A 57,049-nucleotide genomic window follows, 5' to 3' on the forward strand; every position below is an offset into this window, starting at 1 on the left:
GGGGAGCAGCTGCGCAGGCGGCTCGAACCGTTCGACGCCACCGCCACGCTGGTCGGCCGCACTGCGCGGGAGGGTGTGCACGGTCAGGACGAATTGCCGGACCTGCTGCCCGAGTTCGACGTCGTGGTGATCTTCACGCCGATGACGGAGGAGACCCGGCACCTCGTCGACGCCAAGTTCCTGGCCGCGATGAAGGACGGCGCGATCCTGGTCAACGGCGCGCGCGGGCCGGTCGTCGACACCGACGTGTTGCTGGCGGAGCTGACCTCGGGACGACTGCGCGCGGCCCTCGACGTGACCGACCCCGAGCCGCTGCCCTCCGACCATCCACTGTGGACGGCGCCGGGGCTGTTCCTGACCCCGCACGTGGCCGGGTCGTGCACGGGCAGCGGGCACCGGGCGTACGCCATCGCCCGCGCGGAGATCACGCGGTTCGCGAACGGCGAGGAGCCGCGCAACCTGGTGCACGGGACCTACTGAGGTTTTCCCGGTCCGGAAAACGGTCGCTGGGCCAAAAGGGTGAAATTGGGCTGCCGTTCGGCTCTGGCGTGCCCGCGCGCGGCCCCCTAGCGTGCGGGCGTGGCTACTCACGACAAGGGCTCGGCCGGTTCGAGCGCGTTCTCCGACGACTCGTTCTACTCGGGGGGCGGGGGAGCGCACCACTTCGACGACGGCACCATCAGAGCCGGGTCGGACGTCACCTCGCCGTACGACTCGACCACGAAGTCGTTCGACACGACGGCCTACACGCCGCTCGACGTGTCCACTGTGGACAACCGGGATGACGACGACCTGTTCGCCGACGACCGCAAGAAGTTCGGCTGGACGGCCGGACCCGACCTCGGCCTGCTCGGGTTGCGCGCGGTGCTCGGCGGCATCTTCCTGCTGCACGGCCTGCAGAAGGTGTTCGGGCTCTTCGGCGGGCCGGGCATCAACGGCTTCGCGCAGTCGCTCGAGAAGATGGGCTACCGCGAGCCGACCGTGCTGGCGTGGGTCACCGGTGTCACGGAACTCGCGGGCGGCGGTCTGATCGTGCTCGGCCTCTTCACCCCACTCGCGGCGGCGGGTCTGCTCGCGGTGATGGCCAACGTCATCGCGCTCAAGTACAAGGGCGGCTTCTTCGGTCCCAACGGCGTCGAGCTCGAACTCGCGCTGGCGGGCATGGCGTTCACGGCGTTGTTCGCCGGGCCGGGCCGCGCGGCGCTCGACTACAACCGCAGCTGGTTCCGGCATCCGCTGGCGGCCGGGTTCATCGCGCTGGTGCTCGGCGCGGGTGGAGCGGCTGTCACCTTCTTCGTCTTCCGGTAGAACACCTCAATGCGGAAGAACGTGACGGGCGCGGCACTCCAGTTGTCCCTGCTGGTGATCGGGTTCCCGGTCGTCTACCTGGTGTCGTTGCCGTTCGGTCTGACCGCCAAGTCCCTGCTACCGCCGCTCGGCCTGCTCGCAGGCCTGATCGTCGCCGGCGTCATGGTCAAGATAACGGAGCAGCCCGTCAGCGGTCCGCTGACGGGCTGGCTCGTGTTCGGGATCTGCGTGGCGCTGGCTTTCGTGCTTTAGAGGTCCGGGTTGCGCACGGCACCGGTCGACGCGTCGGTCGCCATCCGCGCGTACGCCCGCAGCGCCGCCGTGACCGGACGGACCCGGTCCACCGGCTGCCACGGCCGTTCGGACGCCTCCATCTTGGCGCGGCGCTCGGCCAGCACGTCGGCGTCCACCAGCAGTTCGAGCCTGCGCTCGTGGACGTCGATCAGGATCCGGTCGCCGTTCTGCACCAGGCCGATCGTGCCGCCGCCCGCCGCCTCCGGCGAGATGTGGCCGATCGACAGGCCCGACGAACCGCCGGAGAACCGGCCGTCCGTGATCAGCGCGCACTTCTTGCCGAGGCCGGAGCCCTTGAGGAACGCCGTGGGGTGCAGCATCTCCTGCATGCCGGGGCCACCGGACGGGCCCTCGTAGCGCACGACCAGGACCTCGCCCGCCTGGATCTCCTTGTTCAGGATCGCCGAGACGGCCTGCTCCTGGGACTCGACGACGCGCGCCGGGCCCTCGAAGTGCCACAGCTCCTCGTCGATGCCCGCGGACTTGATGATCGCGCCGCGCTCGGCCAGGTTGCCGCGCAGCACGTTCAGGCCGCCGTCGCGCGTGTAGGCGTGCTCGTCGTCGCGGATGCAGCCGCCGGCCGCGTCGGTGTCCAAAGAGGACCAGCGGTTCGACGTCGAGAACGCCTCCGTCGTCCGCACGCCACCGGGCGCCGCGTGGAAGAGCTCGATGGCCTCGGCGGACGGATTTTCCGCGCGGATGTCCCACTTGCCGAGCCACTCGGCCAGCGTCGGCGTGTGCACCGACGTGACGTCGTCGTTCAGCAGTCCGGCGCGGTAGAGCTCGCCGAGCAGCGCGGGGATTCCGCCGGCCCGGTGCACGTCCTCCATGTGGTAGTCGCTGTTCGGCGACACCTTGGACAGGCACGGCACGCGGCGGGACAGGTCGTCGATGTCCTGCAGCGTGAAGTCGATCTCGCCTTCCTGCGCGGCGGCGAGGATGTGCAGCACGGTGTTCGTCGAGCCGCCCATGGCCATGTCGAGCGCCATCGCGTTCTCGAACGCCTTGCGGTTCGCGATCGACCGCGGCAGCGCCGACTCGTCGTCCTCGCCGTACCAGCGCCTGCACAGCTCCACGACCACGCGACCGGCCTCGGAGAACAGCTCGCGGCGCGCGGCGTGCGTGGCCAGCGTCGAGCCGTTGCCCGGCAGGGAGAGGCCCAGCGCCTCGGTCAGGCAGTTCATCGAGTTCGCGGTGAACATGCCGGAGCACGAACCGCAGGTCGGGCACGCGGAGCGCTCGACCTCGGAGAGCCCGTCCTCGCTCACGGCGGGGGAGGCGGAGGCGGAGATCGCGGTGATGAGGTCCGTCGGCGCGACGGCGACACCCTCGACGACGACGGCCTTGCCGGCCTCCATCGGGCCGCCGGACACGAACACGACGGGGATGTTGAGGCGCATGGCCGCGTTGAGCATGCCGGGCGTGATCTTGTCGCAGTTCGAGATGCAGACGATCGCGTCGGCCTGGTGCGCGTTGACCATGTACTCGACGGAGTCGGCGATGATCTCGCGGCTCGGCAGCGAGTAGAGCATCCCGCTGTGGCCCATGGCGATGCCGTCGTCGACGGCGATGGTGTGGAACTCGCGTGCGACACCGCCCGCCTCGCGCACCGCCTCGGCCACGATGTCCCCGAGGTCACGCAGGTGCACGTGACCCGGCACGAACTGCGTGTAGGAGTTGGCGATCGCGATGATCGGCTTGCCGAAGTCGCTGTCCGTCATGCCGGTCGCGCGCCAGAGGGCGCGGGCTCCGGCGGCGTTGCGACCGTGCGTGGTGGTGCGAGAGCGGAGCTGAGGCACTGCTCCTCCAGATTCAGTTCAAGAAAAGTGCGCGCGGGACGGCCGGGTGAGGCGTCACCAAGTCTGGGAGCGGTGCCTCAAAGGCTACTCGTGCGCAGACTCGCCGCGACCAGCAGATAGGCGAGTGCGAGCGTGATCACGTGCACGACGGTGCACCACAGGCAGATCTTGCCGATGATGAGGATCTCCGCCGCGACCAGGTAAACCACCATCAACACGCCCACGCCGACCGCTCCGAGCCGCACCCACTTCAGCGCGTCGATCCGCCACGCGAACGGGAGGCAGATCACGGTCAGGAAGGCGAAGAACGCGAGCCCGAGGAACGCGACGGGGATGCCCAGCAACGCCGACTGCTCGCTCGACGTGACCGTCTCGCAGTCGATGACGGCGTCGGCCGAGCACAGCAGCGCGTTGGCGTTGAAGTGCGTGTACGTCAGGTAGGCCGAGGTCAGCAGGCCCGCGACGGACAGCAGCAGGCTCAGCAGCGGAACCCGTTTGATCACTTCTCCGACTCTACGACTTCCCCGGACTTCTTCTCGGCAGGCTCGGCGGGCTGTTCGACGACCTCAATGGGCTCTTCTGCGGGCTCTTCGACCTTCTCGGGAACGGTCGTGTCGGGCACGCGCCCACCGCTCACCACCGACAACGCCGGCAGGTGCATGAACCGCACAGCGGGCAGCGTCACCTCCGACGCGTCCTCCCTGACCGCGCGCAGCCACCCCTTCTGCACGAGGCGGATCGACTTCACCTCGGTCCACTTGAGCGTCGTGGTGCCGAACACGCCGCGCGCGACGATCTCCTCCTCGGTGACCGTCGTGCGGTTGCGGAGCACCCAGTAGGCGTAGCCGAGCGGTGCGAGGTAGAGCGCTTGCAGTCCCGGTGCGGCCCACGCCACAGGGGTGACGCAGATGACGATCAAAGCCGCCGCGAGCAGGGCCGTTGCCGGGATGCGAAAGACCAGCTTCTTCACCCGGACGATTGTTCCACGTCCACGATCCGGGAATTCCATCTCGCAGAGTTGACGCCCTCTTGCCAGAGGCGATAACGTCCCGGCCATGCAGCGCACGCTCGTTCTCGTACTTCTCAGGCGCGTCGACGCCTGAGCCGAACAGCCTGCGTCGACGCGCGACCCTCGCACGACCCATCTTCGGGTTGTCGAGGGTTTTTTCGTGTCCGGACCCCGAAACCCACGAGGCAATGATGACCAGCGCACCATCGCGACAGGCTCCCGAGCCCACGTCGCCACGTCCAGGTCCGCGGCCCAAACCGGCCCCGCCGACGGGCGCACCGATCCGTGTAACCGGTGCTCAGTCGCTCGTCCGGTCGCTCGAAGCGGTCGGCTGCGAAGTGGTCTTCGGCATTCCCGGCGGGACGATCCTTCCCGCGTACGACCCGCTGCTGGACTCCACGAAGGTCCGGCACATCCTCGTCCGCCACGAGCAGGGCGCAGGGCACGCGGCGACCGGATACGCGCAGGCCACCGGCAAGGTCGGGGTCTGCATGGCGACCTCGGGTCCGGGTGCGACGAACCTCGTCACCCCGCTCGCGGACGCGAACATGGACTCCGTGCCCGTCGTCGCGATCACCGGCCAGCAGTCGCGGCCGCTGATCGGCACGGACGCCTTCCAGGAGGCGGACATCTGCGGCATCACGATGCCGATCACCAAGCACAACGTCCTCGTGACCGACGCCGCGGAGATCCCGCGCGCGATCGCGGAGGCGTTCCACATCGCGGCGACCGGCCGACCCGGCCCGGTCCTCGTCGACATCCCCAAGGACGTGCTGCAGGAGCAGACCAGCTTCTCGTGGCCGCCCGAGATGCGCCTGCCCGGTTACCGGCCGACGACCCGGCCGCACGGCAAGCAGGTCCGCGAGGCCGCCAAGCTGATCGTGGCCGCCCGCAAGCCCGTTCTCTACGTCGGCGGCGGCGTCATCAAGGCGGACGCCCACGCGGAACTGCTGCGCCTGGCCGAGGACACCGGCATCCCGGTCGTCACGACGCTGATGGCGCGCGGCGCGTTCCCCGACTCGCACGAGCAGCACCTGGGCATGCCCGGCATGCACGGCACGGTCGCGGCCGTCGCGGCGATGCAGAAGTCGGACCTGCTGGTCGCCCTGGGCGCCCGGTTCGACGACCGCGTCACGGGCCAGCTCGGCTCGTTCGCCCCCGACGCGCAGATCATCCACGCCGACATCGACCCGGCCGAGATCTCCAAGAACCGCCGCGCGGACGTCCCGATCGTGGGCGACTGCAAGGAGATCATCACCGAGCTGATCGACGCCGTCCGCACCGAGCGCGAGACCGCGAAGGCCGTCGACCTCACGCCGTGGTGGGACACGCTGAAGTCGCTGCGCGAGACGTTCCCGCTCGGCTACGACTGGCCGGAGGACGGCACGCTGTCCCCCCAGTTCGTGATCGAACGGATCGGCGCACTGTCCCCTTCGGACACGATCTACACCGCAGGGGTCGGCCAGCACCAGATGTGGGCGGCGCAGTTCGTCAAGTACGAGCACCCGCGCACGTGGATCAACTCCGGCGGCCTCGGCACGATGGGCTTCGCGGTGCCCGCCGCGATGGGCATCAAGGCGGGTGAGCCGGACCGCACGGTGTGGGCCATCGACGGCGACGGCTGCTTCCAGATGACCAACCAGGAGCTCGCCACCTGCGCCATCGAGGGCCTGCCGGTGAAGATCGCCGTGATCAACAACGGCAACCTGGGCATGGTCCGCCAGTGGCAGACGCTGTTCTACGGCGAGCGGTACTCCAACACGGATCTGGGGACGCACAAGCACCGCATCCCAGACTTCAAGCTCCTGGCGGAGGCACTCGGGTGCGCCGGTCTCCGCGCCGAGTCGCAGGCGGAGGTGGACGAGGTGATCCAGAAGGCGTTGGAGATCAACGACCGCCCCGTCGTCATCGACTTCGTCGTCGGCAAGGACGCCCAGGTGTGGCCGATGGTCGCAGCGGGCACCGGCAACTCCGAGATCATGGCCGCCCGCGGCATCCGCCCCCTGTTCGACGAGGACATCTGATGACCAGGCACACGCTGAGCGTTTTGGTCGAGGACAAGCCCGGTGTGCTCGCACGCGTCGCCGGCCTGTTCTCCCGCCGCGGCTTCAACATCGAGTCGCTCGCGGTCGGCCGCACCGAGTACCCCGACATCTCGCGCATGACGATCGTGGTGTCGGTCGACGAGCTGCCGCTGGAGCAGGTCACCAAGCAGCTCAACAAGCTCATCAACGTCATCAAGATCGTGGAACTGGAGCCGACGGCCTCCGTTCAGCGGCAGCTGGTGTTGATTAAGGTTCGTGCGGACGCGACGGTGCGGTCGCAGGTCCTCGAAACCGTTCAGCTCTTCCGCGCGAAGGTCGTCGACGTCTCGCCCGAGGCGGTCACGATCGAGGCAACGGGCACTTCTGAGAAGCTCGACGCGTTGCTGCGCATGCTGGAGCCCTACGGGCTTCGCGAGATCGTCCAGTCCGGCATGGTCGCCATCGGCCGTGGCGCTCGTTCCATCACCGCCACCGCGGTTCGCTAGAAACCCAGAAAGAAGGAAATGCTGTGAGCGTCGAGATCTTCTACGACGACGATGCCGACCTGAGCATCATCCAGGGCCGCAAGGTCGCCGTGATCGGTTACGGCAGCCAGGGCCACGCCCACGCGCTGTCCCTGCGCGACTCGGGCGTCGAGGTCCGCATCGGCCTGAAGGAGGGCTCGAAGTCCCGCGACAAGGCCGAGGAAGCGGGCCTGGAGGTCGGCACGCCGGCTGAGGTCTCCGCGTGGGCCGACGTGATCATGATCCTGGCGCCGGACACCGCGCAGCGCCACATCTACGCCAACGAGATCGCCGCGAACCTCAACGAGGGCGACGCGATCTTCTTCGGCCACGGCTTCAACATCCGCTACGGCCTCATCACCGCACCGTCCGGTGTGGACGTCGCCATGGTCGCCCCGAAGGGCCCGGGCCACCTGGTCCGCCGCCAGTTCGTCGACGGCAAGGGCGTCCCTGCCCTCATCGCCGTCGAGCAGGACGCCTCGGGCAACGCCCAGGCCCTCGCCCTGTCCTACGCCAAGGGCATCGGCGGCACCCGCGCGGGCGTCATCAAGACGACGTTCAAGGAAGAGACCGAGACCGACCTCTTCGGCGAGCAGGCCGTCCTCTGCGGTGGCGCCTCGGCGCTCGTCCAGGCGGGCTTCGAGGTCCTCACCGAGGCGGGCTACGCCCCCGAGGTCGCGTACTTCGAGTGCCTCCACGAGCTCAAGCTGATCGTCGACCTCATGTACGAGGGCGGCATCGCCCGCATGCGCTACTCGATCTCCGACACGGCGGAGTTCGGTGACCTGACCCGCGGCCCGCGCGTCATCACCCCCGCCGTCAAGGAGGAGATGAAGAAGATCCTGGGCGAGATCCAGGACGGCACCTTCGCCAACGAGTGGGTGGCCGAGGACGACAACGGCCGCGCGAACTACAAGAAGCTCCAGCAGGAGGGCGAAGCCCACCCGATCGAGGAGACCGGCAAGAAGCTCCGCGACATGATGTCGTGGGTCGACCGCCCGATCACCGAGACGGCCTGACGTATTCGGCATCAGAGCTTCCGTCAAGGGAGGCCCGTGGAGCGTGTGTGACGCTCTGCGGGCCTTTCCGCTTTCGTTCGACTCCATCCGCTAGCTTGGCTCTCATGTCTGAGAGCGCGCCGATCTACGACGACAAGGCCCACGTCCGCGGCAAGCTGGACCTGCGCAACGCGGAGTGGAAGCGCCCACCGGAGCCGGAACCGGAAGACGGCCACGTCGAAATCGCCTTCGTCGAACACACCGACGGCGCCACCTACGTGGCCATGCGCAACTCCAAGCAGCTCGAACCGGTCCTCACCTTCACGATGAGCGAGTGGGACGCCTTCGTGCTGGGCGCGAAGGACGGCGAGTTCGACGAGCCCTGGGACGACGAGAAGAAGTAGCCCCGCTCGTGCAGGGCGGCCGAGCGCCAACCAGCGGAGCGTTAGCCAGCCGAGCGCAAAGCGGCGATGCGTTCGGCCACAGTGGCTTGGGGAGATGCGAAGCCGAAGGCGAGCCCGTCAGAGCGTAGGCATCGCGATGGCGCAGCCGAGCTCTGAACGAAACGTGCGCACGCACGCAACTCGCGGTCGCGAACGCAAGGTGACCGCCGTCTTGGCTTCGGCGCGAGCTCCCAACCGCACGCCGACAACGCAACCCGAGTGCGCGGTGCCAACCGCCAGCCACCAACGCAAACTCCACCACCTACGAGTCCTGGCGTGCGATGCGAAGCGAGCCCGAACGGGCTGATCAGGTCTGGGTAGCGGTTCCGCCGTTCATGGCGATTGGGGCTTGACCTTGAGGGGCGGGATGCCAACCTGTCCGGTCCGGCCGGGGCGCTTTCACCCCGGCTTTGAGGCCGCGAATGCATCCAGCTAGAGGCTCAAGGTCAAGCCCCAATCGCAACCCCGCTCATTCGTCATGACCCGCGCGCCCACCCTCGCAAGGTGACGGAACCCCAGATACGCGACCAACCCCGCTGGAACCGAACAGAACGCACGCAAGCCGACCCGCAACCGAACCCCAGCATCCCAGGAACTGGACATCACCCGATCCGGTGAACGCCACGTACACCCCCCACCCGTCCCATACTCCAAGACGAGACAGGTGACCTGAGCCACCCGCCGGAATCCCCGCGCAAGCCCCCTGTCTATGCTCGTTAACAGTCCGGACACATTGCGGTGCCCGGTCGGCGCGGGCCAGCCGCCCCCGACCACGCCCGCGCCCCACGATCCGACCCTTCCTGGGAGCGATGTCCGTGAGCAACACGAGCCGACCTGTTGTCCTCATCGCCGAGAAGCTCGCGCCGTCCGTCCTGGACGCTCTCGGCGACGGCGTAGAAGTCCGCCACGTAGACGGCACCGACCGCCCGGCCCTCCTCGAGGCCGTCCAGGACGCGGACGCCCTCCTGGTCCGCTCCGCCACGCAGGTGAACGCCGAGGTCTTCGCGGCCACCCGCAAGCTCAAGGTCGTGGCCCGCGCGGGCGTCGGCCTGGACAACGTCGAGGTCCCGGCCGCCACGCAGAACGGCGTGATGGTCGTCAACGCCCCGACCTCCAACATCGTCAGCGCCGCCGAGCACGCCGTCGCGCTCCTGCTGAGCGTCGCGAGGCAGATCCCGGCCGCGCACGAGACGCTGCAGAACCACGAGTGGAAGCGCTCGAAGTTCAACGGTGTCGAGATCAACGGCAAGACCGTCGGCGTCGTCGGCCTCGGCAAGATCGGCCAGCTGTTCGCGCAGCGCATCGCCGCGTTCGGCGTCAACCTGATCGCCTACGACCCGTACGTGTCCGACGCCCGCGCCGCCCAGCTCGGCATCGAGCTCGTCAGCCTCGAGGAACTCCTCGAGAGGGCCGACGCGATCAGCATCCACCTGCCGAAGACGCCGGAGACCAAGGGCCTCATCGGGTCCGAGCAGCTGGCCAAGGCCAAGCGCGGCGTCATCATCGTCAACGCGGCCCGCGGTGGCCTCATCGACGAGGAGGCGCTGGCCGAGGCGGTCAGGGAGGGCCAGGTCGGCGGCGCCGGCGTGGACGTCTTCTCCACCGAGCCCACGACCGAGAGCCCGCTGTTCAACGTTCCCGGCATCGTCGTGACGCCGCACCTCGGCGCCTCCACCGCGGAGGCCCAGGACCGCGCGGGCACCGACGTCGCGAAGAGCGTCATCCTCGCGCTGGCCGGCGAGTTCGTGCCGGACGCCGTCAACGTCCAGGGTGGCGCTGTCGGCGAGGAGGTGCGCCCGTACCTGCCGCTCGTGCAGAAGCTCGGCACCGTCCTCAGTGCACTGTCGCCCAAGGCGCCGACCAGCGTCACGGTCGAGGTGCGCGGCGAACTGTCCAATGAGGACGTCGCGATCCTGCCGCTCGCCGCGCTGCGCGGGGTGTTCAGCAAGGTCGTCGAGTCGCAGGTGACGTTCGTGAACGCGCCGAGCCTCGCCGCCGACCTCGGTGTGAGCGTCGACCTGGTCAAGGAGCCCGAGAGCCCGAACCACCGCAGCCTCGTCACGGTCAAGGCCGTGCACGCGGACGGCAGCACGTTCAGCGTCTCCGGCACGGTCAGCGGCATCGCGCAGGTCGAGAAGCTGGTGAACATCAACGGCCGCAACTTCGACCTTCGGGCCGAAGGCACCGTGCTGCTGCTGGAGTACCCGGACCGTCCGGGCGTCATGGGCACGGTCGGCACGCTGCTCGGCGAGGCCGGCGTGAACATCGAGGCCGCGCAGATCAGCCAGACCGGCAGCGACGCCGTCATGGTGCTGCGCGTGGACCGCCCGGTCGACACGCAGGTTCTCGACCCGATCGGTGCCGCCGTCGGCGCGCGCACGGTCCGCTCTGTCGACTTCGGATAGTCACGACAAACCGGGAAGGGGACGGACAAAATCCCCTTCCCGGTTACATCGTCGTTCACAACGAAGTCGTAACAGGCAACTATCCGTAGAGCACATTCATACTTTCGGGGCAGTCGCAAAGACACGATCAGCGATTAGCGTCCCACCGAGGTTGACCCGGTGCCGTAGAGGGCACGGCACATCTGGATGCGGGTCGAAGGCACACACCTCGGTTGGGGCAACGTTGTGAAGAGACGATCGAGTTTGGTGGTGTTCTCTGCCATCACCACACTGCTGATCGCACCCGCCACCGCACAGGCGCAGAGCCCAGAGCTCGCGCAGCCGGTCAAGGGTGCACACGGGTTGGACGCCAAAGCGTTGCAGCTCAAGGTTTCTCCCAGGCTGAACCAGACCGGTTCGGTCACCGCGTTCGTCGCGCTCGACCGCAAGCCGGCCGTGGACGCGTTCGACGAGAAGAAGAGCCAGGGCAAGGAAGCCGCGAAGCAGGCCGCCAAGCAGGCGAAGAACGACGTCGCCGCCACCGCGGACCAGGTCGTCGGCCAGCTCAAGAGCGCGGACACCAAGACCGAGGAGCTGTACCGCACCTCCAACGGTGTCCCCGGCGTCGTCGTGAAGGCGGACGCCCAGAAGGTCCGCGACCTGGCCCAGCGCGGTGACGTGCTCGCGGTCTACCCGGTCGTGCCGAAGAAGCGCCAGAACTCGAACGCCGTCCAGCTCACCAGGACGCTCAACGTCTGGCAGCAGTACGGCAAGCTCGGCGACGACATCCGCGTCGGCATCATCGACACCGGCGTCGACTACACGCACGCCAACTTCGGTGGCCCCGGCACGGTCGACGCGTTCAAGGCCGTCGACCCGACCAAGGCCGACCCGAACTTCCCGACCGCCAAGGTCGTCGGCGGCTACGACTTCGTCGGCGAGACCTACGACGGCGAGAGCACGGACCCGGCGATCAACACGCCGAAGCCCGACCCGAACCCCATCGACTGCAACGGCCACGGCTCGCACGTCGCGGGCACCACGGCCGGTTTCGGTGAGAACGCCGACGGCAGCACGTTCAAGGGTGACTACACCAAGCTCGACGCCGACAAGCTCAACGCGATGAAGATCGGCCCCGGCACCGCGCCGAAGGCCCTGATCTACGCGCTGAAGGTCTTCGGCTGCGAGGGCTCGACCAACGTCACGTCGCAGGCCCTCGACTGGGCCCTCGACCCCGACGGCGACGGCGACTTCTCCGACCACCTCGACGTGGTCAACCTGTCGCTCGGCTCCGACTACGGCGCCCCGGACGACCCCGACAGCCTCTTCGTGAAGAAGCTGTACAAGGTCGGCGTCATGCCGGTCTTCTCCGCGGGCAACGGCGGCGACCTCTACGACATCGGCGGCTCGCCGGGCAACACGCCCGAGGCGCTGACCGTCGCGTCCGTGCGCGACTCCTACGTGCTGCGGGACGGCGCCGAGGTCAAGGGCCAGGGCCAGAAGCCCGGTCAGTACAGCCAGAGCTTCACCGGCTACCTCGGTTACAACAAGGAACTGCCGGTCGTGAAGCTGTCGCAGGCGGGCAACGCCGACGGCTGCGTCGCGATCACCGACAACGTCGCCGGCAAGTTCGTGTGGCTGGAGTGGGACGACAACGACGCCACGCGCCGTTGCGGTTCGGCCGTCCGCGCGAACAACGTGCAGGCCGCCGGTGGTCAGGGCGTGCTCCTCTCGTCCACTTTGGAGAACTTCGCGGCGGGCATCGCGGGCAACGCGGGCATCCCGATGTTCCAGTTCACCGGCACCGCCACCGCGGCGATCCGCCCGTTGCTGGACGCGGGCACGCTGGTCGTCCGCCTCGCCGGTGACCTGCGCACCTCGACGCCGACGTACGACCAGTCCATTTCGGACACCCCGAGTTCGTTCACGAGCCGCGGCACCCGCAGCGGTTCGATCAAGCCGGACGTCGCGGCGCCCGGTGACACGATCTCGTCGACCGCCGTCGGTTCCGGCAACGACCGCTCGGTGATCTCCGGTACGTCGATGGCGTCCCCGCACGTCGCGGGCATCGCGGCCCTGGTCCGCCAGGCGCACCCGGACTGGACGCTCGAGGAGGTCAAGGCCTCGATCATGAACACCGCCGGTGCGGACGTGAAGGAGAACGGCAAGACCTTCGCCCCGAACCGGGTCGGCACCGGCCGCGTGGACGGCAAGTCCGCGCTGGACAACCAGGTGCTCGCCTACGTCGAGGACGACAAGGGTTACGTCAGCGCGAACTTCGGCGTCGTCGAGGTCGCGAAGGCGCTCGAGAAGTCCAAGACCATCAAGCTGGTCAACAAGTCCACGAAGTCCGTGGAGTACAAGGTCGGCTACACCGCGGCGACGACGATCCCCGGCGTGAGCTACGTGCTCTCGCAGGACAAGGTGAAGCTGAGCCCGCGCGGCATCGCCCGCGTCAAGGTGACGCTGAAGATCACCGACCCGAAGGCGCTGCGCAAGACCGTCGACTCGACGGTCGAGCCGAACCAGCTCGACGTGCCGCGGCAGTTCCTCGCGGACGCCTCCGGTCGCGTGACCTTCACGCCGACCGCCGGTGCCACCGTGCCGCTGCGCCTGTCGGTGTACGCGGCGCCGAAGCCGGTCGCGGACATCAAGACCGCGTCCAGCCTCAAGTTCCGGGGCAACGACAAGCAGGCGATCCTGAACGTGACCGGCAAGGGTCTCGACCAGGGCACCGGCTCGCAGGCCTACCGCTCGCTGATCAGCGTTCTCGAACTCCAGGCCCAGTCGCCGAAGCTGCGCGACTGCAAGCGGAACGTCACCGAGAACTGCGCGCTCAACGAGACGGCCAAGGGCGGCGACCTCCGCTACGTCGGCGCGGCCTCCACGGCCCCGCTCGCCAAGGCGCAGGGCAAGCCCGAGGAGGCCATGCTCGCGTTCGGTGTCGCCACCTGGGGCAACTGGTACAACCTGGGCAAGAACACCATTCCGTTCGTCGACATCGACACCAACGGTGACGGCACGGCGGACTTCGAGGTGTTCGCGACCCGCCTGACCGACACCGACCTGCTGGTGGCGTCCACCGTGGACCTGAAGACGGGCGAGACCGTCGACATCCAGGGCGTGAACGGCCTGTTCGGCGACGTCGACGCGAACGTCCAGGACACCAACGTCGTCGTCCTGCCGGTGCTGCTCAGCGCTCTCGGCATCGACGCGACGAAGGACTCGGCGCGGGTCTCGTACACCGTGGGCACCGCGGGCTACTACGTGGCGCCGGGCAACGCGAACAAGCTGATCGACGTGATCGACCGCAAGCTGTCCTTCGACCCGCTCAAGCCGGGTCTGTGGGCGCAGGGCGGCGGCGACGCGGCGCTCTCGTACGTCGCGAAGCCGGGCACCGCGCTCGTCGTCAACAAGAACGAGGCCTCGCTGAAGGCCGACAAGTCCGACGGCCTGCTGGTCCTCAACCACCACAACGCCAACGGCGACCGCGCGTCGGTCGTCCTGGTGAAGTCGGCCGGGCGAGGCGGGTACTAGTGCGGCGCTAGACCTCTACTAGGTCGGATGTTTTACGAGAGGCCCGGTTCTTCGTTTGGAACCGGGCCTCTTGGCATGTCACGGGCTGGAACTGCCGCCCGTCACCCCTTGACGCGATCCCCTTCCTGCGGTCGAGTGACACTCGAAAGTGGGGAATGGGCCGTGTGGGTGTCCCGCAGTACGGGAGATAACACCCCGATGGGGTGTCCGGCATGCGGCGAGCGGTCGCGTTGCCGGTAGCCTTTCGCGGAGGAAAGTAGTCCCACCAATTGGGGACTGACACCTGGGAGGTGTGTGGATGCGGCTCGCAGTGATCCCAGGAGACGGGATCGGGCCCGAGGTCATCGCTGAGGCCCTGAAGGTCCTCGGAGAGGTCGTTCCGGCGGCCGAGATCACTCGCTACGACCTCGGCGCGGCGCGCTGGCACGCCACGGGAGAGTTGTTGCCCGAGTCGGTGCTGGGAGAGCTTCGCCAGCACGACGCGATCCTGCTCGGCGCGGTGGGCGACCCGTCGGTGCCGAGCGGAATCCTCGAACGCGGTCTGTTGCTCAGGCTGCGCTTCGAACTCGACCACCACGTGAACCTCCGCCCTGCTCGTCTCTACCCCGGTGTCCGCAGCCCGCTCGCGGACCCGCCGGAGATCGACATGGTGGTGGTGCGCGAGGGCACCGAGGGCCCGTACGCGGGCAACGGCGGCCTGCTCCGCAAGGACACGCCGCACGAGATCGCGACCGAGGTCTCGCTGAACACCTCGTTCGGCGTCGAGCGGGTGGTCCGGGACGCGTTCGCGCGCGCCTCGAACCGTCAGCGCCGGCACCTGACGCTGGTGCACAAGACGAACGTCCTCACGCACGCCGGCTCGTTGTGGTCGCGCGTCGTCGAGGAGGTCTCGTTGCAGCACCCGGACGTCACCGTGGCCTACCAGCACGTGGACGCGGCGACCATCCACATGGTCACCGACCCGGGCCGCTACGACGTGATCGTCACCGACAACCTGTTCGGCGACATCCTGACCGACCTGGCCGCCGCCGTCACGGGTGGCATCGGCCTGGCCGCCTCGGGAAACATGGACGTCACCAGGCGCAACCCGTCGATGTTCGAGCCGGTGCACGGGTCCGCCCCGGACATCGCCGGCCAGGGCATCGCGGACCCGACGGCCGCCGTGCTGTCGGTCGCCCTGCTGCTCGACCACCTCGGTGAGCACGAGGCGGCGCGCCGGATCGAGGCCTCCGTGGCCTTTGATCTCGCGACCAGGGACCACCAGTCGCCTGGGGCCACCTACGCCATCGGCGACCGTCTCGCGGCACTCGTGTCGTCGAACGTCCGCACGGGCTGAGGTTCATCGTCAGAACGTTTTGAAGCCCGGCCGGATCTCTCCGGCCGGGCTTCGGCGTTTCAGCGCTTCGGATCAGATCTGGCCGTTTGCCTCACGCCACGCGCGCTCCTTCTGGATGTACTCGTTGTCCTGCGGGAACTCGTCGATGGACGGCACGCGGCGGATCTCGGTCTTGAAGCCGGGGCCGGTCATCGGCATGCGCCTCGCCCACTCGACCGCCTCCTGGATCGAGGCGACGTTGAGCAGGTAGAAGCCGTTGAACAGCTCCTTGGTCTCGCCGTACGGGCCGTCCGTGACGACCGCGGGCTCGGCGGAGTAGTCGACGACGACGCCCTCGGACGGGTCGGAGAGGCCCTCGGCGGCGAGCAGCACGCCGGCGCGGATCAGTTCCTCGTTGAACGCGCCGACGGTCTCGAGCATCTTGTCCATGTCGAAGTCGCCCATGTTGGCGAAGGCCTCGTCGGTGGCGCGCATGATCAGCATGTACTTCACGGTGGTTCTCCTTGCGTCTCGTTCGTTGACATCCAGAGGTCGAACGGGTGCCCCGCCGGATCGACACGCACCCAGAACTTTTTTGAAGTTTTCTTTTCGTGCAGGTCAGAGGCTTGTGGGCAGACCGAACGCGGCGAACACGGCCGAGTCCTGGTCACCGGGATGTCGGGCAGGGCCGCGCGGGCGCGTTGCAGGGCGCTGTTCACCGCCGCCGTCGACGTGCCGAGCTGTGTGGCGACCTCGGCGGCGCTGAACTCCAGCACCTCGCGCAGGATCCAGACCGCGTGCTGTCGCGGCGCACCGCTCGATCGGCGGGCGTTGCCTTCGAGCGCGGTCGGGCAGACGTTCGTCGCGATGCGGTAGAGCCAGGTGCGGACCGACGCCTTGCGCTCGTCGTAGCGCTCGCGGGCGTTCCACGCCCTGAGCAGCGTGTCCTGCACCAGGTCCTCGGACTCGTGGACCGGTCCGAGCATCCGGTAGCAGTAGGCCAGCAGTTCGCTGCGGTGCTGCCCGATGCGCGTCTCGAAACCCGTGGCCGTCATCGCGATGAGTATCGCTGGCCTCGCCGGTAAGCAGGTGCATGAGCGATCTGATTGTCATTGAGTTCGTCACACTGGACGGCGTCGTCTCCGACCCCGACGGCGCTGCGGGCACCCCTGGTGGTGGGTGGGCGTTCCGGCACGGACCCGAGGCCGTCGCGGGGACAAGTTCGGGCTCGGGCCGTTGCTCGACACGGGCGTGATGCTGCTCGGCCGCACGACCTGGGAGCACTTCGCGCGGCTGTGGCCCACGCGCACCGACCCGCTCTCCGCGCAGACGAACGCACTGCGCAAAGTGGTGGCCTCACGCACGTTGACCAGCGCTTCTGCCTGGCAGAACGCGTTCGTCGTCGACGATCTCCTGCCTGCTGCCCGTGAGTTGAAGGCACGGCAGGACGTCATCGTGACGGGCAGCATCAGTGTCGTGCGCGCGTTGGCTGCTCACGGGTTGGTGGACGAGTACCGGCTGATGGTGTTCCCGACGGCGGTGGGCGCCGGGGAGCGTCTCTTCGACGTTCCCGCCGAGATGCGTCTCACGTCCGTGGAGCAGAAGGGGAGCGGTGTGCTGCTGCGCTACCGCACGGACGGGTGATCGCGCCGGGTTAGAGTGCTGACGTCGTGCGTGGGGGAAGTCCGGTCTGATTCCGGCGCTGACCCGCAACGGTAGGTCTCTCTCTTGAGAGTGACGAGCCCGAATACCCGCGCCCGGTGCAACCAGAAACTCCTGCCGTGGACTGCGGGAAGGGCCTCAGTGATCGGGAAGATCAGCGCGCTCGTCGGCGTGCTCGCCGTCAGCATCGTCGCGGGCGTGGCGCTCGGCCCCGTGTCCGTTCCGTTCGACGTCACCCTGGACCTGCTGTGGGCGGCGCTGACCGGCGGCACCGTGCCCGCCGACCTCGCCGGGCAGTACCACATCGTCTGGGACATCCGGCTGCCGCGCGTGCTGCTGGCCGCGGTCGTGGGGGCCGGGCTGAGCACGGTCGGCGTCGCGATCCAGGCGATGGTCCGCAACGCCCTCGCCGACCCTTACGTGCTGGGCATCTCGTCGGGGGCGAGCGTCGGCGCGACGGCCGTGGCCACGCTCGGCGTCCTGTCCGGACTGGGCGTGTACGCGCTCTCCGTCGGCGCGTTCGTGACGGGCCTCGGCGCCACGGCTCTGGTCTACCTCACCGCACGCACGAGCCGAGGGCTCACACCGTTGCGGCTGGTGCTGACCGGAACCGCGCTGGCGTACGGGTTCTCTGCCGTCGCGATGCTGTTGGTGTTCCAGGCACCGCACGGAGAGGCCGCGCGCAGCGCGATGTTCTGGTTGCTCGGCAGCCTGGGCGGCGCGACCTGGACGTCGTTGCCGATCGCGCTCGTCGTGACCCTGCTGGGCATCGTCTACCTGATGACGCGGGCCCGGCAGCTCAACGCGCTGGCGATGGGCGACGAGACCGCCACGACGCTGGGCGTGACGGTCAACCGGTTCCGCACGCAGTTGTTCATCGTCACCGCCGGCATCACGGGCGTGCTGGTGGCGGTCAGCGGCGCGGTCGGGTTCGTCGGCCTGATGCTGCCGCACCTCACGCGCATGGTTGTCGGCGCCGACCACCGCCGGGTGCTGCCGCTGGCCCCCCTTGCCGGAGCGTCGTTCCTGGTCTGGGTCGACGTCGCCGCCCGCATGCTGGCCGCGCCGGAGGAACTGCCTCTGGGCGTCATCACCGCGGCCATCGGGGTGCCCTGCTTCATCTTCCTGATGCGGCGCAGGACCTACGTGTTCGGAGGACGTTGATGCGCGTCGAGGTCGACCAGGTCACCGTCAACGGGATCATCTCGGACGTCACGCTGCACGCGTCCGGCGAGGTCGTCGGCATCGTCGGCCCGAACGGCAGCGGCAAGTCCACGACGTTGCGCTGCGTCTACCGCGCCCTGAAACCGGACTCGGGCGCGGTCCGGCTCGACGGCACGGACGTCCACAAGCGACACGACGTGGCCCGCCACCTCGCGGCGCTGACCCAGGAATCGCAGGTCGAGTTCGACTTCACGGTCTCCGAGGTCGTGGAGATGGGCCGCCTGCCGCACGACCGCTCACCCCGCGACGCTGCCGTGGTGGCGTCGGCTTTGGAGAGGGTCGACGTCGAGCACCTGGCGTCGCGCAGCTTCCTCAGCCTGTCCGGCGGTGAGCGGCAGCGCGTTCTGATCGCCCGCGCTCTCGCCCAGGAACCCCAGGTGCTCGTGCTGGACGAGCCGACCAACCACCTGGACATCCGGCATCAGTTGGAAGTCCTGTCGCTCACCCGCGGCCTGGGCGTGACGGTCCTGACCGTGCTGCACGACCTGAACCTCGCCGCGTCCTACTGCGACCGCCTGTACGTCTTGGACGAGGGTTCGCTGGTCGCCTCCGGCACACCGGACGAGGTCCTGGTGCCCGAGCTGATCGCCAAGGTCTTCCACGTCACCGCGCACGTCGTGCGCCACCCGACCACGGGAGTTCCCCAACTCCTGTTCGACCAGGAGGTCAGTTAGTTGAGAACCGCTCTCGTCTCCGCTGTCGCGCTGCTGCTCGTCTCGGGCTGCGGCGCCACGGTCGCCTCCGGGCCGTCGACCTCGGACCCGGTGACCATCACCAACTGCGGCACCGAGGTCACCTTTCCCTCCGTTCCGTCCAAAGTGGTCACCAACGACACCGGCATCACCGAGATGATGTTCGCGCTGGGCCTCAAGGACCGGATGGCGGGCTACGTGGTCAACGGTAAGGACACCGTGGACGTGCGGACGTCGCCGTGGAAGGCCGACTTCGACTCGGCGAAGCACCTGTCGGACAAGATCTCCAAGGAAGTGGTGCAGGGGGTCAACGCCGACCTGGTGTTCGCGGGCTGGAACTACGGGTTCTCCGAGAGCACCGGGTTCACACCGGACGCGTTGAAGGGGCTGGGGATCGCCACGTACCAGCTGACCGAGGCCTGCCGCAACGGTGTCGGGAAGCAGCGGGGGATCATGCCCGCGCTTGATGCTCTTTACACGGATCTGCGGAACCTCGGGAAGATCTTCCGGGTCTCGGACAAGGCCGAGGCTCTGGTGAAGGAGTACCAGGCGCAGATCGAGCGTGCCGGGAAGTTGATGGAGGGGAAGCCCCGGCCTCGGGTGTTCCTGTACGACAGCGGGCAGGACCAGCCGTTCACGTCCGGGAAGAACGCGGCGCCGCAGGACGTGATCTCCAAGGCTGGTGGGGACAACATCTTCGGGGATCTGAACGATTCGTGGACCACGGTCAGTTGGGAGACGGTGGTGCAGCGGGATCCTGAGGTGGTGTTGATCGTGGACTACGCCGATGGGGAGGCGAACACGCCTGAGCAGAAGCAGGCGTTCTTGGAGGGGTTCGCGCCGTTGGGGAACTCTCCGGCGGTGAAGGGGAAGAGGTTCTTCTCGTTGCCGTATGCGGCATTGGTGGAGGGGCCTCGGAATGCTGCTTCGGTGGAGGCGTTCGCGAAGTTCCTGGCTGGGAGCTGACGCGGGTCGGCTTTTGCTGGCGGGTTGCTGTTCCAGCGGGGTTGGTTGCGTTCTGTTGGGGTGGGCTGCGGTTGCGAGGGTGGTCCGTCAGGTCGTGACGAAGAGCGGGGTTGCGATTGGGGCTTGACCTTGAGCCTCTAGCTGGATGCATTCGCGGCCTCAAAGGCCGGGGTGAAGTACGCCCCGGCCGGACCGGACAGGTTGGCATCCAGCCCCTCAAGGTCAAGCCCCAATCGCCATGAGCGGTGGAACCGGCTGGCCAACCTGGTAGCAGCCCGTTCGGGCTCGCCTTCGGCTTCGCCACGCCAGGATTCGTAGGTGGTGGGCGTGCGTTGGTGGCCGCCGGTTGCGTGGTGCGTGCGCCTGGCTTGGGCGGTGGTCACCTTGCGTTCGCGACTGCGGTTGCGTGTGGAGCTTGCCTTGCGTCACAGGCGTGAACCCGTGACCAGATAGTGGGAGATTTCCTCCCGTCGCTTGGTACGCCGGACTGAGCTGTGGCAGCATCCCGGACATGGCTCAGTTCACCGCCATCATTATTGACGAGCGCGTCGGGTAGTTGCCGCCCCTGGCACCCGACGCGCAGACCTCTCGCATCCCGCGGGGGGTCTTTTTGTTTGCCCTGATGAGGAGATGACCCCGATGGCAGGCCCTGCCGACGAGTTCCACGTCTACGACACGACGTTGCGCGATGGCGCACAACGTGAGGGCATTTCGTACTCCGTCACGGACAAGCTCGCGGTCGCGCGCTTGCTGGACGGGCTCGGCGTCGGGTTCATCGAGGGCGGCTGGCCCGGCGCTCTGCCCAAGGACACGGAGTTCTTCGCGCGGGCGGCGGCCGGGGATCTGGAACTGAAGCACGCCAAGCTGGTCGCGTTCGGGGCCACGCGCAAGGCCGGGGTCAAGGTCGAGGACGACCTGCAGGTCAGGGCGTTGCTGGAGTCGCAGGCTCCCGTGGTGACGTTGGTGGCCAAGTCGGATCTGCGGCACATCGAACGTGCTTTGCGGACGGACACCGAAGAGAACCTGAAGATGGTGCGCGACACGGTCAGGTTCCTGAAGGACCACGGGCGGCGGGTGTTCCTGGACGCCGAGCACTTCTTCGACGGGTACGCGTTCTCGCCGGACACCAGCCTGAGGGTGCTGGAGTCCGCTGTGGAGGGTGGCGCGGACGTGGTCGTGTTGTGCGACACGAACGGCGGGCAGTTGCCGTTGAATCTGGCGAGCACGGTCGCCGAGGTTGTGGAGAAGACTGGTTTTCGCGTGGGGATTCACTGCCAGGACGACACGTCCTGTGCGGTGGCCAACACGATCGCGGCCGTTCAGGCGGGCGCCACGCATGTGCAGTGCACTGCCAATGGTTATGGCGAGCGAGCGGGTAACGCTGACCTGTTCGCCGTCGTGGGAAACCTCGTGACCAAGCTCGGCATGGAGGTGCTCCCGACCGGGGCGCTGGCCGAGCTCACCCGCGTCTCCCATGCGTTGGCCGAGATCGCGAACATCGCACCCGACACCCACCAGGCTTATGTCGGGTCGTCAGCATTCGCTCACAAGGCGGGTCTGCACGCGAGCGCGATCAAGGTGGATCCGGAGCTGTACAACCACATCGATCCGGACACCGTCGGCAACGACATGCGGGTGCTGGTCACCGAGATGGCCGGTCGGGCGAGCATCGAACTCAAGGGACGTGAGTTCGGGCTCGACCTGGCCGGCCGGGGGAACGAGGTCGGGACGGCGCTGGCTCGCGTCAAGGAGTTGGAGGCCAAGGGGTGGTCGTTCGAGGCCGCCGACGCGTCGCTGGAGTTGTTGCTGCGCGGGGAGCTGTCCGAACTGGACACTCCGCCGTTCACGCTGGAGTCCTACCGGGTCGTGCTCGATCACCGTTCTGACGGGGAGATCGTGTCCGAGGCCACGGTCAAGGTGCACGTCGCGGGGGAGCGGGTGATCGCCACGGCCGAGGGCATCGGGCCCGTGCACGCGCTGGACGCCGCTCTGCGCAAGGCGTTGCTGCCGCATCTGTCCTGGTTGGACACTGTCGAGCTGGCCGACTACAAGGTGCGCATCCTCACCGAGCACCCCGGCACGGACGCGGTGACGCGCGTGTTGGTGGAGTCGACGGACGGCGAGCGCGAGTGGACGACCGTCGGCGTGCACGGGAACATCGTCGAGGCGTCCTGGCTCGCGTTGTGCGACGCGCTCGTGCACAAGTCGATGCGGTCGGGCTGACCTCGTAAGCTGGCAGTGTGCGCATTGCCCGAATTGCTCATCCCGCTGGCGTGGCCTTCGTCGCCGTTCAAGGCGACGAGGCCGCGGAAATCGCCGAACACCCCTTCGGCACGCCCACGTTCACCGGCCGGAAGTGGCCGTTGGCCGACGTGCGGCTGCTCGCGCCCATTCTGCCGACCAAGATCATTGGCGTGGGGCGGAACTACGCGGACCACGCGAAGGAACTCGGCAACGAGGTTCCCGCGGAGCCGCTGCTGTTCTTCAAACCCAACACGTCGGTGATCGGGCCGAACGTCGAGATCAAGCTGCCGGCAGCGTCCGAGCGCGTCGACTTCGAGGGAGAACTGGCCGTCATCATCGGTCAGCCCTGCCGCGACGTGCCGAAGGCCAAGGCCGCGAGCGTGATCATGGGTTACACGATCGCCAACGACGTCACCGCGCGCGACCTGCAGAAGAAGGACGTGCAGTTCACGCGTGCCAAGGGTTTTGACACGTTCTGTCCCTTGGGTCCCTTTATCGAGACGGAGTTCGACCCGTCGGACGTCCGCGTCGTCACCGAAGTTGACGGGGAAGTCAAACAAGACGGCCGTACTTCGTTGATGGTGCACGACATCGGGTCACTGGTCGAATACGTGTCCGGCATCATGACGTTGCTGCCGGGCGACCTGATCCTGACCGGTACGCCGGCCGGCGTCGGGCCGATGACGGCCGGACAGACGGTCTCCGTGACTGTGGACGGCCTTGGCACGCTCACCAATCCGGTCGCAAATAGGTAGCCGTACGGAGCAATCCGGCGTCCGGCAGGTTACGCGACCGGGTACCCGCGAGTAACTTCCCGGTGTCATGACGGACCTGGCGTCCACCCGTGTGCTGCTGGTCGACGGTTCGCAGCTCATCACCGAAGGGCTGCGGCTTTCGCTGCACCGCACGCACTGCTTCCGCGTTGTGGGCATCGCCCACACCGTGGCCGAGGCTGCTCGCAGCCTGCGCGGCACGCTGGTGGACCTCGTCGTCACGGACTTCGACGTCCCGGGCGCCGGACCGCTGCGCACCGTGCGCGACACGGCGCAGTTCCGGCCGAGCGCCCGCGTCGTCGTGCTGTCCAATGCGGACAGTCCGAGCTGGGCCCGCGCGGCCCTGGACGCCGGCGCGGTCGCCTACCTGCTGAAAACCTCGCCCGTGGCCGAGCTGTTACCGCTGATCGCGGCCGCGGTGCGAGGTGCTCCCGCCACGATCGACGCGCGGGTGGGGTCGCTCTCGCGGTTGCCGTCGCGGATGCCCCCGCCCGCCTCGCTCGGCCAGCTGTCGGCACGTGAGTTCGACGTGCTGGCCGAGATGGCGAAGGGAATGGACAACGCGCGCATCGCCGCGCGGCTCTTCATCAGCAACGACACCGTGAAGACCCACGTGAAGGCGATCCTGCGCAAGCTGGGCGCCCGTGATCGCGCCCACGCCGTGGCGATGGTGCTCGGCGAGTCCTCCGAGGCGTTCGTCACGACCTGACGATGGTCTGCGGTGCCCTGCGCGCGAAATCCGGTGCGTGCTCAGGACGTGGGCCGATCGCCACCATGTAAGCGGGAATCGCCTGCAGGCGCGGGAATCGCTGCGCGAGCTTCAGCGGTGCGGGCAGCTTGTCCGACGAGATCGTCGCGTTGCCGTCCACCACGCGGCTCAGGAACCTGCCCTGGATGACCCGCTGCATCGTCTGGATCAGCACGGTCGGGAACCACCTGCGGCGACGCACCTTCGCGAGCTTGGCGCCGCTCACGGTGCCCTCCCGCAACGGCTTCGCGAGCAGCGTGGCGGCCGCGACGGCGTCCTGCACGGCCAGGTTGATGCCCACGCCCCCGATCGGCGACATCGCGTGCGCCGCGTCACCGATGCACAGCAGTCCGTCGACGTGCCACTTCTTCAGGCGGTCCAGCTTGACGTCGAGCAGCTTCGCGTCGTCGATGCTCCGGATGTGGTCGACCCGGTCGGCGAGCCACGGCACGAGCGTGGTCACGCGCTCACGGAACTTCTCAACACCTTCGGCGCGCAGTTGCTGATCTGTTCCCTTGCGGATCAGGAAAGCGCACTGGAAGTAGTCCCCACGTGGAATAAGAACCAGGGCACTGCCCGCGCTGAACCGGCCCGCGCCACCCCTGACCTGGTCGCTTTCCTTGCGCGGCAACCGGAACCACCACACGTCCATCGGGGCGCCGAAGCGGTAGACCGGCAGGTCCACGGCGTCGCGCAGGATCGAGCTCCGTCCGTCCGCCGCCACGACGAGGTCCGCGGCGAACTCGCCCTCGGTCCCGTCGACGCGGTCCCGGTACTGCACGCCAGTGACCCTGTTGCCGCTCTTGGTGATCGCGGTGACCTCGGTGTTCATCCGCAGCGAGAACGTGGGTTCGAGCTTGCCGGCGTCCGCCAGCAGGTCGAGGAAGTCCCACTGCGGCACCATCGCGATGTGCTTGTGAGCACCGGGAATCCGGCTCAGGTCGGCGATCGGGATGCGACTGCCGTCCTCCATCAGTGACTCGATCTTGTCCACGAGCTGGTGCGGCACCTGCGCGAACGCCGGGCCGAGCCCCAGTTCGTCCAGCAGCGTGAGCGTCGACGCGTGCACCGTGTCGCCGCGGAAGTCGCGCAGGAAGTCGCCGTGCTTCTCGAGCACCGTGACCTCGACGCCACCGCGTGCGAGCAGCAACCCCAGCACCATCCCGGCAGGTCCGCCACCTACGACGAGACAGGTCGTCCTCTCCATGATGATCCCCTCTTTTCAACTCGTGTTGAATAAACTCAGCATGCTCGTGATCGCCGAGGGCGTCAAGCGGAGTTCCGAGTGGCGTGGCTCTCGTTTGGGACGGTCCAAAGTGGACGGTCTGGTGTCCCAGGCCCCGAATGGGTTGCGGTTGATGTGAAATGTCGTTGTGCGAGCTAGAGTGTCGCGCTCGCGGAACCGCGTGCTGAGACGAAGATCGTTGTGTCGCCGAACAACACTCGACCGGCCGATTGCTTTCGGCGCTCGGAGGAGTCCCACTAGGTCGTTCGGGCCCTCAAGGTCCGCTTGATCGTGCAAGGACCTATAGGAATCACCTCGTTAGCCGAATCGGACGAGGCCTCCTCGCACCTAACCTTCCGGGGTGACAACTGCGTCCCCGACTTTCACGCGTAAGAGAACCGGCGAGATCCGCGCTGTGTGCCTGGACGTCGACGACACACTTGTCGACTACAGCACTTCTTCGCGAGCCGCGTTGGCATCGATGGTCGGTAACGCCGACGCCTGGTCGTTGTGGCAGCGGATCACCGACGACCACGTCTCCCGCCAGCTCGCCGGCGACCTCCAGTACGAGGACATGCGCAACATCCGCACGCAGGCCTTCTTCGCGGCTTTGGGTGAAGACCTGACGATCGAGGAGGCGACGCGCCGCGAGGTCGGCCGCCAGGAGGTTCTCTCCGCCGGCTGGTGCCTGTTCCCGGACGTCATCCCGATGCTCGACTGGCTGCGCGCCACCGGCCTGCCGATCGCCGCGATCAGCAACGCGTCCGGCCGCCACCAGCGCGTGAAGATCGCCCAGCTCGGCCTCTCCGAATACTTCGACGCGGTGCTCATCGCCGGCGAAGTCGGCTGCGCCAAGCCAGACCGCGTGATCTTCCACACCGCGTGCCTCGCCCTGGGCGTCCCGCCCGGCGACACCGTCCACGTGGGAGACCGCCTGCACGCCGATGCCATCGGCGCGCGCGACGCCGGAATGCACGGCGTGTGGCTCAACCGCACAGGCCCCACCGGCGGCACGTTGCCCGCCGGCCTGTCGTCCATCACGAACCTCGCCGAACTGCCGGAGCTCCTCGTCTGCGAGCTGTCCGCGGCCAACGCCTGAGGTTCACCCCTGGGACCGGCCCTCACCTGCGCAGATGCGTGTTGGTGGGGGCCGATTTCACTTCTGGCGGGGGCGTGGTCTAGTATTTCTCTCGGCAGCAACGAGGGCCTCGGAACTCCTAGCGGACAACGAAGTCGATCGTGAAAGCCAATGGGGTATGGTGTAATTGGCAGCACGACTGATTCTGGTTCAGTTAGTCTAGGTTCGAGTCCTGGTACCCCAGCTGCGAAGGAAGAACTGCCCTCGGGTAAGCTTCTGGAGCTGCTGAAAAGCAAAAGCGGTAGGCAAGAACAGTAAGAACAAGAACTAAATAGCCGGATTTGGACCGGACAGAGAGATCTGATACGGTTCACTCCAGCAAGAAGTTCTAGGGCCCCGTCGTCTAGCGGCCTAGGACGCCGCCCTCTCAAGGCGGTAGCGAGGGTTCGAATCCCTTCGGGGCTACAGAGGTGGGAGAGGCCTGTCAGCGGAAAGCGCTGACAGGCCTCTTTCGCTTTGTCCTCTGGGGGCCAAGCCCCCAGACCCCCGGCCGGCGGGCTCCGCCCCCGGACCCCCGGCATTGGGGTTGCCCGGACCTTGCGGTGGGGGCTTCGCTTCGCTCGCCAGTGGGGTTGGTGGGGCGCTGAGAATGTGTTTGGTTATTCGTCTCGCTTCGCTCGCCGTGGGGCTGGCTTGGTGATGCATTCTTGCGGTCGTCTCGTTGTGTGGGGTAGTTCACCATTTGGGGCGGTTGTGCTCGTGTGCGCCAATTTGGCGGTGGCGGGTTCCCTGCCACGCCAACCGTCACTGTGTCTGCGCCGTGCCCGCGAATCCACGCCTACGCCGCACATCTAGACCTCGCACCCCACTTCTGCGTCCGCGATCTGTAGCCACACCCCAAGATCCCGCGCCCACCGTCGCCGCTCCGCGTCCATTCCCTGCCCCGCGCTGACGCCTCACGCCTCGCTGACGCGTTCCTGCCTTAGCAACCCCCAGCACCGCATGCCCAGCACCGCATGCCCAGCGCCGCATGCCCAGCGCCGCATGCCCAGCAGCCGCCTCCCCGCTCGTTCTCGGCCGCGCCGCCCCTGCTCTCGCGCCCGCTCTCGCTCGCCCCGCCCCCATCGCGTCCCATCCCAGGGCCTGCACCTCGCGCCACACCAAGTGCTACGCCGCGCCCTCCGCCGCCGCAGCGCGTCCACTCCCTGCCCGCGCTGCCGCCCCGCGCCCGCCCTTCCCATAGACCGGCCCTCCTGCACCCCGCCTCTCCCTCACCCGGCCCCCTCCCGCCCTTTTTCACCCCTCCCGTGCGCTGGCTTCGCGCTCCGAAGTCCCCTCCGCCCGCTCGCGGCCGTGGCGCTGACACCTCGGCGTTGCCCGCCAGGCACACTTCTTCGCGGAGTGGCTGGGGGCTCGATGCGTTGGGGTTGGGCCGTTTGGGGTCGTGCGTGTTGAGACAGCGGTGTCCGCGTGTCGGGGTTGTTAGGGCGGCGTGTCGGGGGTGAAAACGCGAAGGCCGCCTGCCCTGGGAGGGCGGCGGCCTTCGTGGTGGTTGGTGCTTTAGAGGCGGCTTTGCAGGGCCTCGGCTGCTGCCAGTAGGTCTGCTGCCCAGCGGGCGCCTGGGCGGCGGCCCATGCGGTCGATGGGGCCGCTCACTGAGACGGCTGCCACTACTGCGCCTGAGGAGTCCCTTACTGGGGCTGAGACTGAGGCCACGCCTGGTTCTCGTTCGGCCACCGACTGGGCCCAGCCTCGGCGGCGGACTTCCAGGAGCGTGCGTTCGCCGTAGACGGCGTCGGCCAGGACTGCTCGTTGGGTGCCCGGGTCTGCCCATGCGGCCAGGACTTTGGCGCCTGAGCCCGCGGTCATCGGGAGCCTTGCTCCGATCGGGACTGTGTCGCGAAGGCCCGAAGGGGGTTCTGCTGAGGAGACGCAGACTCGTTGCATTCCGTCTCGGCGGTAGAGCTGCACGCTTTCGCCGGTGATGTCGCGCAGGCGCGGCAGGACCGAGGAGGCGGCGTCCAGCAACGGGTCCGTTGCGCCGCCTGCCAGTTCTGCGAGAGCGGCGCCTGGGCGCCAGCGGCCGTCGGAGCCTCGGCGCAGCAGCCGGTGCACCTCCAGGCCTACGGCCAGGCGGTGTGCGGTTGCTCGGGGGAGGCCGGTGCGGTTGCACAACTCGGCCAGGCCACAAGGATCTTTTGCTACGGCGTTCAACACGGCCACTGCCTTGTCCAGCACGCCGATCCCGCTATGCTGTCCCACAAGCCGATACTAACTTCCCAGACAGTGAGAAGTCCAGATCTGTCGGCACGTCCATACTGTGGGAGATGTCGCGATGAGCCGCACGCTCGCGGAGAAGGTGTGGGAGGCACACGTTGTGCGCCACGGAAGTGGTGCGGAGCCGGACCTGCTTTACATCGACCTCCATCTGCTGCACGAAGTCACCAGCCCCCAGGCGTTCGACGGGCTGCGCCTTGCCAATCGCAAGCTGCGCAGGCCTGATCTGACGATCGCCACCGAGGATCACAACGTTCCGACCGTCGACATCGACAAGCCCATCGCGGACCTGGTGTCGCGCACGCAGGTCGAGACCCTCCGGCGCAACTGCGCGGAGTTCGGCGTGCGGTTGCACCCGATGGGCGACTTCGAGCAGGGCATCGTGCACGTCGTCGGGCCGCAGCTCGGCCTCACGCAGCCGGGAATGACGGTGGTGTGCGGCGACAGTCACACGAGCACGCACGGAGCGTTCGGTGCGCTGGCGTTCGGCATCGGCACGTCCGAGGTGGAGCACGTGATGGCGACGCAGACGTTGCCGTTGCGTCCGTTCAAGACGATGGCCATCAACGTCACCGGTTCGCTCGGTGAAGGCGTCACGGCGAAGGACATCATCCTCGCCGTCATCGCGAAGATCGGCACCGGTGGCGGGCAGGGATATGTGCTCGAGTACCGCGGCGACGCCATCGAGGCGCTGTCGATGGAAGCGCGCATGACGGTCTGCAACATGTCGATCGAGGCGGGCGCGCGCGCCGGCATGATCGCACCGGACGACACGACTTTCGACTACATCAAGGGTCGCGACCACGCACCGTCCGGCGCGGACTGGGACAAGGCCGTCGAGTACTGGAAGACGCTGCGCACGGACGACGACGCGACGTTCGACGCCGAGGTCACCATCGACGCGAACGACCTCACTCCGTTCGTCACGTGGGGAACCAACCCCGGCCAGGGTCTGCCGCTGGGCGCGAGCATCCCCGACCCCGAGAAGATCTCGGACGAGAACGAGCGCGTGGCCGCCGAGAAGGCGCTGACGTACATGGGCCTCGAGCCCGGCACGCCGCTGCGCGACATCCGCGTGGACACGGTGTTCCTCGGCTCCTGCACCAACGGGCGCATCGAGGACCTGCGCGCCGCGGCGGACGTCATCAAGGGGAAGCACGTCGCTTCAGGAGTACGGATGCTGGTCGTCCCCGGTTCGATGCGGGTGCGCAAGCAGGCCGAGGACGAGGGCCTGGACAAGGTGTTCCTCGACGCGGGCGCCGAGTGGCGGCAGGCCGGCTGCTCGATGTGCCTTGGCATGAACCCGGATCAGCTCGCGCCGGGTGAGCGCAGCGCGTCGACCTCCAACCGCAACTTCGAGGGCAGGCAGGGCAAGGGCGGCCGGACGCATCTCGTTTCGCCGCTCGTCGCCGCCGCGACGGCCGTGCGCGGCACCCTCTCCGCCCCGGCAGATCTGGAGGTCTGACCATGGATGCCTTCACCACTCACACCGGTGTCGGTGTGCCGCTGCGCAGGTCCAACGTGGACACCGACCAGATCATCCCGGCCGTCTACCTCAAGCGCGTGACCCGCAGCGGGTTCGAGGACGGGCTCTTCGCCGCCTGGCGCGGGGACGAGTACTTCATCCTCAACCAGGAGCCGTTCAAGGCGGGCAGCGTCCTCGTTGCGGGCCCTGACTTCGGCACCGGGTCCTCACGGGAACACGCCGTCTGGGCGTTGATGGACTACGGCTTCCGGGTCGTCATCTCGTCCCGGTTCGCGGACATCTTCCGGGGCAACTCGGGCAAGCAGGGGCTCGTCGCGGCGGAGTGCAGCCAGTCCGATGTCGAGCTCCTGTGGAAGTTGCTGGAGTCCGAACCCGGCACGCCGGTCACCGTCGACCTCACCGACAAGACCGTTCGCGCCAAGGACTTGGTAGCCCCGTTCGACATCGACGACTACACCCGCTGGCGGCTTCTGGAGGGCCTCGACGACATCGCTTTGACGCTGCGCCACGAGGCCGAGATCAGCGATTTCGAGGGCAATCGCCAGACTTGGTTGCCCACAACGGATCCGCTTCCGGCGGTCTGAGAGGGGGCCGGATTTACCCCTTGAGAGGGGCGAATCCGGCGCCTCCTGTCCCTCGAAGGGGCGCAATTAGCCACGCCACAACGAAAAAGTTGGCGTGGCGATTGGTATTTCTCGCGATTTGGGCCTACCGTTGCGTTCTAGTCGGCCCAGACGCTTATGGGCCGTGAGCGTCCTGGGAGGGACTGAAGGTGAACAAGGCCCAGCTCATCGAGGCGCTCGCCGAGCGCCTGGGAGACAAGAAGACCGCCGGTGCTGCTGTTGACGGGCTCGTCGATGTGATCGTGCGCTCCGTCAACAAGGGCGAGAAGGTCAACATCACGGGCTTCGGCGTCTTCGAGAAGCGTGCCCGTGCGGCTCGCACGGCGCGCAACCCGCGCACCGGTGAGACCGTGAAGGTCAAGAAGACCAACGTGCCCGCGTTCCGCCCCGGCTCGACGTTCAAGGACGTCATCAGCGGTGCGAAGAAGCTGCCGAAGGCCGTTGCTGCCAAGGCCGCCGCGAAGCCCGCCGCCGCTGCTGCCGCGAAGCCCGCGGCCACCAAGGCTCCGGCGACCAAGGCCGCGACGACCCGCGCGACGACCACGACGCGCACGCGTACGGCTGCGGCCGCCACCAAGGCGCCCGCGACCCGTCGCACCACCACGGCTGCTGCGGCGAAGCCCGCTGCTGCCAAGGCGCCCGCGAAGGCGACCGCCACGAAGGCCGCTGCCAAGCCGGCTGCTGCTGCGAAGACCACCACGGCTCGCAAGCCTGCTGCCGCCAAGACGACGGCTGCGGCCAAGCCCGCTGCGAAGGCCACGGCTGCGAAGCCCGCCGCTCGCAAGACGGCTGCCAAGAAGAAGTGAGACGGGCCTCCTGAGGGAGGCTGCGTCACTTCAGAACTACGCGGAAGGCCCCGGTGTGCGCACACCGGGGCCTTCGTGTTGATTGGCCGCTGCTTCGCAGCGGCGGCGAGTTCGCCGGGAAGTCGGTCGTCCGGTCCCGGCCTTGAACTCCGCTGCCCCCAATAGGAATAACGCCTGCACGCCTGCGAATAACGCCCGCCCGGCCCGGAACAACGTCCGCCAGAAGCGAAACCGCCGCCTTCCCGGCCGAGTTGGTTGCCACAGGCGAACTTTCGGCGGAGCGGGAAGACGGCGGGAATCAGACGACGTTCAGGCGGGGTGATCAGGCGTCAGGGACGGGGCAGCGGAGACGCCAGGTAATGGGCCGACACCAGCGTTGGCCAGCGCGAAGGTGAGTCCGAAGTGGACCACGAGCCGAACGGCCTGGTGAAGGCGAGCACCCAGGTGCTGCCCTTCTTGCAGGGGATCTCGTCGAGGCGCAGACCGCCCATTTCGGCGAGCGACTGCACGACGGACGGGATCACGCCTCCCTGCGAGGAGATGACGGCCCGGCCCTCCAGCGCGGCCACCTCCAGCAGACGCACGAGGCCCGCGTCCGGGTCGGGCCAGTAGCCCTCCTCGGACAGCCGGGGCTCCTCCACCATCTCCACGGCCAGGTCCGTCGCCACGGCTGCCACCGTGTCCACGCAACGGACCCTGGGAGCGGTGTGGACGCGCGTCGGTGCCCACAAGGGCAACAACGTGCGGAGAGCGGCGGCCTGGCGCCTGCCCGCGTCCGAGAGCGGGCGGAGGTCGTCGTCCTCGTGCCACTCGGAACGCTTGCCCGCCTTCGCGTGCCGGACCAGCAGCACGACCAGGAGGTCGGCGGGCAGGCGGGAGAACTCCTCCAGCACCTCGCGGTCCGGTTCGTACGTCAGCAGAGCGGACGCCTCGGCCACCGGCAGCCAGCGGAGTTCGTCCACCTCCTCGTTCTCGGTGAACGAACCCGAGACCGCGCGGGCCGCGTAGTAGTCGACGGTTTTGGGCACGCCGCGAACCGAGTACGAAACCTGGCGAAGATGCCGGCCGAGCACGGAGGAATACCCCGTTTCCTCGGCTATCTCGCGCACCGCGCAGGCGGGGAGGGTCTCACCGGGGTCGAGTTTTCCCTTCGGCAACGACCAGTCGTCATAACGCTGACGGTGCACCACCGCGACTTCGACGTCACCGTCGGCATCGCGCCAGAGCACCGCCCCAGCAGCTTTGATCACCCAAGAGCTCCGTGCTTGTGGAGAAGTTCCATCTGGTGGTCCCGCACGGACGTGCCGTCCGAAGGCGAGGCGTCCCATTCTCCGTCAGCCCGCAACACCCAGCAGCGGGTGTGCTCGTCGAGCGCGGAGTCGAACATGTCGCCGAGCTGCTTGGTCAGGCGCGGATCCGCCACGCGCAACGCGACCTCGACGCGACGGTCCAGGTTGCGGTGCATCATGTCCGCGCTGCCGATCCAGTACTCCTCGCAGGCGACGAAGTGGAAGACGCGCGAGTGCTCCAGGAACCGGCCGAGGATCGACCGCACCCGGATGTTCTCGGACAGGCCCTTGATGCCCGGCTTGAGGCCGCAGATGCCGCGCACGACCACGTCCACGGGCACACCGGCCTGCGACGCCCGGTACAGCGCGTCGATGACCTGCTCGTCCACGAGCGAGTTCACCTTGATGCGCACCCCGGACGGCTTGCCCGCCTGCGCGTGCTCGATCTCGGCGTTGATCCGGTCCACGATGCCCTTGCGGACGCCGTAGGGCGCCACCAGCAACGAGCGGTACTCGTCCTGGCGCGCATAGCCCGTCAGGACGTTGAAGAGGTCCGTGAGGTCCGCGCCGATCGTCGGCTCGGCCGTGAGGATGCCGACGTCCTCGTACAACCGCGCGGTCTTCGGGTTGTAGTTGCCGGTGCCGATGTGGCAGTAACGCCGGATCGTCGAACCCTCCTGGCGCACCACCAACGACGTCTTGCAGTGCGTCTTCAGGCCCACCAGGCCGTAGACGACGTGCACGCCCGCCTTCTCCAGCGCCCGCGCCCACTTGATGTTCGCCTGCTCGTCGAAGCGCGCCTTGAGCTCCACCAGCGCCACGACCTGCTTGCCCGCCTCGGCCGCGTCGATCAGCGCGTCCACGATGGGCGAGTCACCCGAGGTGCGGTACAGGGTCTGCTTGATGGCGAGCACGTGCGGGTCCGCCGCGGCCTGCTCGATGAAGCGCTGCACCGACGTCGAGAACGAGTGGTACGGGTGGTGCACGAGGACATCGCCCTCGCGCAACGTCGCGAACACGCTCTTCGGCGTCTCGCGCTCACCGAACGCCGGGTGCGTCGCCGGCACGAACGCCGGGTCCTTCAAGGTCTTGCGGTCGATGCCGTAGAGCTGCCACAGGCACGACAGGTCGAGCAGGCCGGGCACCGTCACGACGTCGTGCGGGTCGACGTCCATCTCCCGCAACAACAGTTCGAGCATGTGCTCGGTCATATCGTCGGCCACCTCGAGGCGGACCGGCGGACCGAACCGGCGCCGCGCGAGTTCGCGTTCCAGCGCCTGCAACAGGTCCTCGTCGCGGTCCTCCTCGACCTCGAGGTCCGCGTTGCGCGTCACGCGGAACGCGTGGCACTCGATGACCTCCATGCCGGTGAACAGCTCGCCCAGGTGCGCGGCGATGAGTTCCTCCAACGGCAGGAAAGTCGCCGAAGAGGAAGACCGGTCCGCTTCCACGCGAACGAGTCGCGGCACGTTGTCCGGCACCTTCACGCGGGCGAACCGCTCGCCGCCGCCCTCGGGATCCCGCACGGTGACCGCGAGGTTCAGCGACAGCCCCGAGATGTACGGGAACGGGTGCGCCGGGTCGACGGCCAGCGGCGTCAGGACCGGGAACACCTGCTCGCTGAAGTAGTTGGAGAGCCGCAAGCGGTCGTAGTCCGTGAGGTCGCCCCACGCCACGATGCTGATCCGGTGCTCTTCCAGACCGGGCCGGATGTGGTCGAGGAACGCGCGGGCGTGCTGCTCCACGAGTTCCTGCGAGCGCTTGAAGATCGCGACGAGCTGCTCCTGCGGTGTGAGCCCGTCCGCGCTGCGCACCGACAGACCCGTCTCCGCACGACGCTTCAGGCCCGCGACCCGGACCATGTAGAACTCGTCCAGGTTCGAGGCGAAGATCGCGGAGAACTTCGCGCGCTCCAGCAACGGCTGCGAGGAGTCCTCGGCCAGCGCGAGCACGCGGGCGTTGAAGTCCAACCAGGACAGTTCACGGTTGAAGTACCGGTCGTCCGGCAGGTCGGTGGGCAGGACGGGCGACGTCACCGCCGGGGGCGCCGCCGGCACACCCCGAGTCGGCGTGGCGACCGGCTGCTGCTCGGGTTCGGCCTTCGCCCGCGGGTTGGACGCTCGCCTGGTCGCCGCGCGAGGCTGCCGTTTCGGAGCCGCCGCGCGCGGGGTGGCCGCTGCCTTGCCGCGCGTTCCGCGGCGTCGGGAGGGGGTCGCCTTGCCGTCGTTGTCGTCCGTGCTCACGTCACGCATTGTGTCTCAAGTTCGGCGTGAGCGCCCCTAACCAGGACGTCCGTCTGGTGAACTCCTCGTCACAGAACAGGCATGCGAAGAGCTGTAACGACCCCATCGGGACTACGTTCGAGGGTCACCCGCTGGCCCGGACGCAGCATTCGCCAGCCACCCGCCGTGACGGCCGCCGCGCTCACGTCGACGAGAACGCCGTCATCTCGAAGGACTGTGGCGGAACCGTCACTGTTAAAAGTAGACACAGTCGCCTGCACGGAGCAGAACCCTAGACGTTCGGACCTACACGTCTCATTCGAGCCGCTGCCAGGGTCGATCCATGAAGGTTATTGCCACGTTGACCGCGGCGACCCTGTTGGCCTTCACCACGGCAGGCCTGGCTTCGGCGGCTTCCGCCGAACCAAAGACCCCCGTGGTGGACAAACCACGACTCCAGGCGGCGGCGAAGAACGTTCGCCTGAAAGCCTCACTTCCCGGTACCGAACGGGCCATCTCGATCGCGTTCGCCCAGTACGGCAAGCGCGACGTGGCGTTCGTGAGCATGGAGACCGGGCTCAAGACGTTCGACGTCAGCGACCTCGACAAGCCGAAACTCCTCGACCACCTCACCAAGGAGGAGATGGCGCTGCCGGGCGACGACCCGACGAAGCGCTTCTGGGAGAACGAGGACATCAACGTCGATCCGGTGCGCAAGCTCGCGTTCCTGGCGCGCGAGGTCAACTCGTTCGGCCGCGCGCTGCCGGGTGACCGCCCGACCGGCAACTACATCGTGTCCGCTGTGGACCCGGCGGACCTCAAGGTGCTCAGCTTTCACAGGCAGAACACCGGTCACACCAGTACCTGCATCAACGACTGCCAGTTCCTGTGGACCGCCGGCCTCGACCGGTCGGACGCCAAGACCGGGCGGATCTTCGTGACGGACATCCGCGATCCGAAGACGCCGAAGGAACTCCCGGTCTCCGTCGACGTCCGCGGCAAGGCGGGCGAGGGCAAGATCACGCACGACGTCCAGGTCGACGCCCAGGGCATCGCGTGGGTGGCGGGCGACGACGGCACCCGCGGCTACTACACGCGGGGCTGGCACCGCGACCCGTTGAGCGGCAAGTACCGCGAGGCGAAGGCGTGGGACCCCGTCCCGTACGCGGGCGGCACCGTGCCCAAGGCCGACATGCCGACCTCGTTCACGCACAACTCGTTCCGCCCGGTCGGCCGGACTCTGCTCGACGGACCGAAGCCCACGCGGGAGAACCCGGCGGGCTCCTTGCTGCTGCACACCGAGGAGGCCTTCGGGTCGCCGACCTGCAAGACCGAGGGCCGGTTCGTCATCTCCTCACTGCAGGGCACGCACAACGGTGAGGGCTGGGGCGAGACTCCCAAGGAGATGAGAACGGTCGGCATCTGGAGCCCGGACGACCAGGAGGGCACGATCCCCGGCGACGTCACGTGCTCCGCGCACTACTTCGACGTGCAGAAGAGGATCGTGGCCTACTCCTGGTACAACCAGGGCACGAGGTTCCTCGACATCTCCAACCCCGCCAAGCCGATCCAGATCGGGTACTGGCGGCCGGACACCGCGACCTCGTGGGCGCCGTACTGGCACCGCGGCACCGTGTTCGTGGCGGACATCTCCCGCGGCGTCGAGATCCTGCAGCTGGAGAAGGGCGCCTACGAAGCACAGGCGTCAGGCACTCCGGTGACGCTCACCGCGCACCACGCCAGGGAACTGATCCGGGAGAGCGACAGGGAATCCGTGCCGCTCGCCCCGAACCCGTTCTACGGCTGGGCCTGCCCGATGGTCGCGAACCGCGACGACTCGGACTGCGGCGCGGGGGCCTGCGGCGCGCCCTGCTGAGCCACGCCCGCACGCACGGCGGCTTTCGCGCGCTGGCGGGTGATCACGCGTCGGCCGAGGTTGATCATCGGGATCTCCACGGTCGCGTAGAGAACGCTCGCCAGCGCCAAGCCCACGCCGGTGACCACGAAGGACTGGCCGAGACCGGACAACGCCGGCCAGAAGAACCACACGATCGTCGCCGCGATCGTCTGCACCAGGTACAGCGAGTACGAACGCTCACCGACGAACTGCATCGGCTTCGTCGACAGGAACGCCGTCATCGGGCCGGGCGCGATCATCGCGGTCAGCAGCACCGCCGTCGCGAGCGCGTACACCGGGATGACCAGCACGTGACCAGGGATTCCGTTGATGCCGTCGAGGAAACCGGACATCGGCTTGACGCCCAGGTGCACGGCGACGAATCCACACGAGACGATCAACTGCGCGATCGGGTTCGTGAGCGGCCGGAGCAGCGCGAAGCCACGCGGGCTGTGCAACGCGATCGCGAGCACCACGCCGGTCAGGATCGAGAAGTAGTGCAACGGCCAGCCGGGGTTGCTGTGCGCCGTCGTGAAGTTCACCAGCACCAGCGCGAGCAGCATGCCGAGGGCGGCCGCACCGGCGCGGCGGCGCAGCACGACGGTGCCGAGCGCGATCGCGACCAGGGGCCAGACCAGGTAGAACTTCTGCTCGATGCCCAGCGACCAGGACTGCCCGTACGGGCTCGCGTCCGCGAACTCGTTGGTGAACGTCAGGAAGTGCTTGAGCGCGGGGCCGATCCCGTTGCTGACGAACGTCCCGTACAGCAGCGACGCCACGACCGTCACCAGCAGGATCACGAAGTACACCGGGAGAATCCGGAACGCCCTGCGCAGGTAGAACTCGCTCAGCGAGATCCGGCCGGACCTGCGCTCTTCGCGCAGCATCAGCGTGGTGATCAGGAATCCGCTGAGGACGAAGAACATCTGGACACCGGCCCAGCCCTGAAGCCAGTCAGGACCACCGTAGTGGAAGAAGACGACGAGCACCGCGGCAATGGCGCGCAGGCCGTCGAGAGCGGGAAAGCGGCGCAACGCCAGGTAGTCGGCGTGCGTCAGTGAACTCATGCAGGAACACCTCAGGGGGACGCGTCGGGGAAACGACGTCAGGGGGTTACGTCGTTCGGCACACAGGGGGATACGGATGTAAAGGTGCCGGGGTTCCCGGTGAAGTTGCTCAAACCAACATTTTCGTGGTGTTCGTCACGGAGCTCAGCACTGCGGCAGAGGTGGGATTCCCGTGAGCGGAACGGCCGCGGCGACGTCGGGACCGCGGCGGACGAGCGCGCCGCCGATCACCTCGAGCACGTAGCCCTTGCCGAAGTGCACGGTCGATCCGGTGCGGATGTCCGTGATGTACGAGGCTTCCGAATAGGTCCAGCGCACGAAGTCGCCGCGCACGTCCAGGGTGCTGAAGAGGTACGGGTCCGGCTCCCACCGGACCTCGGCGATCATCCGAGGTCGCGGCCAGCCCGGCCGGATCGCGAACAACCGCTGCCCTTCGCCCCACACCGACGTGATGCCGTCCGACGCCCAGTGGAAATTTCTGTCCGGGTACGCCCCGGCCACCCGCACCGGAGGCGCCTCGGACTCGGCGTCCCAGTTGTAGAACACGCCTTCTTCGCCGGGCACCTGGGTCGCGAACCGCACGAGGCGGCCGTCGAACCCCACCACCGTCATGGCATGCGGGTGCTTGAGGATCGAACGCAGTTGCCCGTCCGGTGTGTGCAGCGAGAGTTCCAGCTCGGACGACCAGGTCTGCACGACGGCCGACCGGCCGTCGTCGCTCGCCGCCATGACGAACACCGCGTTCTTCTCGCCCTTCGCGATCTCGTTGGCCTTGAGCGAGTCCCGCCACTGCTGCGGGACCGGCACGCTGCACGACACGAGCGTGTTGGCCCACAGGTCCGGTTCCTCCGGGCCGCAGCCGGCCAGCAGACCAGCCATCACGACCACAGCGAGCCTGCGCATCAGCAGGCGGACAACGAAGACAAACGGTTCAACGGTGCGGAAGACGCCACGCGCCACCCCTGCTGCGTCAGCGCTCCGCCGTGGACTTCCAGCCAGAAGCCGCCCTCGCTGGTGTGCATGGTCGCGCCGCTGCGGATGTCCGTGACGTACGACGACTCCGACTGCCACGACACGAAGTCGCCGCTGACCCGCGGGAACACGATGCCTTCCGTGCGCGGCACCGACTTGATCGCCGCCAGCCGGCGGGTGTCCGGCCAGCCGTCGCGCCACCCGTGCAGCTCGTCGCCCTGCGTCCACACCACCGTGCGGCCGTCAGAAGCCACGCTGCCGGAGGGTTTCGCGTTCGCCAGCTGGTCGGGCAGGGTGCCCTCCGCACGGAACTTGCCTTCCTGCAACCAAACGAGGCCGTCACCGAGGAACACGGGTGCGCGTCCGGGACCGACGACCCGGTCCTTCTTCTTCGCCAGGTCGTAGAGGTGCACGCCCAGGCTGTCCGACCAGGCCGCCTTGCCGTTGTGCACCACGGCACCGCTGTCGCCGATCTTCATGGGCGCGCCGTCGTTCTTGGAGTCCCACGCGTAGGTCGTCGTGGAGAGGTTCTCCGGGTGCGGTGTCGTGGAGAACGTCACCCAGCGGCCGTCGAACTCGACGCCGAAGAGCTGCGCGTCGTCCTGCACCGCCATGACCTGCTGGCGTTTGCTGCTGTTCCGCAGCACGAGTTCGGTCGTCCGGTTGCGGGTGGTCTTCACCAGCGTCGTGGCGGCGTCCTCGTTCGCGGCGACGACGATGACCTTCTCGTGCGAACCGGCCTCTGTCTCGTTGCGCGCCAGCGCGTCCTTCCAGTTACCGGGTAACTCGACCTGGCACGTGCTGAGCTTGCTCTCGGCCGTGTAGTCGGACGGACGGTCGATCGGAAATGCGGCGACACAGCCCGCCAAGGCCGTGACGGCCGCCAGCGCGATGAGCGCTCGCATCAGTCTCCCCAGTCGTGGTCACCCCAGATGACCCGGAAGACGCGCGGCGACGGCTCAGGTTGTCCAGGCGGGCAAGGCGTTCGCGGTGTGCGTGCCGAGTCCGAGGCCGAGCGCGAGCCGAAGATCCTCTTCGGTGTCCACGTCACACCGCAACGACGGCCACGGCCCGAGCAACGGCAGCGCGCCGGTGAGCGCGTGCAGCCCGGCCGAGCCGACCCCGAACCGCGGGTCGAGTTCCGCGCCCGGTGCGGCGAGGAGCAACGTCGTGCCGGTGCCCTGCCGGTCCGGGACGAACGCGCGCCGGCCGTGGGCGGCCTCCAACGCGGCCTGCAACTCGTCCGGCCTGAGCGCGGGCAGGTCGGCCTGGAGCGCGCCGATGCGGGACGAACCGAGCGTGCGCGCGCCGTGCCGCAACGCCTCGTTGAGTCCAGGCTCGGGAGGTTCGGGTACCGACTCGACGCCGAGTGCGGCCATTTCGGACGCCACCGCCGGGTCGGATGTGATCGTGACCACTCGGCGGACGCCTGGCGCTTTGAGGGCCGCGCTCACCGTGTCCATCGCCAGCGCGAGCGCCAGCGCCGCGTGGGACACCGGATCTCCGCCGGTCGCGCTGGTCAGCCTGGTCTTGGCCCGGTCCAGGGTCTTCACCGGGACCAGGAGGTCGACTTCGTCTCGCACCTCGCCATAGTCCACGATCTGGCGACTAATGTGCTCTCGGGCGCAGATCAACCGGCAGGTGAAGGAGAGGCCTCGTGGCCAAAAGGGAGAAGGGCGGCTTCTGGGTCGGGGTCGCCGCGGTGATCGTCTACCCGCTGTCGGGCCTGCTGGGCAGGCGGAAGTACCTGCACGGCGACCGGATCCCGCGTGAGGGGGCCGCGCTGCTGGTCATGAACCACATCTCGCACCTCGACCCGATCTACGACGCGGTGTTCACGCACCGCAACGGCCGGGTGCCGCACTTCCTCGCGAAGCACAGCCTGTGGAACATCCCGGTGGCCGGGCGGATCCTGCGCGGCGCGAAGCAGATCCCCGTCTACCGCGGCACGTCGGACGCCCAGCAGAGCCTGCGCGCGGCCCACGAGGCGCTGGCGGACGGTCAGGTCGTGGTGATCTACCCCGAGGGCACGATCACCAAGGACCCGGACGCCTGGCCGATGAACTCGCGCACCGGCGTCGCCCGGCTCGCGCTGCAGCACGACGGCCCGGTGATCCCGATCGCCCGCTGGGGCACGGTCGACATCTACGACCACTACAAGAAGAAGTTCCGGCCGTTCCCGCGCAAGACGGTCACCTACCTCGTGGGTGAGCCGATCGACCTGAGCGAGTTCAAGGCCCGCGAGGAGTCGCTCGCGGTGCTGCGCGAGGTCACCGACCTGCTGATGACCAGCGTCAAGGGTCTTCTCTCCGAGGTGCGCGGTGTGCCGGCGCCCGAGGGCTTCTACGGACCGAGGAAGGCCTGACCATGGCGATCGAACGTGTTGCGGTGCTGGGTTCCGGGTCGTGGGGCACGGCGTTCGCGAAGGTCATCGCGGACTCCGGTCCCGAGGTCGTGCTCTGGGCACGCCGTCAGGAGGTGGCCGCGGAGATCACCGAGACCCGCGTGAACACCGGCTACCTGCCCGGCATCTCGTTGCCCGCCAACCTCACCTCCACCTCGGACCCGGCCAAGGCGCTGGACGGGGCGGACGCGGTGATCCTCGCCGTGCCGTCGCAGACGTTGCGGGCCAACCTCTCCGGCTGGAAGCCGCTGCTGCCGCCGGACGCGACGCTCGTGTCGCTGTCCAAGGGCGTCGAGCTCGGCACGTTGAAGCGGATGAGCGAGGTGATCCGCGAGGTCGCCGGCGTCGACGAGTCGCAGGTGGCCGTGGTGTCCGGGCCGAACCTGGCCAAGGAGATCGCCGTCGAGCAGCCGACCGCGACGGTCATCGCGTGCACGGACCACGACCGCGCGGTCGACCTCCAGCACGCCTGCTCCAACTCGTACTTCCGCCCGTACACCAACACCGACGTCGTCGGCTGCGAGCTGGGCGGGGCGTGCAAGAACGTCATCGCGCTGGCGTGCGGCATGGCGGCGGGCATGGGGTACGGCGACAACACCATGGCGTCGATCATCACCCGCGGCCTGGCCGAGACCGCCCGGCTCGGCGCCGCGCTGGGTGCCGACCCGCTGACGTTCGCTGGTCTCGCCGGGCTGGGCGACCTCGTGGCGACGTGCGCGTCGCCGTTGTCGCGCAACCGTTCCTTCGGCGAACGGCTGGGTAAGGGCGACACCCTCGCGCAGGCGCAGGAGGCCGCGCACGGGCAGGTCGCCGAGGGCGTGAAGTCGTGCTCGTCGATCCGCGAGCTGGCCGCGGCGAACGGCGTCGACATGCCGATCACCGAAGGCATCCACCAGGTCTGCCACGACGGGCTGAGCGTGCGCGAGCTCGGTGCCGCCCTGCTGGGCCGCGACCGGAAGCACGAGCGCCAGTGACCCCCGAACTCGGCGACGGCACCCGCGTCGTCCACTCCGTCTCGGGCGGGCCGGGCGACCCGTTCGGCGCGCAGCCGGTGTTCGCGTCGGCGTTCCACCTGGGCGGCCAGGACTACTACGGCCGCGGCGGCAACCCGACGTGGCGTGCGCTGGAGACGGCGCTCGGGTCGTTGGAAGGCGGTGAGACCGTCGTCTTCCCGTCCGGGATGGCGGCGATCTCGACGCTGCTGCGAACCGTGCTGTCCACTGGGGACACTCTGGTCCTCCCGTCGGACGGGTACTTCCTGAGCCGGAAGTTCGTGTCCGAAATGGACGTGAACGTGGTCGAGGTGCCGACCGTCGGGCCGTATCCGTCCTTTGAGGGCGTTCGGCTGGTCCTGCTGGAGACGCCGTCGAACCCCGGTCTGGACGTCTGCGACATCGCGGCGCTGGCCGAGCAGGCGCACGCGGCCGGGGCGTTGCTGGCGGTGGACAACACGACCGCGACGCCGTTGGGCCAGCGGCCGTTGGAACTCGGCGCGGACATCGTGGTCGCGTCGGACACCAAGGCCGTCGCGGGGCACTCCGACGTCCTCTTCGGACACATCACGGCGGCTTCTCCCGAACTGGCCGCGAAGCTGCGCGACGCGCGGACGTTGAGCGGCGCGATCCCCGGCCCGTTCGAGACGTGGCTGGTGCTGCGCGGCCTCGGAACGCTCGACCTGCGGCTGGAACGGCAGGCGCGCAACGCGGCGGCTCTGTACGAGGCGTTGTCGGGCAAGGTCTCCGGGCTGCGCTGGCCGGGTGCCGAGGCTGATCCCGCGCACCTGCTGGCTGCACAGCAGATGCGGCGCTTCAACGGTGTGCTGACGTTCGAGCTTTCGGATGCCGATGCCGTGGAGGCGTTCATCTCGAAGTCGCGGTTCGTGTCGGCGGCGACGTCGTTCGGCGGCCTGCACTCGACGGCGGACCGGCGGGCCCAGTGGGGCGACCCGGTGCCCGAGGGCCTGGTGCGCTTCTCGGCCGGCTGCGAGGACACACACGACCTGGTGACAGACGTGTCCCACGCCTTGGGACTGGATTGACGGAGGGTCCCGGTTCCGGGACCCTCCTGCTCATGTCCTTCAACGCATGTTGCTGTTGTACCTGGCGATAGTCCCGCGTCCTCTTTTCGCGCACTCGCCTGGTTAGGACCTTTTCCCGATGTTCGCCGTTCCTGAGAACAGCGTCGTTCTGCCTGAAAACACCCCGTTGCTGCACCCCGTCCGGGTGGCGCTGGCGTGGGCGGCCGACCGCGACCGCTGGAAGCACCTGCTCCGCTACGACCCGGAGGAGCGCTTCTCGGCGTTGGTCGACAAGACCGACGACCAGGAGATCTGGCTGATGAGCTGGCTCCCCGGGCAGACCGCGTCGCTGCACGACCACGACCACACCTCCGGCGCGTTCACCGTGGTCACCGGCCTGCTGACCGAGGTGGTGACCACACGCATCCAGGTCGTGCACTCACTGCACGCCGGTCAGTCGCGCGTGTGGGGTCCTGGGTACGTGCACCAGGTGCGCAACGACGGTGTCGACCCCGCCGTGTCGATCCACGTGTACCGCCACGGCACACGCGCGATGACGCCGTACCACTACGACCCGGTCAACGGCCCCGTTCGCTGACGTGTGGGGGGACGGCCTTGTCCGTCTCGTGCGTCACGGGCGCGCCCCACGACTGCACGAGCGGCATGTGCCCAGCCCACACGAGGTCCGCGTCCATGTCCGACTGCTCTTCGCCAGGAGCGCCCGCCCTCACCTTGACGCTCGCCTCGGTGAGGTCGAGCTCCAGCGAGGCCGTCTGCGCGAGTTCCTTCTTGGACGGTCCGCGCGAGTAGCCCCAGCTACCGGGCGCGACGTGCTCGGTGATGACCTTCAGCGCGTGCTCGGGGTCTTCGGCGATCTTCGCCGTCCCGTGGATGATCGCCGACCGGTAGTTCATCGAGTGGTGGAACACCGACCGCGAGTAGACGACGCCGTCCACGAGCGTGACCGCGACGCAAACCTGCTTGCCCTCGAGCATGCTCCTGATGGACCGTGAGCCGGTCGACCCGTGCAGGAAGATGCGGTTGCCGTCCCGCCCGTACGCGGTGGGGATGAGGAACGGCGCCCCGTCGACCTCCACGGCGAGATGGCACACGAGGCCCGCGTCGAGGATGTCGTAGAGCACCTGGCGGTCTTCGACGGCTCGCTTCTTGCCGCGGACGACGGTGCTGCGCGGGGTGGGGGAGAGCTGCACGTCAGAGGTCATAGTTTTAGCTTGGGGTGAGAAGTGGCATTATTGAAGCGCCATTTTCCATCGATTTGAGAAGGCCACTTTGGCTGAGACCGCGCTGCCCGTGGCGCTGGACCGCGAATCCGCCGAACCACTCGCCGTCCAGTTGGCTGATGCCCTGCGTTCCGCCGCCTCGGAAGGACGCCTGCGCGCGGGCGACCGTCTGCCGTCAACGCGCGCGTTGGCCGACTCGCTCGGTGTGTCCCGCACGGTCACGGCTGCCGCCTATGAACAGTTGCACGCCGAGGGGTGGATCGCTGGGCGGCACGGGTCCGGTACGTACGTCACCACCACGCCGCCTGGGCCGTTGCGCAAGCGTTCGCGCAAGGCCGTTGCGCCTGCCGTCACTGATTTTGTGGATCTGGGTACTGGGGCTCCTTGGGCTGGAGGGCTGGATCGTGCGGCCTGGCGGCGGGCTTGGCGTGCTGCGGCTGATGCGGCTCCGTTGTCCCGGCCTGAGCGGGCTGGGTTGCCCGAGTACCGGGAGGCGATTGCCGAGCATTTGCTGCGGCATCGTGGGTTGGCCGTGAACGCCGATCCGGTGCTGGCTACCGGGGGGACCACCGCGGTGCTCACCGAGATCGCGGTCGCGGTGTTGAAGCGTGGGGATGCTGTGGCTGTGGAGGAGCCTGGGTATCAGCGTGCCGTGGGTGTCTTCCGCGCCAATGGTCTTCGCGTGGTTCAGGCAGCCGTGGATGCTGAGGGGCTGTTGCCTGAGGCCGTGCCTGCTGGGATCAAGGCCGTTTATTGTTCGCCGGCGCATCAGTACCCGTTGGGTGGGCGGATGTCTGCTGGGCGGCGGGTGGCGTTGGTGGAGCGGGCTCGGCGGGATGGGTGGCTCGTCATCGAGGACGACTACGACGGTGAACTTCGGTATGACGTGGCGCCGCTGCCGTCGTTGGCCGCGTTGGCGCCGGATGTTGTTGTTCACCTCGGGACCACCAGCAAGATTTTGACGCCCACGTTGGGTGCCGGGTGGATGGTCGCGCCTGAGCACATCGCCACGACGATCCTTGAGCACCGTGATTTGACCGGGACCAGTCCTGCCGCTGCTGGGCAGCGGGTTGTGGTCGAGTTGGCTCGGATGGGGGATCTTGGGCGGCATCTGCGGAAGTTGCGGCGGGAGTTGTCGGAGCGGCGGGCGTTGATCGTGGACACGTTCGCCGCGGCGAGCATCAAGATGCTCGGCGACGACGCCGGTGCCCACGTGGTCGTGCTGTTGCCTTCGCTCGACCGCGAACGCGAGGTGATGCGGCTGGCGCTGGAGCGCGGGTTGCGGGTGGACGGGCTGGCTCGGCATTACGTGAATCGGCCCAAGTTCCACGGGCTGGCGATCGGGTACAGCGCTTGTTCGCGCGAGCAGTTGGCTGGGGCGTTGCCCGTGTTGACCGAGTTGCTCACGGCTGGCGGGTGACGGTTGGCACCGGGGGCGCGTTCCAGCGGGGTTGGTCGCGTTCCTGGGGTTCTGTCACCTTGCGAGGGTGGGCGCGCGGGTCATGACGAGTGAGCGGGGTTGCGATTGAGGCTTGACCTTGAGCCTCTAGCTGGATGCATTCGCGGCCTCAAAGGCCGGGGTGAAGTACGCCCCGGCCGGACCGGACAGGTTGGCATCCAGCCCCTCAAGGTCAAGCCCCAATCGCCATGAACGGCGGAACCGGTTGCCCAACCTGGTAGCAGCCCGTTCGGGCTCGCCTTCGGCTTCGCCACGCCAGGACTCGTAGGTGGCTGGCTTACGTCTGTGGCTGTCCGGTTGGCACCTCGCGCCGGGCTTGGGCGGTGGTCGGCTTGCGTTGGCGACTGCGGTTGCGTGCGCCGTTCCCGGCACGTTCCGGCCGGTGTTGACGGTGGACAACTGGCTGGTGGGCACAATCGCCCAAACGGGTAGGGTCGCCCGCATGACGCAGCGCAAGACGAGGGTGGCCGTGGTCTTCGGCGGCCGCAGCTCCGAGCATGAGGTCTCCTGCCAGTCCGCCAAGAGCGTCCTGCCGCACCTGGACGCGGACCGGTTCGAGGTGGTGCCCGTCGGCATCACGCCGCAGGGGCAGTGGTCGCTCGGTACTGACCCGGCCGCGCTGGAGTCGGGGGCCGGGAACCTTCCCACGCTGCGCAACCAGGCTGTCGTCGCGGTCGAGCCCGGCGTCGCGCTGAAGGATGTCGATGTTGTCTTTCCGTTGCTGCACGGGCCGTGGGGTGAGGACGGCACCATTCAGGGGCTGTTGGAGCTTGGTGGTCTGCCGTACGTCGGGCCCGGTGTGTTCGCCAGTGCTGCGGTGATGGACAAGATCTTCGCCAAGAAGTTGCTCGCCGCCGAGGGCATCGAGGTGGGCAAGTTCGTGGCCCTTGATAGGGCTGCGACGACGTTGACGTTGGACGAGCGGGAGCACCTCGGGCTGCCGGTGTTCGTGAAGCCGTCGCGCGCCGGGTCGTCGGTCGGCATCTCGAAGGTCAGCAGCTGGGACGATCTCGATGCGGCGATCTTCGAGGCTCGGCAGCACGACCCCAAGGTCATCATCGAGTCGGCGGTGAACAGCCCCCGCGAGATCGAGCTCGCGGTGTTGGAGTTCCCCGACGGGCGGATCGAGGCCTCGGTGCCCGCCGAGTTGCGGGCCGTTGGCGAAGGGGCCGACTGGTACGACTTCGAGGCCAAGTACGTGAATGATTCGTACGAGGCCGACATCCCGGCCAAGCTCGACGACGAGGTCGCCGCGCGGTTGCGGGAGTTGGCGGTTCGGGCGTTCAAGGCGCTCGACTGCCAGGGTCTGTCCAGGGTGGACTTCTTCCTCACCGAGGGAGGGGAGATCGTGCTCAACGAGTTGAACACCATGCCGGGCTTCACGCCGATCTCCATGTACCCCAAGGCGTGGGAGGCGACGGGCCTCGACTTCCAGAGCCTGTTGACCACGTTGATCGAGACGGCGATCAAGCGCGGCTCGGGGTTGCGTTAGGCAGTGGTCTTGACCGGCTGCTTGGGCAGCAGGTCGCGCACCGTCGTGGAGATGTCCTGCAACGGTCCGGTGCCCGCGTCGGCGGGCACCGTCAGCGCCACGTACACGCCTCGGTCGACGATCACCCACGTGGAGCTGTCCGCGCCGGGCAGTTCGAGCCACTGGACGTCGGAGATCACGCGCAGCTGCGAGGTCGCCGACAGTTCGGACGGACGAGGCAGTCCGCAGCGCAGAACCACCGGATCGTGTTTGGCGTCACCCCAGGCGACCGCCGCGGGTGGTGCCGGGGAGGCGAGCTCCCTGCGCGGCAGCATGTCCTTCCCGGACGGCAACCCCACCGGCAGCTTCTCGACCAGGGAAGCGCATTCCGGTGCGCCCGCCGACGGTGCGTCGATCGAGACCAGCGCGAGGGGGCCCGTGCGACCGGGCACGTCCTCCGACTGGTTTCCCGTGCCCAGCCACAACCCGAGGCCGGCGACACCGATGGCGAGCACGACAGCGAGCCCGACCGCCGCGAGCAACGGCCGGGACAGCGCTGACGTGGTTTCCTGCTGAGTCACCCGGCTATGACAACACGGGCTGACTAGAGATGGACCACCGGGCAGGTCAACGTGCGAGTGATGCCCTCGACGTTCTGGATGCGCGCGACCACGAGCTGGCCGAGCTGGTCGACGGTCTCCGCTTCGGCGCGCACGATGACGTCGTACGGCCCGGTGACGTCTTCTGCGGTGGCTACCCCGGCGATCCCGGAGATCTCGGAGGCGACTGCGGCGGCCTTGCCGACCTCGGTCTGGATGAGGATGTATGCATGCACCACGGCGTGCCCCTTCGTCGCGACAGGTTGGGTCGAGGTAGGAACGTGTCACGCAACGTACCCCAGTTGGGGTTCCGAATGCTCAGATTGGGAGGCAACTTTGCGTCCGGAGCCGCCGCGCGACGCGGAGACGGTCGCCGATGTGGGTGAGTTCAATCTCATCCACCGGGTGACGGCCGGTCGGGCGCAGCCGGAGACGACCATCCTCGGGCCCGGTGACGACGCTGCCGTCGTCGCCGTCCCGGACGGACGGGTCGTCGCCTCGATGGACGTCCTCGTCGAGGGTGTCCACTTCAGACTCGACTGGTCCAGTCCTGAGCAGGTGGGCCGAAAAGCGGCCGCGGTGAACCTCGCCGACGTCGTCGCGATGGGAGCGTTGCCGTCCGCCCTGCTCGTCGGTTTCGCGTGTCCCGCGGACACGCCGGCGGCCGTCGTGCAGGGGATCATGGCCGGGTTGTGGGAGGAATCGGCGAAGGTCGGCGCGGGCATCGTCGGGGGCGACATGGTCAGCTCCGCCACGCTCGTGATCTCCATCACCGCAATGGGTGACATGAACGGACTCGAGCCGATCACGAGGTCCGGCGCGCTCGTCGGGGACGTCGTGGCGGTCACCGGACGGCTCGGCTGGGCCGCCGCCGGGCTCGCCGTGCTCGGTCGCGGATTCCGTTCGCCGGTCGGGATAGTGAACGCCCAGCGCACCCCGGAGCCGCCGTACGAGGAGGGCCCCAGGGCCGCCGAGGCCGGTGCGACGTCGATGATCGACATCTCGGACGGCCTGCTGCAGGACCTCGGCCACATCGCGGACTCCTCGGGCGTCGCGATCGACGTCCGCACGGAACTGCTGCCGCTGCACCCGCGCCTGCTCGACGTGGCGTCGGCGCTCGGCGGGGACGCCCGGCACTGGGCGCTCACCGGAGGCGAGGACCACGCGCTCGCGGCCACATTCCCGGGCCCCAAGGCGGTGCCGCCGAACTGGACGACCATCGGCACGGTCCGGGCGGGCGAAGGGGTCACGGTCGACGGCAGGGTCTACGAAAAACCTCCTGGCTGGGAGCACTGGCGCGCGTAGAATTCGTGGCGTGGAACTATTCACGCGCGCGTATGACCATCCAGACTCGGTCAAGATGATCGACGACCTCCAGCAGGTCTACGTCGAACGCTACGGCGACGTCGACATCACGCCGGTCGACCCGGCGCAGTTCGCCGCGCCGCTCGGGTACTTCGTCATCGGCTACCTCGACGGCGTGCCCGTCGCGTGCGGCGGCTGGCGGGTCAACGACGAGCTGGCCGGCGCCGCCGAGATCAAGCGGATGTACGTGGTCGACTCGGCGCGCGGCAAGGGCCTGTCCCGGCTCGTGCTCGTGCACCTGGAGGCCACCGCGCGCGAGGCGGGCCTGGCGCGCATGGTGCTGGAGACCGGGACGCGCCAGCCGGAGGCGATCAGCCTGTACACCTCCAGCGGGTACGAGCGGATCGACAACTTCGGCGTGTACCGCGACCACCCGGACAGCCGTTGCTTCGGGAAGTCGTTGTAGGTTCAGGCGCATGGCCATTTATGCGTTGGGGGACTACACGCCGCAGATCCACCCGGACGCGTACGTCCACCCGGACGCGACCGTGATCGGCGACGTGCGCATCGGCGCGTTCTCCTCGGTGTGGCCCCAGGCCGTGCTGCGCGGTGACTACGGGCGCATCGTCGTCGACGAGCGCACGTCGATCCAGGACGGCACGGTCATCCACTGCACCGAGGTCCACCCGGTGCACATCGGATCGTCCTGCGTGGTCGGCCACAACGTGCACATCGAGGGCGCCACCGTCGCGGACGAGTGCCTGATCGCTTCGGGATCGGTGGTGCTCAACGGTTCCATCGTGGAGAAGGGCGCGATCGTCGGCGCCGGCGCGGTGGTCTCGTTCGGCGGCCACGTCCGCGAACGCACGATGGTGCTGGGAGTTCCTGCCCGCGAACGCGCCGGACACGTTGTGCCGGAACGGGCCTGGGAATTCATCGTCGAGAAATACGTGCAGAACATCGCTTTGTACCGGGAGAAGCTCCGCCGGCTCGACTAGTGCCGCGTCAGCCGACCTTCGCCGCGTCTTCGACGCTCAGCGGGTCGCCTCGCGGCACCGGCCCCGCGCCCCGGTACAACCAGTACAGGGACGCGGGGCCGGCACCACGATGCGACCGTCTGAACGTCGAATACGGGGCAAAGGCCGACTGACGCGGCAATAGGTGAGATAGGGTTCACAGCCGTGGCTCGTCCCCTCAACGAAGTTGTCGAAGCCGGTTGGGCTGAAGCTCTCGCCCCCGTTGCTGACCAAATTGCCGCCATGGGTGAGTTCCTCCGCGCGGAGGTCACCGCCGGTCGCACCTACCTCCCTGCGGGCGAGAACGTGCTGCGTGCTTTCCAGCAGCCGTTCCACCAGGTGAAGGTGCTGATCGTCGGCCAGGACCCGTACCCGACGCCCGGCCACGCGGTCGGTCTGTCGTTCTCGGTCGCGCCGGACGTCCGCCCCATTCCCAAGTCGCTCATCAACATCTACAAGGAATACGCGGAGGACCTCGGTCACCCGATTCCGTCCAACGGCGACCTCACGCCGTGGTCCGAGCGCGGGGTGCTGCTGCTCAACAGGGCGCTCACCGTGCAGCCCGGCAAGGCGAACTCCCACCAGGGCAAGGGCTGGGAGGCCGTGACGGAGCAGGCGATCAAGGCGCTCGCCGCCCGTGACGCACCTCTGGTCTCGATCCTGTGGGGCCGCAACGCGCGCAACCTGCGTCCGTTGCTGGAACCGTTGCCCGCCATCGAATCCGCGCACCCGTCGCCGCTGTCGGCGCACTCCGGGTTCTTCGGCTCGAAGCCGTTCAGCCGCGCCAACGAACTGCTGGAGAAGCAGGGCGCCGAGCCGATCGACTGGAAGCTCCCGTAATTCGTTGATCCCCGCACGCGTCACGCCGCTAACGTCGTGACGCGTGCGGGGGAATCGTGATCTGAAGATCCTGGCTGCCGGCTCGGCCGTGTCCGAGTTCGGCAGTTCCTTGTCCGTGCTCGTCCTGCTGTTCTGGTCGACGCCCATCAGTCCGTTGCTGGTGGCCGCGATCCTGGTCGCCGAGTTGCTGCCGTTCGTGCTCGGTGCGCCGCTCGCCGGACTGCTGGTCGACAAGCTGCCGAACCGCAGGCTGCTGATCAGCGCGCTGCTCCTGCAGGGCGTGGCGATCGCGACCATCGCGCCGGTCATGAGCCAGCCCCTGCTCGTCGTCGCACTCGTGCTGCTCTCCGGGTGCGGTCGTGCGGTGACGGTGCCCGCGACGTCCGCTCTGGTGCCGCACATCGCGGGCGAAGAAGAAGCGACGCGCGGGTACGCCTGGGTCGGCACCGCGCGCAGTCTCGGCAGTCTCGCCGGCGTGACGCTCGGCGCGTTGCTCGCCGGCTTCTTCGGGTATCCCGTGGCGCTGCTCGTCGACGGTGCCACGTTCCTCGTCTACGCCGCGCTGCTGGCGTTCGTGCGTTCCGAACGCAGGCCCTCCGGCGAGCACGCGGCGCGTCCCAGTGCTCTCGCGGGGATTCGGCACGTGCGGCGTGATCCCGTGTTGTTCGCCGCGATCCTCGGCCTGGCGCTCTTCGTCGGCGCGGTCGTGGTGATCAACGTCGCCGACCCGGCGTTCGTGCGGTACGTGCTGCACGGCGACGAGTTCGTGCTGGGCGCGATGCAGGCGTGCTGGATGGTCGGCATCCTGCTCGGGAACCGCTTGGCCGCCCGGCTGACGAGCGTCTCGGAGATCGCTCAGGCGCTCGCGATCTCCGGGATCACCACTGGGATCGCCGTGTTGATCCCGGCTACGTTCCCGTTCGTCGTGGCCGCCGGGATCGGTTGGGTGATCGGTGGTGTGTCGAACGGCGTCGACAACGTCACGATGAACGCGCTCGTGCGGTTGCGCACTCCTGAGGAGATGCGCGGGCGGGCGTTCGCCGCGGTCGGATCGATGGTGACCGGCGCGAACCTGCTGGGGACCGCTGCCGCCGGTGGGTTGTTGCTCGTGATGGGGCCACGGGCGGTGTTCGCGCTCGGCGGCGCCGGAGCGTTGCTCGTCGGCGTGATCTGCCTGGTGTTCGTGCGGCGGGCCCTGAAACGCGAAGAGAGCCCGGCCGTGGCCGAGCTCTCTTCGAACTGAAAACGTACTGTGGCGGTGATCAGCCGCGCACGACCTTGCCGGCCTTCAGGCAGGACGTGCACACGTTGATCCGCTGGCGCTGCGAGGTCGAGACCTTCGCGCGCACAGACTGGATGTTCGGGTTCCAGCGGCGGTTCGTCTTCCGCTGGGAGTGCGAAACCGAATGGCCGAAGCCCGGCCCCTTGCCACAGACGTCGCACACGGCAGCCACGTCAGCCACTCCTTCAGGTTCCTCAAGCGGTAAGTCATGCGTCCCGGTGGGCGCGCAAGCGTGCACAAGCCTCAACCGGGCACGGCAACTCGATGAGGGTAACCGGTGGGCTCACCCGCGACCAAACCGGGTGGATACTCTCGCCGCCATGCAGGTCATGGATGCGGTCGCGGTGCGCAGGTGGGCGGACGCCTGCGTGCGGTCGTTGGACGCCAATCGGGAGTCGATCGACCAGATCAACGTCTTCCCCGTCCCGGATGGTGACACAGGTACGAACCTGCTGCACACGATGCAGTCGGCGCTGGACGCGCTGCTGCGCTCGCCCATGTCGACGGTCGGGGACGCGCTGTCGGCGCTGGCCCGCGGGGCGCTGGCCGGGGCCAGGGGGAACTCGGGCGTGATCCTGTCGCAGGTGCTCAGGGGCCTCGCGGAGACCGTGCAGGAGGTCTCGCTGGTCACCGGGTCCTCGTTGCGCAAGGGCCTGCACCGGGCCGATGAGCTGGCCACGGCCGCGGTCTCCAAGCCCGTGCCCGGGACGGTGCTGTCCGTGCTGCACGCGGCGTCCGAGGCGGCCCGTGACTGCGGGTCCGACGAACTGGACGACGTGGTGATGGCGGCGTCGCGCGCGGGTGCGGTGGCATTGGCCGACACGCCCCGTCAGCTCGCCGTGCTGGCGAAGGCCGGGGTGGTCGACGCGGGCGGTCGCGGGCTCGTTGTGTTGTTGGACACACTGGCGGCGGTGATCACCGGCCAGAGTGTGGAAACACCGATAGACGCTCCCTTGCTGCCGCGCACGCCCGAGTCGCTGACGACCGAGCGGGAGAGCGGGTCGTCGGAGTTCGAGTACGAGGTCATGTACCTGCTCGACGAAACGTCCGAAGATCTTGTGGGAGAGCTGCGCGGGACGTTGAACGGGCTGGGCGACTGCGTTTCGGTCGTGGGCGACGGGGCGTCGTTGTGGACCGTGCACGTGCACTGCAACGACATCGGCGCGGCCATCGAGTCGGGTGTGCGCGCCGGCCGTCCGCACCGGATCACGGTGGCGCGGTTCGCCGACCAGATCGCCGCGCAGGCGTCCCGGTTCGTGCGTGATCGGGCGATCGTGGTGGTGGTGAGCGGCGCTGTGGACCTGTTCCGCGCTGAGGGCGCCACGGTGTTCGACCTCGCTTCTTCTTCTGCGACGCCCACGGACCTGTTGTCCGCCATCGTGTCGACGCGCGCGCGTCACGTCGCCGTTCTGCCCGGTGACCCGGACATCCGCGAGGCTTTGGACGAGGCCGTGGCGTACGCACAGGCCGCAGGGCAGGACGTGGTGGTGGTGCCGACGTTCTCGCCCGTGCAGGCTCTCGCTGCGTTGGCGGTGCACGACTCGTCTCGTCGCGCGGGTGACGACGTTGTCGCAATGGCCGAAGCCTCCGCCGCGACCCGTCGCGGCGAACTCGCGATCGCCGCAGACGAGGCGATCACGTGGGTCGGCCGCTGCCAGCCGGGCGACCTGCTGGGCATGCTGGACGGCGAGGTCGTGCTGATCGAACCGGGCCCGCCGGCGCCGGAGTCGTTGATGGACCTGTCCTGCCGGCTGATCGACCGCATGCTGGCGGGCGGTGGTGAACTGGTGACGGTGATCCTGGGCGCCGACGCGCCCGAGGGCCTCGCGGACGTGCTGGAGGACCACCTCCGGGTCACCCATCCGGAGGTCGAGGTGACCGCGTATCCGGGTGGCCAGCCCGACGCGGTGATTTTTGTCGGTGTCGAGTAGTTCAATGGGACGCGATGATCTCCTTCGACGACAAGCTGCAGCCGTTGCTCGGCAAGAAGACCGCCGACGCACTGGAGACCGGCCTCGGCCTCACGACGGTCGGTGACCTGCTGCGCCACTACCCGCGCCGCTACGACGAGCGCGGGAAGCTGACGGACATCCGCTCGCTGGAAATCGACGAGCACGTCACGGTGCAGGCCGAGGTCCGCAAGTGCCAGAAGCGGCAGATGAAGGCGCGTCGCGGCCAGATGACCGAGGCCGTGATCACCGACGGCACCTCCGAACTGCACCTGGTGTTCTTCGGCAAGCCCGCGTTCGTCGCCGAACAGGAGCTGCTGCCCGGCACGCGCGCCCTGTTCGCGGGCAAGGTGGGCCGCTACCGGCAGAACCTGCAGCTGGTGCACCCGGCGTTCGAGGTCCTCACCGCGGAGCAGGACGGTTCCTCGTTCCTGCAGGCGTTCCTGCCCGTCTACCCGGCGTCGCAGCACATCAACACGTGGAACATCGCGAACTGCGTGAAGCAGCTCCTGGAGATCTGGGACGGCGTGCCGGAGGACCCGCTGCCCGCTGATTTCCGCGAGGAGCAGGGCCTGATCGGCCTGGAGGACGCGTTGCGGTCGATCCACCGCCCCGAGAGCTGGGCGCAGATCTCCGTGGCGCAGCTGAGGCTGAAGTGGGACGAGGCGCTGGCCGTGCAGCTGGCCCTGGCTCAGCGCCGCAAGGCCTCCACGGCCCGTCCGGCTCCTTCGTGCGCGCGCCGTTCCGGCGGCATCCGCGACGCGTTCGACGCGCGGCTGCCGTTCAAGCTGACGGCGGGGCAGGTCGAGGTGGGCGAGCAGATCGCCTCCGACCTGGAGTCCGTCGTGCCGATGAACCGCCTCCTGCAAGGAGAGGTGGGCTCGGGAAAGGCGCAGCCGCTCGACTCCCTGGTCCTCACACCGACCGGTTTCGTGCGGATGGGCGACATCCAGGTGGGCGATGAGGTGATCGCCCCCAGCGGCGAGGTCACGGTCGTCAAGGGTGTCTTCCCCCAGGGCGAGCGCGACGTCTATCGCGTGCTGCTCTCCGACGGCCGCAGCGTCGAGTCGGATCTCGAGCACCTGTGGGCTGTGAACACGACCGTGCGCCGCGATCGGGGGAACCCGCTCAAGGTGCTGACGTTGCGGGAGATCCGCGACGACCTCACCACGTCGAACGGTGCTTCGAAGTGGCACCTGCCCGTGGTGGCGGCGCCCGAGTTGGACTGCCTGACCGAACGGCCGCTGGACCCGTACGTGCTCGGGCTGTTGATCGGTGACGGCTCACTGCTCAACGGCCGGGTCATGTTCACCAGTGCAGATCCAGAGCTGATCGTGGAACTGATGGCGGCTCTTCCCAGAGGTGCCCACCTGGTCAAACCTGTCTGGTCGAACAAGTACGACTGGTCCGTGAACGGATGCCGCAAGGGCACCAACCCGGTTCTGAACGCCTTGCGCGACCTCGGGGTCTACGGCCATCGATCAGGAGACAAGTTCCTCCCCGAGAACTACCTGATCGCTCCAGTGAAGGTTCGGCACGCGCTGTTGCAGGGCCTGCTCGACACCGACGGCACGCTCGACCGGGAGCGCGGCTCGAACGTGACTTTCCTTTCCGCGTCGCCACGGCTGGCGGACCAAGTGTCCTGGCTGGCCGAATCGCTGGGCGGCACGGGCCGAGTCCGCCCGGTCGAGAAGATGGGCAAGACGTACTACCTGGTCAGTCTTCGTCTGCCGAACGAGTTCCCGCCCTTCCGGCTCACCCGCAAGGCAGAGCTGGTCAAGGAACGGACCAAATACGAAAAGCCGGTCCGGGCGATCCGCGCTGTCGAGTTCGTCGGCCGCAAGCCGGTTCAGTGCATCTCCGTCGCACACCCCGACCAGCTCTACGTGACCGATCACTTCGTGGTCACCCACAACACCATGGTCGCGTTGCGAGCGATGCTCCAGGCCGTCGACGCGGGCCGTCAGGCGGCGATGCTCGCCCCGACCGAAGTCCTTGCGGCACAACACGCCCGCTCGTTGACCGAGATGCTCGGCGACCTCGCCCAGGCAGGCCAACTGGGCGGCGCCGAGACCGCGACCCGCGTGACGCTGCTGACCGGCTCGATGAACACCGCGCAGCGCCGTTCCGCGTTGCTGGACATCATGACCGGCGAGGCGGGCATCGTCGTCGGCACGCACGCGATCATCCAGGAGAAGGTGGAGTTCCACTCCCTGGGCCTGGTCGTGGTGGACGAACAACACCGCTTCGGCGTCGAGCAGCGCGCGGCTTTGAGCGCCCGAGGCGAACGCGAGAACCCGCACGTCCTGGTCATGACCGCCACCCCGATCCCGCGCACCGTGGCCATGACGGTCTACGGCGACCTCGAAGTCTCGGCCCTGCGCGAACTCCCCGGCGGCCGCTCCCCGATCAAGACCTCGGTGGTCCCGGCCCGCGAAAAGCCGGCCTGGCTGGACCGGGCCTTCGCCCGAGTGCGCGAGGAAGTGGCCAAGGGCCACCAGGCGTACTTCGTGTGCCCGCGCATCGGCGACGAGGAGCCGGCGAAGTCCGACGGCGACGACGACAAGCGCCCGGCCCTGT

At 68.2% G+C, this 57,049-nt stretch carries 51 protein-coding genes, 2 tRNA genes, 2 pseudogenes and 1 riboswitch (2 of these 56 cut by a window edge); of the genes and pseudogenes, 38 read left to right on the top strand and 17 right to left on the bottom strand.

The window, feature by feature from the left end:
* The 3 genes from JNUCC0626_RS41370 to JNUCC0626_RS41380 all read left to right on the top strand — a co-directional run.
* Window positions 1–480, top strand: the 3' portion of a protein-coding gene (locus tag JNUCC0626_RS41370; protein WP_394616095.1) for a 2-hydroxyacid dehydrogenase. The gene continues 465 nt to the left of window position 1, outside the view; only the last 480 of its 945 coding nucleotides appear in the window; its start codon lies off the left edge, out of view; it ends in the stop codon at window positions 478–480.
* A 99-nt stretch (window positions 481–579) separates the two neighbouring features.
* Window positions 580–1,308, top strand: coding sequence for a DoxX family protein (locus JNUCC0626_RS41375; protein ID WP_394616096.1), 729 nt, complete (start codon window positions 580–582; stop codon window positions 1,306–1,308).
* A gap of 9 nt (window positions 1,309–1,317) precedes the next feature.
* Entirely contained in the window at window positions 1,318–1,560 is a 243-nt protein-coding gene (locus JNUCC0626_RS41380; protein ID WP_394616097.1) for a hypothetical protein, read from the top strand.
* Here JNUCC0626_RS41380 and ilvD read toward each other — a convergent pair.
* The 3 genes from ilvD to JNUCC0626_RS41395 all read right to left on the bottom strand — a co-directional run bounded on the left by ilvD (window position 1,557) and on the right by JNUCC0626_RS41395 (window position 4,371).
* On the bottom strand, window positions 1,557–3,401 hold the full coding sequence (gene ilvD, locus JNUCC0626_RS41385; protein WP_394616098.1) for a dihydroxy-acid dehydratase: 1,845 nt from the start codon (window positions 3,399–3,401) through the stop codon (window positions 1,557–1,559). The genes JNUCC0626_RS41380 and ilvD overlap by 4 nt on opposite strands.
* Before the next feature lie 77 nt (window positions 3,402–3,478).
* A complete protein-coding gene (locus JNUCC0626_RS41390; RefSeq protein ID WP_394616099.1) occupies window positions 3,479–3,904 on the bottom strand; it encodes a vitamin K epoxide reductase family protein in 426 nt (141 codons plus the stop codon).
* The gene (locus JNUCC0626_RS41395) at window positions 3,901–4,371 is read right to left on the bottom strand and encodes a PH domain-containing protein (RefSeq protein ID WP_394616100.1); all 471 of its coding nucleotides are present in this window, start codon (window positions 4,369–4,371) and stop codon (window positions 3,901–3,903) included. Before JNUCC0626_RS41395 ends, JNUCC0626_RS41390 begins: the two co-directional genes overlap by 4 nt.
* A 230-nt stretch (window positions 4,372–4,601) precedes the next feature.
* Here JNUCC0626_RS41395 and JNUCC0626_RS41400 point away from each other — a divergent pair, with 230 nt between their 5' ends.
* From JNUCC0626_RS41400 to JNUCC0626_RS41430, 7 genes are all read left to right on the top strand, one after another.
* A complete protein-coding gene (locus JNUCC0626_RS41400) occupies window positions 4,602–6,434 on the top strand; it encodes an acetolactate synthase large subunit (RefSeq protein WP_394616101.1) in 1,833 nt (610 codons plus the stop codon).
* Window positions 6,434–6,940, top strand: coding sequence for an acetolactate synthase small subunit (gene ilvN, locus JNUCC0626_RS41405; protein WP_030467896.1), 507 nt, complete (start codon window positions 6,434–6,436; stop codon window positions 6,938–6,940). Before JNUCC0626_RS41400 ends, ilvN begins: the two co-directional genes overlap by 1 nt.
* Window positions 6,941–6,963: 23 nt before the next feature.
* Window positions 6,964–7,977 carry a ketol-acid reductoisomerase gene (ilvC, locus tag JNUCC0626_RS41410; protein WP_394616102.1) on the top strand — a complete coding sequence of 338 codons (1,014 nt, stop codon included), beginning with the start codon at window positions 6,964–6,966 and terminating at the stop codon, window positions 7,975–7,977.
* A gap of 104 nt (window positions 7,978–8,081) precedes the next feature.
* Window positions 8,082–8,360 carry a DUF397 domain-containing protein gene (locus JNUCC0626_RS41415; RefSeq protein ID WP_394616103.1) on the top strand — a complete coding sequence of 93 codons (279 nt, stop codon included), beginning with the start codon at window positions 8,082–8,084 and terminating at the stop codon, window positions 8,358–8,360.
* 848 nt (window positions 8,361–9,208) lie between these two features.
* Entirely contained in the window at window positions 9,209–10,804 is a 1,596-nt protein-coding gene (serA, locus tag JNUCC0626_RS41420) for a phosphoglycerate dehydrogenase (RefSeq protein WP_394616104.1), read from the top strand.
* A gap of 186 nt (window positions 10,805–10,990) precedes the next feature.
* Window positions 10,991–14,320: a S8 family peptidase gene (locus tag JNUCC0626_RS41425; protein WP_394616105.1), complete on the top strand. Its 3,330-nt coding sequence runs from the start codon at window positions 10,991–10,993 to the stop codon at window positions 14,318–14,320.
* A gap of 298 nt (window positions 14,321–14,618) precedes the next feature.
* Complete coding sequence (locus JNUCC0626_RS41430) at window positions 14,619–15,656, top strand: 3-isopropylmalate dehydrogenase (RefSeq protein ID WP_285645728.1); 1,038 nt, start codon at window positions 14,619–14,621, stop codon at window positions 15,654–15,656.
* Window positions 15,657–15,728: 72 nt separating this feature from the next.
* Here JNUCC0626_RS41430 and JNUCC0626_RS41435 read toward each other — a convergent pair whose 3' ends face one another.
* Together JNUCC0626_RS41435 and JNUCC0626_RS41440 are read right to left on the bottom strand one after the other, a co-directional pair.
* Complete coding sequence (locus JNUCC0626_RS41435; protein ID WP_394616106.1) at window positions 15,729–16,148, bottom strand: YciI family protein; 420 nt, start codon at window positions 16,146–16,148, stop codon at window positions 15,729–15,731.
* Window positions 16,145–16,690 carry a sigma factor gene (locus tag JNUCC0626_RS41440; RefSeq protein WP_394616107.1) on the bottom strand — a complete coding sequence of 182 codons (546 nt, stop codon included), beginning with the start codon at window positions 16,688–16,690 and terminating at the stop codon, window positions 16,145–16,147. The genes JNUCC0626_RS41435 and JNUCC0626_RS41440 overlap by 4 nt, the downstream gene beginning before the upstream one ends.
* A 124-nt stretch (window positions 16,691–16,814) precedes the next feature.
* On the opposite strand from JNUCC0626_RS41440, the gene JNUCC0626_RS41445 reads away from it, so the two are divergent.
* The 7 genes from JNUCC0626_RS41445 (at window position 16,815) to JNUCC0626_RS41475 (ending at window position 23,905) form a co-directional block, all read left to right on the top strand.
* Entirely contained in the window at window positions 16,815–17,279 is a 465-nt protein-coding gene (locus JNUCC0626_RS41445) for a dihydrofolate reductase family protein (protein ID WP_394616108.1), read from the top strand.
* An 11-nt stretch (window positions 17,280–17,290) separates the two neighbouring features.
* Window positions 17,291–17,408: riboswitch (cobalamin riboswitch) on the top strand.
* Between the two features lie 30 nt (window positions 17,409–17,438).
* Window positions 17,439–18,461, top strand: coding sequence for a FecCD family ABC transporter permease (locus JNUCC0626_RS41450; RefSeq protein ID WP_394616109.1), 1,023 nt, complete (start codon window positions 17,439–17,441; stop codon window positions 18,459–18,461).
* The gene (locus JNUCC0626_RS41455) at window positions 18,461–19,195 is read left to right on the top strand and encodes an ABC transporter ATP-binding protein (RefSeq protein ID WP_394616110.1); all 735 of its coding nucleotides are present in this window, start codon (window positions 18,461–18,463) and stop codon (window positions 19,193–19,195) included. The genes JNUCC0626_RS41450 and JNUCC0626_RS41455 overlap by 1 nt, the downstream gene beginning before the upstream one ends.
* Entirely contained in the window at window positions 19,196–20,179 is a 984-nt protein-coding gene (locus JNUCC0626_RS41460; RefSeq protein ID WP_394616111.1) for an ABC transporter substrate-binding protein, read from the top strand. It begins immediately after the preceding gene.
* 639 nt (window positions 20,180–20,818) lie between these two features.
* Entirely contained in the window at window positions 20,819–22,402 is a 1,584-nt protein-coding gene (gene cimA, locus JNUCC0626_RS41465; RefSeq protein ID WP_394616112.1) for a citramalate synthase, read from the top strand.
* Between the two features lie 17 nt (window positions 22,403–22,419).
* The gene (locus JNUCC0626_RS41470) at window positions 22,420–23,178 is read left to right on the top strand and encodes a fumarylacetoacetate hydrolase family protein (RefSeq protein WP_285645736.1); all 759 of its coding nucleotides are present in this window, start codon (window positions 22,420–22,422) and stop codon (window positions 23,176–23,178) included.
* 67 nt (window positions 23,179–23,245) lie between these two features.
* Window positions 23,246–23,905 (top strand): LuxR C-terminal-related transcriptional regulator, encoded by a 660-nt coding sequence (locus JNUCC0626_RS41475; RefSeq protein ID WP_394616113.1) that lies wholly within the window; start codon window positions 23,246–23,248, stop codon window positions 23,903–23,905.
* On the opposite strand, the gene JNUCC0626_RS41480 is transcribed toward JNUCC0626_RS41475, so the two are convergent.
* Window positions 23,895–25,151: an FAD-dependent oxidoreductase gene (locus tag JNUCC0626_RS41480; protein WP_394616114.1), complete on the bottom strand. Its 1,257-nt coding sequence runs from the start codon at window positions 25,149–25,151 to the stop codon at window positions 23,895–23,897. The genes JNUCC0626_RS41475 and JNUCC0626_RS41480 overlap by 11 nt on opposite strands.
* A 379-nt stretch (window positions 25,152–25,530) precedes the next feature.
* Here JNUCC0626_RS41480 and JNUCC0626_RS41485 point away from each other — a divergent pair, with 379 nt between their 5' ends.
* The 3 genes from JNUCC0626_RS41485 to JNUCC0626_RS41495 all read left to right on the top strand — a co-directional run bounded on the left by JNUCC0626_RS41485 (window position 25,531) and on the right by JNUCC0626_RS41495 (window position 26,712).
* A complete protein-coding gene (locus JNUCC0626_RS41485) occupies window positions 25,531–26,268 on the top strand; it encodes an HAD family hydrolase (RefSeq protein ID WP_394616115.1) in 738 nt (245 codons plus the stop codon).
* 151 nt (window positions 26,269–26,419) lie between these two features.
* Window positions 26,420–26,491, top strand: a tRNA-Gln gene (locus JNUCC0626_RS41490).
* A gap of 148 nt (window positions 26,492–26,639) precedes the next feature.
* A tRNA-Glu gene (locus JNUCC0626_RS41495) sits at window positions 26,640–26,712 on the top strand.
* 1,095 nt (window positions 26,713–27,807) lie between these two features.
* On the opposite strand, the gene JNUCC0626_RS41500 is transcribed toward JNUCC0626_RS41495, so the two are convergent.
* Complete coding sequence (locus JNUCC0626_RS41500) at window positions 27,808–28,509, bottom strand: IclR family transcriptional regulator (protein WP_166043375.1); 702 nt, start codon at window positions 28,507–28,509, stop codon at window positions 27,808–27,810.
* Window positions 28,510–28,582: 73 nt separating this feature from the next.
* Here JNUCC0626_RS41500 and leuC point away from each other — a divergent pair, with 73 nt between their 5' ends.
* The 3 genes from leuC to JNUCC0626_RS41515 all read left to right on the top strand — a co-directional run bounded on the left by leuC (window position 28,583) and on the right by JNUCC0626_RS41515 (window position 31,439).
* Complete coding sequence (gene leuC, locus JNUCC0626_RS41505) at window positions 28,583–29,989, top strand: 3-isopropylmalate dehydratase large subunit (RefSeq protein WP_394616116.1); 1,407 nt, start codon at window positions 28,583–28,585, stop codon at window positions 29,987–29,989.
* 2 nt (window positions 29,990–29,991) lie between these two features.
* A complete protein-coding gene (gene leuD, locus JNUCC0626_RS41510) occupies window positions 29,992–30,594 on the top strand; it encodes a 3-isopropylmalate dehydratase small subunit (protein WP_394616117.1) in 603 nt (200 codons plus the stop codon).
* 188 nt (window positions 30,595–30,782) lie between these two features.
* A complete protein-coding gene (locus tag JNUCC0626_RS41515; RefSeq protein WP_394616118.1) occupies window positions 30,783–31,439 on the top strand; it encodes an HU family DNA-binding protein in 657 nt (218 codons plus the stop codon).
* A 329-nt stretch (window positions 31,440–31,768) separates the two neighbouring features.
* On the opposite strand, the gene JNUCC0626_RS41520 is transcribed toward JNUCC0626_RS41515, so the two are convergent.
* Complete coding sequence (locus JNUCC0626_RS41520; protein ID WP_394622210.1) at window positions 31,769–32,686, bottom strand: NUDIX hydrolase; 918 nt, start codon at window positions 32,684–32,686, stop codon at window positions 31,769–31,771.
* On the bottom strand, window positions 32,686–34,980 hold the full coding sequence (locus tag JNUCC0626_RS41525) for an RNA degradosome polyphosphate kinase (protein WP_394616119.1): 2,295 nt from the start codon (window positions 34,978–34,980) through the stop codon (window positions 32,686–32,688). Before JNUCC0626_RS41525 ends, JNUCC0626_RS41520 begins: the two co-directional genes overlap by 1 nt.
* A 313-nt stretch (window positions 34,981–35,293) precedes the next feature.
* On the opposite strand from JNUCC0626_RS41525, the gene JNUCC0626_RS41530 reads away from it, so the two are divergent.
* Window positions 35,294–36,826 (top strand): hypothetical protein, encoded by a 1,533-nt coding sequence (locus JNUCC0626_RS41530; protein WP_394616120.1) that lies wholly within the window; start codon window positions 35,294–35,296, stop codon window positions 36,824–36,826.
* Here the strand turns inward: JNUCC0626_RS41530 and JNUCC0626_RS41535 are convergent.
* The 4 genes from JNUCC0626_RS41535 to cofC form a co-directional block, all read right to left on the bottom strand.
* Window positions 36,748–37,914, bottom strand: coding sequence for an acyltransferase family protein (locus tag JNUCC0626_RS41535; RefSeq protein WP_394616121.1), 1,167 nt, complete (start codon window positions 37,912–37,914; stop codon window positions 36,748–36,750). The genes JNUCC0626_RS41530 and JNUCC0626_RS41535 overlap by 79 nt on opposite strands.
* Window positions 37,915–38,058: 144 nt before the next feature.
* Window positions 38,059–38,817, bottom strand: coding sequence for a hypothetical protein (locus JNUCC0626_RS41540; RefSeq protein ID WP_394616122.1), 759 nt, complete (start codon window positions 38,815–38,817; stop codon window positions 38,059–38,061).
* Entirely contained in the window at window positions 38,817–39,791 is a 975-nt protein-coding gene (locus JNUCC0626_RS41545; RefSeq protein WP_394616123.1) for a hypothetical protein, read from the bottom strand. Before JNUCC0626_RS41545 ends, JNUCC0626_RS41540 begins: the two co-directional genes overlap by 1 nt.
* Window positions 39,792–39,845: 54 nt before the next feature.
* On the bottom strand, window positions 39,846–40,469 hold the full coding sequence (cofC, locus tag JNUCC0626_RS41550) for a 2-phospho-L-lactate guanylyltransferase (protein ID WP_394616124.1): 624 nt from the start codon (window positions 40,467–40,469) through the stop codon (window positions 39,846–39,848).
* Between the two features lie 74 nt (window positions 40,470–40,543).
* Here cofC and JNUCC0626_RS41555 point away from each other — a divergent pair, with 74 nt between their 5' ends.
* The 4 genes from JNUCC0626_RS41555 (at window position 40,544) to JNUCC0626_RS41570 (ending at window position 43,905) form a co-directional block, all read left to right on the top strand.
* Window positions 40,544–41,251 (top strand): lysophospholipid acyltransferase family protein, encoded by a 708-nt coding sequence (locus JNUCC0626_RS41555; RefSeq protein WP_394616125.1) that lies wholly within the window; start codon window positions 40,544–40,546, stop codon window positions 41,249–41,251.
* A 2-nt stretch (window positions 41,252–41,253) separates the two neighbouring features.
* Window positions 41,254–42,264: an NAD(P)H-dependent glycerol-3-phosphate dehydrogenase gene (locus tag JNUCC0626_RS41560; RefSeq protein ID WP_394616126.1), complete on the top strand. Its 1,011-nt coding sequence runs from the start codon at window positions 41,254–41,256 to the stop codon at window positions 42,262–42,264.
* The gene (locus tag JNUCC0626_RS41565; protein ID WP_394616127.1) at window positions 42,261–43,328 is read left to right on the top strand and encodes a cystathionine gamma-lyase; all 1,068 of its coding nucleotides are present in this window, start codon (window positions 42,261–42,263) and stop codon (window positions 43,326–43,328) included. Before JNUCC0626_RS41560 ends, JNUCC0626_RS41565 begins: the two co-directional genes overlap by 4 nt.
* Before the next feature lie 118 nt (window positions 43,329–43,446).
* Entirely contained in the window at window positions 43,447–43,905 is a 459-nt protein-coding gene (locus JNUCC0626_RS41570) for a cysteine dioxygenase (RefSeq protein WP_394616128.1), read from the top strand.
* On the opposite strand, the gene JNUCC0626_RS41575 is transcribed toward JNUCC0626_RS41570, so the two are convergent.
* Window positions 43,886–44,530, bottom strand: a complete 645-nt coding sequence (locus JNUCC0626_RS41575) for a pyridoxamine 5'-phosphate oxidase family protein (protein WP_394616129.1) — start codon at window positions 44,528–44,530, stop codon at window positions 43,886–43,888. The genes JNUCC0626_RS41570 and JNUCC0626_RS41575 overlap by 20 nt on opposite strands.
* 67 nt (window positions 44,531–44,597) lie before the next feature.
* Here JNUCC0626_RS41575 and JNUCC0626_RS41580 point away from each other — a divergent pair, with 67 nt between their 5' ends.
* Complete coding sequence (locus JNUCC0626_RS41580) at window positions 44,598–45,968, top strand: PLP-dependent aminotransferase family protein (protein ID WP_394616130.1); 1,371 nt, start codon at window positions 44,598–44,600, stop codon at window positions 45,966–45,968.
* A 481-nt stretch (window positions 45,969–46,449) separates the two neighbouring features.
* A complete protein-coding gene (locus JNUCC0626_RS41585; protein WP_394616131.1) occupies window positions 46,450–47,499 on the top strand; it encodes a D-alanine--D-alanine ligase family protein in 1,050 nt (349 codons plus the stop codon).
* On the opposite strand, the gene JNUCC0626_RS41590 is transcribed toward JNUCC0626_RS41585, so the two are convergent.
* Both JNUCC0626_RS41590 and JNUCC0626_RS41595 read right to left on the bottom strand, forming a co-directional pair.
* Window positions 47,496–48,059: a DUF3515 domain-containing protein gene (locus JNUCC0626_RS41590; protein ID WP_394616132.1), complete on the bottom strand. Its 564-nt coding sequence runs from the start codon at window positions 48,057–48,059 to the stop codon at window positions 47,496–47,498. The two genes, JNUCC0626_RS41585 and JNUCC0626_RS41590, sit on opposite strands and share 4 nt — an antisense overlap.
* A gap of 23 nt (window positions 48,060–48,082) precedes the next feature.
* On the bottom strand, window positions 48,083–48,316 hold the full coding sequence (locus tag JNUCC0626_RS41595) for an Lrp/AsnC ligand binding domain-containing protein (protein WP_030467939.1): 234 nt from the start codon (window positions 48,314–48,316) through the stop codon (window positions 48,083–48,085).
* A gap of 97 nt (window positions 48,317–48,413) precedes the next feature.
* On the opposite strand from JNUCC0626_RS41595, the gene JNUCC0626_RS41600 reads away from it, so the two are divergent.
* The 5 genes from JNUCC0626_RS41600 (at window position 48,414) to JNUCC0626_RS41620 (ending at window position 52,481) form a co-directional block, all read left to right on the top strand.
* Window positions 48,414–49,382, top strand: coding sequence for a thiamine-phosphate kinase (locus JNUCC0626_RS41600; protein ID WP_394616133.1), 969 nt, complete (start codon window positions 48,414–48,416; stop codon window positions 49,380–49,382).
* Window positions 49,383–49,437: 55 nt separating this feature from the next.
* Window positions 49,438–49,848, top strand: a complete 411-nt coding sequence (locus JNUCC0626_RS41605; RefSeq protein WP_394616134.1) for a GNAT family N-acetyltransferase — start codon at window positions 49,438–49,440, stop codon at window positions 49,846–49,848.
* 10 nt (window positions 49,849–49,858) lie between these two features.
* Complete coding sequence (locus JNUCC0626_RS41610) at window positions 49,859–50,380, top strand: gamma carbonic anhydrase family protein (RefSeq protein WP_394616135.1); 522 nt, start codon at window positions 49,859–49,861, stop codon at window positions 50,378–50,380.
* Window positions 50,381–50,563: 183 nt separating this feature from the next.
* Complete coding sequence (locus JNUCC0626_RS41615; RefSeq protein ID WP_394616136.1) at window positions 50,564–51,238, top strand: uracil-DNA glycosylase; 675 nt, start codon at window positions 50,564–50,566, stop codon at window positions 51,236–51,238.
* 43 nt (window positions 51,239–51,281) lie between these two features.
* Complete coding sequence (locus JNUCC0626_RS41620) at window positions 51,282–52,481, top strand: MFS transporter (RefSeq protein ID WP_394616137.1); 1,200 nt, start codon at window positions 51,282–51,284, stop codon at window positions 52,479–52,481.
* A gap of 19 nt (window positions 52,482–52,500) precedes the next feature.
* Here the strand turns inward: JNUCC0626_RS41620 and rpmB are convergent, their stop codons facing one another.
* Entirely contained in the window at window positions 52,501–52,692 is a 192-nt protein-coding gene (gene rpmB / locus JNUCC0626_RS41625; RefSeq protein ID WP_355565876.1) for a 50S ribosomal protein L28, read from the bottom strand.
* 148 nt (window positions 52,693–52,840) lie between these two features.
* On the opposite strand from rpmB, the gene JNUCC0626_RS41630 reads away from it, so the two are divergent.
* The 3 genes and pseudogenes from JNUCC0626_RS41630 to JNUCC0626_RS41640 form a co-directional block, all read left to right on the top strand.
* On the top strand, window positions 52,841–54,451 hold the full coding sequence (locus JNUCC0626_RS41630) for a DAK2 domain-containing protein (RefSeq protein ID WP_394616138.1): 1,611 nt from the start codon (window positions 52,841–52,843) through the stop codon (window positions 54,449–54,451).
* A 14-nt stretch (window positions 54,452–54,465) separates the two neighbouring features.
* A pseudogene (locus tag JNUCC0626_RS41635) lies at window positions 54,466–54,963 on the top strand (OB-fold nucleic acid binding domain-containing protein); the annotation flags it as partial.
* A 1,020-nt stretch (window positions 54,964–55,983) separates the two neighbouring features.
* A pseudogene (locus JNUCC0626_RS41640) lies at window positions 55,984–57,049 on the top strand (helicase-related protein) (its annotated part continues 602 nt past the right edge of the window); the annotation flags it as partial.

The sequence above is a fragment of the Lentzea sp. JNUCC 0626 genome, assembly GCF_043632865.1.
In the GTDB taxonomy this organism is placed as follows: Bacteria; Actinomycetota; Actinomycetes; order Mycobacteriales; family Pseudonocardiaceae; genus Lentzea.

What these genes read in the sequence shown, in the direction of transcription:
- JNUCC0626_RS41545 (WP_394616123.1), bottom strand. Translation starts at nt 39,791, where the DNA reads ATGCGAGCGCTCATCGCGCTGGCGGCCGTCACGGCCTTGGCGGGCTGT.
- JNUCC0626_RS41440 (WP_394616107.1), bottom strand. Translation starts at nt 16,690, where the DNA reads ATGACGGCCACGGGTTTCGAGACGCGCATCGGGCAGCACCGCAGCGAA.
- ilvN (WP_030467896.1), top strand. Translation starts at nt 6,434, where the DNA reads ATGACCAGGCACACGCTGAGCGTTTTGGTCGAGGACAAGCCCGGTGTG.
- JNUCC0626_RS41630 (WP_394616138.1), top strand. Translation starts at nt 52,841, where the DNA reads ATGCAGGTCATGGATGCGGTCGCGGTGCGCAGGTGGGCGGACGCCTGC.
- JNUCC0626_RS41535 (WP_394616121.1), bottom strand. Translation starts at nt 37,914, where the DNA reads ATGAGTTCACTGACGCACGCCGACTACCTGGCGTTGCGCCGCTTTCCC.
- JNUCC0626_RS41570 (WP_394616128.1), top strand. Translation starts at nt 43,447, where the DNA reads ATGTTCGCCGTTCCTGAGAACAGCGTCGTTCTGCCTGAAAACACCCCG.
- JNUCC0626_RS41425 (WP_394616105.1), top strand. Translation starts at nt 10,991, where the DNA reads ATGCGGGTCGAAGGCACACACCTCGGTTGGGGCAACGTTGTGAAGAGA.
- JNUCC0626_RS41530 (WP_394616120.1), top strand. Translation starts at nt 35,294, where the DNA reads ATGAAGGTTATTGCCACGTTGACCGCGGCGACCCTGTTGGCCTTCACC.
- JNUCC0626_RS41585 (WP_394616131.1), top strand. Translation starts at nt 46,450, where the DNA reads ATGACGCAGCGCAAGACGAGGGTGGCCGTGGTCTTCGGCGGCCGCAGC.
- JNUCC0626_RS41540 (WP_394616122.1), bottom strand. Translation starts at nt 38,817, where the DNA reads ATGCGCAGGCTCGCTGTGGTCGTGATGGCTGGTCTGCTGGCCGGCTGC.
- JNUCC0626_RS41380 (WP_394616097.1), top strand. Translation starts at nt 1,318, where the DNA reads ATGCGGAAGAACGTGACGGGCGCGGCACTCCAGTTGTCCCTGCTGGTG.
- JNUCC0626_RS41610 (WP_394616135.1), top strand. Translation starts at nt 49,859, where the DNA reads ATGGCCATTTATGCGTTGGGGGACTACACGCCGCAGATCCACCCGGAC.
- JNUCC0626_RS41560 (WP_394616126.1), top strand. Translation starts at nt 41,254, where the DNA reads ATGGCGATCGAACGTGTTGCGGTGCTGGGTTCCGGGTCGTGGGGCACG.
- JNUCC0626_RS41415 (WP_394616103.1), top strand. Translation starts at nt 8,082, where the DNA reads ATGTCTGAGAGCGCGCCGATCTACGACGACAAGGCCCACGTCCGCGGC.
- JNUCC0626_RS41455 (WP_394616110.1), top strand. Translation starts at nt 18,461, where the DNA reads ATGCGCGTCGAGGTCGACCAGGTCACCGTCAACGGGATCATCTCGGAC.
- JNUCC0626_RS41430 (WP_285645728.1), top strand. Translation starts at nt 14,619, where the DNA reads ATGCGGCTCGCAGTGATCCCAGGAGACGGGATCGGGCCCGAGGTCATC.
- serA (WP_394616104.1), top strand. Translation starts at nt 9,209, where the DNA reads ATGTCCGTGAGCAACACGAGCCGACCTGTTGTCCTCATCGCCGAGAAG.
- JNUCC0626_RS41605 (WP_394616134.1), top strand. Translation starts at nt 49,438, where the DNA reads ATGATCGACGACCTCCAGCAGGTCTACGTCGAACGCTACGGCGACGTC.
- JNUCC0626_RS41525 (WP_394616119.1), bottom strand. Translation starts at nt 34,980, where the DNA reads ATGCGTGACGTGAGCACGGACGACAACGACGGCAAGGCGACCCCCTCC.
- JNUCC0626_RS41480 (WP_394616114.1), bottom strand. Translation starts at nt 25,151, where the DNA reads ATGGAGAGGACGACCTGTCTCGTCGTAGGTGGCGGACCTGCCGGGATG.
- JNUCC0626_RS41400 (WP_394616101.1), top strand. Translation starts at nt 4,602, where the DNA reads ATGACCAGCGCACCATCGCGACAGGCTCCCGAGCCCACGTCGCCACGT.
- JNUCC0626_RS41575 (WP_394616129.1), bottom strand. Translation starts at nt 44,530, where the DNA reads ATGACCTCTGACGTGCAGCTCTCCCCCACCCCGCGCAGCACCGTCGTC.
- cimA (WP_394616112.1), top strand. Translation starts at nt 20,819, where the DNA reads ATGGCAGGCCCTGCCGACGAGTTCCACGTCTACGACACGACGTTGCGC.
- JNUCC0626_RS41475 (WP_394616113.1), top strand. Translation starts at nt 23,246, where the DNA reads ATGACGGACCTGGCGTCCACCCGTGTGCTGCTGGTCGACGGTTCGCAG.
- leuD (WP_394616117.1), top strand. Translation starts at nt 29,992, where the DNA reads ATGGATGCCTTCACCACTCACACCGGTGTCGGTGTGCCGCTGCGCAGG.
- leuC (WP_394616116.1), top strand. Translation starts at nt 28,583, where the DNA reads ATGAGCCGCACGCTCGCGGAGAAGGTGTGGGAGGCACACGTTGTGCGC.